Origin of the sequence: Acidovorax sp. CF316 (genome assembly GCF_000276605.1) — a bacterium.
Lineage (GTDB): Bacteria > Pseudomonadota > Gammaproteobacteria > Burkholderiales > Burkholderiaceae_C > Acidovorax.
Genome location: NZ_AKJX01000119.1, coordinates 1 through 56,560, shown reverse-complemented (window position 1 = coordinate 56,560; position 56,560 = coordinate 1). Strand labels below are relative to the sequence as shown.

Sequence of the window (56,560 nt, the reverse complement as noted above, 5' to 3'; positions counted from 1 at the left end):
GGCATGAGGGGGCGAAACAGCGCCAGCAGGTCGTGCTGCGTGGTCTTGCCCTGCGCGTTCTGCGGCAGGCGGGCCACGTAGCGCCAGCTGCGCGGCAGGGCCACGCGGTCCACCAGGGGCACGAGCAGTGCACGCAGCGCAGCGCCCATCTGCCTGCGGCCCTGTTGCTGCAGGGCCTGCCAGCCGGCGTCGCTCAATTCAAGCACCATGCCCACGCGGGCTGCGGCGGGCGGTGATTCGAGCACCACGGCCCTGGCCGCGGCCACCCAGTCGCTGGCCAGCAGCGCGTTTTCCATGGCGGTCAGCGAGACGCGCTTTTCGGCGATCTTCACGATGCGGTCGGCCCGGCCCTGCAGCACGAAGCCGGCGCCGGCCTTTTGCGGCAGCGCGCGGTCGGCTGTCTCCCACCAGGCGGTGGCATCGGGCAGGTGACCCGAGCGCACCGAGAGGCAACCGCTGTCGGCCAGGCGCACCTCCACGCCCGGCAGGGGCTGCCAGGCATCGCCCTGCTCCGCGCGGCGGCGCCAGGCGATGCCGCCGGTTTCGGAGCTGCCGAAGACCTCGGTGGTGGAATGGCCGAGCAAGGCCAGCGCATGGGCCGAGGCCTCGGGCGGCAAGGGCCCGCCCGACGAGAAGATGCCACGCAGGCCCTGGGACGCGGCCGCCCAGTCGAGCTGCTGCGGCAGGCGGCTGAGCATGGCGGGGCTGGAGACCAGCAGCGCGGGGCCGGGCTGCGCGAGCTGGGCCACCAGCTCCTCGGGGTAGCGCAGGAATTCGGTGCCCAGGCGCCGCCCTGCTGCCAGCGGCCACAGCACGCGGAACAACAGGCCGTAGATGTGCTGGTGCGACACGGTGGCCAGGGTGCGCAGTGCGGGCGCATCCGCCATGGGGCCAAAGACCGCCTGCAGGGCATGCACCTCGGCATCGAGCTGCGACAGGTACTTGGCGATGCGCTCGGGCACGCCCGTGGAGCCCGAGGTGAACAGCACCACCTGCGCTGTGCGCAGCGACAGGGGCTGCGGCGACACAGCGCCAGCCCCCGCGTCGTCGGGCCCGATGGCACCGGGCAGCAGGCCTGCGCAGGCCTGTACCTGGGGCAGCAGGTGCGCCAGGGTATGCGGCTGCAGGTCGCTGGCCAGCACCGGCGTCTTGCCCGCATGCCAGGCGCCCCAGAGGGCGGCGGCAAAGGCCAGTGGGTCGTCGAAATACAGGCCCACCTCGGTGCCCTGCACTTTCTGGAAGGCTGCGCACCAGGCCTGCACGGCGCGCACCCAGTCCGCATGCTGCAGCGTGCGGCCACCGGTGGCCGCGACTTCATGCGCGGCCGCACGGGCCTGCGGCAGGGCCACTTCGGACAGCGCTGTAAACGTGTTCACTTGCTCGATTCCTGATTCTTGGAGTTGTTTGGACAGGGACGGACGAAAAATCTGACTGACTCTCTATCGCAGGGTCACGCCAGCGCGCTGCGGCGCTTGACCCACTGGCGCACGCACCACTCGGCGCCCATCAGGCAGCCCATCAGCACATAAGCGATGAGCCCGTTGTACAGCGCCCAGGTGGCATCGCTGCTGAAGGCGGCGGTATAGGCCGCCACTGCGCCGTTGGCCACGAAGAACAGGCACCACACGGCGGTCACCTTGCGGGTGTAGCGTACCCCGGCTGGGGGCAGGTCGGGGGCGGTCAACCGGGCCACCCGTTCGATCACCGTGGGCGGGTAGCGCAGGCTCACCGCGAACACCACCAGCAGCACGGCGTTGACCAGCACCGGGTAGAGCTTGACGGCCAGCGCATCGCCCTGCCACCAGGCGGCCAGGGCCAGCACCGCTGCGCCCGAGGCCACGGCCCACCAGAAGCGCTGGCGCGTGACCACGGCGCGCAGCACGGCCAGCGCCACCAGCAGCACTGCCAGCCACTGCGGCGCCACGTGCCCCATGGCAAGGTACACGCCCAGCGGGTACAGCACCGTCAGCACCACCAGAACGGTGGTCACGAGCTTGTGCATGATGGAAGGCTGGCTGCTTGCCCGCGCGCTCAGGCCGTGGAAGCGGCGTCGTTCACCAGCCGGTGCAGCGCGTCGACCACGTCCTGCACGGTGCGCACCGACTTGAAGGCGTCGGCATTCAGGCGCTTGCCCACCCAGGGCTTGAGCTGCACGATCAGGTCCACGGCATCGATGCTGTCGATGTCCAGGTCGTCGTACAGGCGGGCCTCGGGCGTGATGCGGGCGGCGTCGATTTCAAACGTCTCCTGCAGGATGGCGGCGATGCGTTCGTAGATGGCTTCTTTGTTCATGTTGGATTTCCGTGAATGCCGAGCGCTTCAATCAGTCAGTGCGTGCGGCTGGCGGCCACGAAGGCGGCCAGCGCCTGCACGCTGCCAAAGTGCTTGCGCGTCTGCTCCGAGTCGGCCGACATGCTCAGGCCGTAGCGCTTTTGCAGGGCCAGGCCCAGCTCCAGGGCGTCGATGGAGTCGAGGCCCAGGCCCTCGACGAACAACGGCGCCGCAGGGTCAATGTCCTCGGGCGCGATGTCTTCGAGCGCGAGCGAGGAGATGATGATTTCTTTGATTTCTTGCTCAAGTTGAAGCACTGGCAGGCCCCTTGAAAAGTTGTACGGACAGATGCTCGGTCACATGGCGCGCAGCCAGGGTGTCGCTGGCGGCCGAGTCACAGAATTCTTCCACCGCAATATCGGGCCGCACTTCGATGGTGAAGTGCGGCTTGCGCGCGGGCACCTTCCACCACGGCGTGCCCTTGGTCAGCATGGGCAGGCTGCTGTGGATGTGCACGGGCGTGATGTCGATGCGCCCGCGCACCGCCACGTGGGCGGCCCCGCGCTGCAGGCGGTTGGCGCCCTGCACGGGCGTGCGCGTGCCCTCCGGGAAGATGATGAGGTTGTTGCCGCCCTTGAGCGAGCGCACGCAGTCCTCCAGCAGCCCGGCGCCGTCGCCGTTGGTGATGAAGCCCGCCGCCCGGATCGGGCCGCGCATGAAGGGGTTGTGTGCCAGCGCCGCCTTGACGATGCAGTCCGCATGGCGCACGAAGGAGATCAGGAACACCACGTCGATCAGCGAGGGGTGGTTGGCCAGGATCAAGAGACCCCGGCGCTGCAGGCGCTCGCGGCCATGCACCTCGTAGGAGATCACGCCCACAAAGTTCATGAGTCCCACGAACCAGCGAAAGCAGTGGTGGATGGCGGCCTGCGAGAGCTGCTGCTGGCGCGCCGGATCGCGCACCACCAGCGTGAACACCGGGCACACCACGCAGCGCAGCACCAGGCCGCCCAGGCCGAACACGGAAAAGCAGAATCCCGTGGCCACGATACGCCAGGCCCGGTTGATGACTTCAAGCATGCACGCGCTCCCACATCCATTGGCCCGATGCATGGCCATGCACCAGGTGTTGCCGCTCGCCCTTCAGCAGAAAATGCAGGGCATCGAGCCCATGCGGCAAGACACCGGCCCCGCCACGCCCCGGGGTCTCTTCGTCGCCCTGTGGCGCCGCATCGAGTGCCTGCAGTGCAAAGCCCGCTTCGCCGGCCTGCAGGGGCGCCAGCAGTGCGGCCCAGGCGTATTCGGCCACGGGCTCGTCGTGGAACGCAGCGTAGCCGGGCGGCAGCGGTTCGTCGTAGCAGACCAGCAGCACCTCGGCCGCACCGGGCTCGGCATCCTGCAGCAGGCCCACGGCCTCGACGACGCCGGCTTCGGGCGCGCAGTGCGAGGACGCGACGCAGACCGCGTTGGCGCGCATGCCGCGCAGGATGGAGTGCTGCGCGCCGACGGCGTTGTGCACCGACAGGCCGAAGGCGGTGGGCGACAGGGGTTCATCCTGGGCCTGGGAGCGCAGCAGGGACAGCGCCTTGTCGGCATCGCCGTAGCGCGAGGCCCAGACCACGGGGATGTCGGCGCCCTCTTCGGGTGGCAGCACGCTGTCGGCCACACTCACGGCCATCTTCGCCAGGTGACCCAGGCGGCGCCGCGCCATGGCGGGCACGTGGGGCAGCTCGACCGCCGTGCCCCCCACGGGGCACACCGGTGCCTTGGCCCACTGCAGCCATTGCTCCTGACTTTGCAGGCCCGGTGCTATCGCAGCCCACGCCCGAACGGCGAACGCAGCGCGCACAGCCCTCTCCCGATTTCTTTGATTGCTTGGCGTGTGTACGGCACACACGGGGCAATTATCTCAGAAAGCCCCCTGGCGGCGGCAGTTTTACGGTTACATGTGCACACAAATCGGCGCCCCATGCGGGCAACGCCCCCCATACAAAGGGTTACAACGACTTCACCCAAATGGGGGAGGCCATCCAGCGTTGCATCCTGGCGACAAAGAGCGACCGCCCTGCCCTATTCCTCGAACCCGAAGCCCACGGCCGACACCCCGGCTGCGCTCGTGCGCGCCACCAGGTACTGGCCCGGCCCGACGACGATGGCCGTGCGTTCGAGCACGCCCGAGGGCGCCAGGTACACGTCGTACTCGATCCACTCCGCGTCGGTGGGTGTGGCCGCGGCGGCCAGGGCCACGCGGGCCAGCACGGCCGAGGTGTTGCGGTTGACCAGCGACAGCGTGAGCGTGCCGGTCTGCGTGGCCGGCTGGTAGAGGGTGGTGGCCGTGGCCGCGGCCAGGTCCAGTGCAAAAAGGCGTCCGTTTGCCATGTCGATCAAGCTCCTGAAAGATAGAAAACCTTGCTGCGCGACTGCACCGGGGCCCACTGCTGCACGCCCTGGGTCACGAACAGCGCCAGCGGTTGGGCCTGCACCGGCGCCACGGGCAGGCCCAAGGCGCCACCGGCCTGGGAGCTGACCCAGGCCCGCACCCAGTTCGTGCTGGCCAGGGCCTGGCTGTTGTCGCCCGGTGGCAGCGGCGTGGCGGCGGTGACGGTGCCGGCTGCAGCCAGGTGGCCGGCGATGGACTGGTCGCCCGTGAAGGCGTTGCCGCCGGCCAGGTTGGCCTTGGTGGCCAGGCCGGCATCGACCTGCCCGGCCTTGGTGGCCACGCCGTCGAAGCCCAGCTCGACGCGCTGGAACTCGTCCTTGAGGACCTGCTCGTCCACGCGCTGGCCGGGCAGCGGGTTGAAGACGCGGTGGTAGAAAGTGTTGGCCATGGGTGTTGTTGCTCCTTGGTAGCTATCGATCCAGGCGCCGCGGCGTGTACACCACCGACACGCTCTGCAGCGTGTGGGGCAGTTCGTCGCGCGCGGTGCTCACGATGTTCAGGCTGAGGTCGGTGCCCACGCCGTCCAGGCGCACCTTGGAGAGCACGTTGGCGGGCACGCTGTAGTAGCTCTGGCCGTAGTTGCTCACGCTGTAGTAGGCGCCGCCGGCGTTCTGCAGCACATGCACCACGTCGGTCAGGCCCACGTCGGGCTTGCCCAGGCTGTACTCGCCCTGCACCAGCAGGCGACAGGCGCTGCGGTTCTTGCTCTCCAGGTCCACACGCCGAAAGCGCTTTTTCTCCATCGGGCTCTTGGTGTGGTTGAAGGCCAGGCGCAGGTAGGCCTGGATCGGAGCGCCATCGAAGCTGCGGCCCCGGTCGGCCTCGTAGACATGGCCGTCGTCGCTGCCGAAGAAGTTGCGGTGCTCGCCGCCCACCACCGCATCGCAGGTGCAGCGCACCGTGCGCCCGTAGTCGATGGGCATGAAGGCCAGCGCGCTGCCGCCGTCGGCCGTGGGGATGGGCGTGACGCTCAGGCTTTCGCCCGTGGCAAAGAACAGGCGCATGCGCTTGTCGGCCCGGTTGACCACCGAGGCTGTGACCTGGCGCGCCTTGAGCAGGCGCTGGATGCGCGAGGACAGCGGCAGCCGCTCGAAGTTGCCGAAGGCCTGCGTGGCGCTGACCACGGCCACGCCCAGGGTGTCGAACACCAGCACGCGCCCCAGGTTCTGCACGCTGCCGCGCTGGGCGCCCACGTCGTCGGCAAAGTTCACGAAGCGCCAGTCGGCGCTGCTGCTGCCATACAGCACCCAGGTGCGCTCGGCGGCAAACACCATGAGCGCGCCGCCCTCGGCGTCCGACGGCAGCACCTGGAAGCCCGTGACCACATCACCGGCCGCGATCTCGGCCGCGCCCACCACGGCAGACCAGCGGCAGGGATCGCCCACGGCGCTGTGCTGCACCGAGCCCTCGAAGCTGAAGAACAGGTGGTTCTTGTGCGCCACGCAGTGCACGGGCTTGTCCGCCGCCATGCCGGTGGCCAGCGGCACCAGCACCTCGCCGTCGAACTCGAAACCGCGGTTCACGCCATCGGCGCCATAAATGCGCTGCTGCCCTGCCCGGCCGTTGAAGTTGTAGACCACGGCATCGAGCCGGCCGCCGGGCAGTTGGGTGATAGCCGCCTCGGCACCGGCAGCCACGGCCGTCACACCCGCCGTGAAGGCGCCTGCGGTGAACGCGCCGCCCGAGGGCGCGGTGACGATGAAGCGCCCCTTGGCCGTGCCCGCTGCCCAGGTGCCCGACTCCACCACCACGCGCTTGACGATGGCGGACACCGCGCCCTTGGTGACGTTGGCGCCCACCGCAGGCTCCGTGCCGCTGCCGCCGCTGAAGGCCAGCTCGTAGTAATGGAACACCGGCGCCCAGCCGGTGGCCGAACTCTTGTAGATACTGCACGCCGTGGCGGCCAGGTTGTCGCGCCAGGCGTAGACCGTGCCGTTCAATACGGCAATGCCGCGCAGCGGCCCTGACCCCGGCACGGCGCCAATGACCGCGCGGTAGTGGTCGGCGGCCAGCGCTGCAAAGGCGTTGTCGTCGAAGCCATCGATGTCCGAGGCATCGCCGTCGAACACGCCCACCGGGCTGCCCGCCACGGTGAGGGCCTCGCCCACGGCGAACACGCCCGTGGGCCGGGTCACCACCATCTGCGCCGCACTGCGCAGCAACAGCACCACCGCCGTGGCGCCGGAGGTGGTGCCCGCCACCGTCTGCCCCACGGCCACGCCGGTGAAGGCGGTGGCGGCGCGCAGGCACTTGTAGGCCGCATCGCTGGGCCGGGGCCGGCCGTCGAAGCGCTCGTAACCGCCGATGCGCTCGTACCCCTCCAGCGCCGAGCTTTCGTAGTTGATCGCGCCCGTGACCATGCCAGGGCGCAGGGTGAGCTGCGCCGACTCGGCATCGAGCCCGCCCGCCAGCGGGAAGTACTGGGTCTTGAGCGCGGGCATGCGCATCTCGCCGGTCATGCGAGCGGCCTCGCACCAAAGCCGGGGCGTGGCAGCTGCGACTGCGCCAGCGCCGAGAAGCCCATGCTGTAGTTCTGCTCGGCACGCTGGTAGACCTCGCTGGCCGCATCGAAGCCACCGTATTCGCGCAGCGCACGCCAGCCGATCAGGGGATGAAAGCGCGCCGGCAGGGCCGGCTCGTCGGCGTCGAGCACCAGGTCCACCACGTCCTTCACGTAGGCGGCGCGCACCATGTGCACCGCATCGGGCGTGGGGCCCACCAGCAACTCGCCACCGGGCGCCATGCTCCAGTACTGCAGCGCGCCGGGCGCGTGCGTGCCCGTGAGAAAGCGCTGGCGAAACGCCTCGTAGTCGAGCCAGGCCAGCGCATGCTCGCTCACCTGCCCATCGGCCACGCGCCAGGCGCTGGGGCGGTAGCCGTCGGCCGCGGGCTTCCAGGCGGCGAAGTCGGCCAGCGCAAAGCCCGGGGCCGCGGCCTCGGGCACCATCACCAGGCTGCCGGCCGGCACCTGGCCGAGCGCCTCGCCGCGGCGAAACAGCCAGGACTCGTGCGCCAGCGCGATGTCGCGCCAGGCCCAGTTCACCCATTCGAACACGCGGGAATCGTCGCCACTGGCCGTCGTGGCCGAGGCCGGTGGGCCGCCCGACAGGCCGCTCTCGCGCTTGACGGCCCGGGCCAGTTGCAGGAAGTTCATGGTGAGCGCCCTCCCCGCTCAGCTTTTGCGCTGGAGAGGGAAACGCGGCTTCTCGACCCAGCGCATCTTGTCGATGTTCTCGGGCTCCTCGGGGTCGGCCTCGCGCACCGTGTAGGCCAGGCCTTCGATGTGGTCGGCCATCTCCACCGGCACGCGCACCCAGCGCTCGCGCTGGATCTGGATCTGGTAGTTGTTGAGCCCGAAGAAGGGCTGCTGCGGTTCGTGCAGCTCGCCCTTGAAGAGCTTGATCTCGACCGTCTGGCCCGAGAAGCCGTGCTGCTGCACGGCCACGTCGATGTCGGTGTCGGTGCCTGCGGTGGTTTCGGCCAATGCGGCGGCCTTGGCTTGTGCTTTTGCCATGGGAGTATTCCTTCTGTTGAGAGAAGGGGCCGGCTGCATGCCGGCCCCGGGGGTCAAGCCGGCGTCAGGCGCTCACACCATGTTCGATGCGGGTCATCCAGGCGTCGTTCAAGATCGCCGCGGCCGACCACATCTTGAAAGCCACGTGCCCGCGCTGGCCCATGGGGTCGCTGTCGCTGGGCTTGGGGTTGACCACGATGGGCGTGAGGCCCGAGCCCGATGCCGACAGGTTCACCGTGGCATAGGCCTCCTTGCCGACGATGACCGACTGGTACACGTCCACCGCCGTGCCCCCCAGCATGCCGTTCAGCGTGGCATTGCCGGCGTTGACCAGCGGCGCATACAGCGTGGACGAAACGAAGCGGATGTTCTCGAACGCGCCGATCTCGTTCTCGCACAGCGGCTTGAAGGTGCCGTAGTTCTGGATGCGCGTGTAGCCGGCCGGGAAGAACGCGGGGTTCTGCAGGTCCATCTCCACGTTGGGGTGTACAAAGCACACATAGCACGGAGGGATGGGCAGCGTGCCCACGCCGTCGGTGGCGTTGAGCACGGTGGTCAGCGGGCGCGCGTCCTGCGCCTTGAGCTGGCGGATGGCGCGGCGCGCCACGTTGGCCGTCATCGTCGTGTTCACCGCGTTGCGCGCCACGCCGTTGGCATACAGCACCTGCGTGCCGGCCTTGATGGTGTTGTACAGGATCAGCTCCTGCGTCTGGCCCGCGGTCTCGCCCAGCGAGGCACTCAGTTCGCCGAGCACCGGGTCTTCGTGCGTGTCGGCAATCACGTCGGTGATCTGCACGCGCTGGCCGTACTGCTCCAGGTTGGCCGACACGTCGGTGCTGGTGATGTTGCCCTGCACGGGCGTCACGCCTTCGGTCAGCGGCGTGGTGGTGGGCGCCAGGCGGCCATAGCGGCGCCACTTGACGACCTTGGTCTTGCCCTTGGGCACGGCCGTCACCACGGCAAACTTGGCCATGTTCAGGGAGGGCTGGGCACGCTCCAGCATCTTGTCCACCGCATAGGCGGCGGTACGGGGGGTGATGTCACCGTAAACGGTCATGAGATTGGCTCCTTGTCGGAAAATTCAAACGTGTCTGTGTGCGCCAGCGCGCGGCTGCGGCCCCGCAGCCCGTGGCTATGCCAGGCCGCCCAGGCGCTGGCGCCGAAAGAAGTCCAGCGAGGCTTCGAAATCGTCCTCGGGCGGCAGGCCGCCCCGGGCGCCGCTGGCGCGCGAAGTCAAGCCGGCCGCCGACTGCAGCCTGGCGGCATTGGCGCTGGCGCGCTGTGCGGCGGGCTGTTGTTGCTGGGGGTAGCGGGCAATGGGGGCGCGGCCCGCGCGGCGCAGGTGGGCGTCGTACGCATCCATCACCGCAATCGCCTCACCGGGGTCCTGCCCCTGGTAGAAGGCCGTCTGGATGGGCTGGGGCTGCGTGCCGATCCAGGCGCTGAAGTCCGCGCTGCGCACCACCTCCACCGCGTTCGGGTAGGTGGCCTCGAAGGTTTGCATCGCGGCCTGGTAGGCGGCGCTGCGTTGCTCCTGGGCGCGCTGCTCGTGCTCGGCGCGCAGGCCGTGCAGCGGCTCGACCATGCGGGCGGCGGTCTGCTCGGCCACCGTCGCGGCCTGCGCATCCACGGCCTGCAGGGCCTGCTGCACGGCGCCCACCAGCCCATGCAGTTCGGGGAACTGCTGCACCTTCGCGGACAGCTCGGCCAGCCGCGCGGACGCGGCGGCGGAACTGTCGCCCTGGGTGCCCGGCGCAGCCCTGCCGCCACGGCCCTTGAGCTGCGCGTTCTCCTGCAGCAAGCGGTCGCGCTCGGCCCGTGCCTGGTTCAGGTAGCGGTTGAGCTGGCCCACGCGGCCCATCTCGCTGCGCGCCTTGTGCAGCTCTTCCTGCGTGCGGCGCAGCAGCTCGGCGGGGTCGGGGTTGCCGGCCCGGTCGCTGTGCTGCGCGGCGGCTTGGCGCGCACGGGTCTGCGCGGCATCGGTGCCGGTGGCCTCGGCGCCCATCGCCATTGCTGCGGGCAAGTCCCCATCGGGACCTGCCGGCATGGTGGCGGTGGACACCTGCGCGTCACCACCCGTTTCCGCACGCTCCTGGCGCAGAGCATCCAGCGCCTGCACCATCTGGTCCTCGGCATCCATTGCGCTGGCGGCGCCCTCGCCGGGTTCCAGGCTGCCTGCGGTGGCGTGGCTGGTGTTGCTGTTGCTGCTGTCGGTGGTGTTCATGGTGCGGTCGGTCCTTCTTCGGCGTGGCCCGCGGGGCCAGAGGCAGTGGTGGCGGGTGGTGGTTGCTGACACCGGGCGCATCGCCCGTGAAAGCAATGTCCGCGAAGAGGCGAGCGCGCTGAAGGGGTGGCATATATGCCGCTGTTTCAAAGCCCTGCCGGGTCTGGAGGAGCAGTGACGATGGTGGCGTTCACGGTACGCAGAGCAAAAAAAAGCCCGCACTTGGCGGGCTTGGTTCATCGGATTCCCCATCAGATGTCGGAAAAATTCTGGCGGACGAAAGACGCCACAAAGGCGAGCGCATCGGGCTGCAGCCGATTTATCTGGCATACCTCCTGGTAGCTGCTCGAGAACATCTGCACCCGATCGGTCACGCCCGGTGGAAAATCCATCTGCCTGGCCACGATCTCCTGCTACGACCCCCGGTCGCGGTACACCGCGGCCAATCGCGGCTGCATGGCAACCAGTGCAGGGTTCTGAGCCTCCCCCAACTGGCCGATCACATCCAGAAAGTAGCTGTCCAGCAGCCTCAAAAAGGATTTGCCTGCGTAGCGATCCATCTCAATCCTACTTGGGTTTATCGGGTGCAGACGAAATTGCCCCTGGGCACAGGACACTCCAAAATCGGGCGATCACAAATCAGAAAACTCAACCGCCCAAAGCATCCCTGCCGCCACCGAAGCGACGAAAAAATACTGCATCTGGCCATTCATCGTCGTAGGCCTCCAAAATGCTATGCAAGGCGGTTGACATCTTTCTGGAGTGGAACTCGAAATTCTCCTGCTGAGCAAACGCCAGGATTTCCGGCCAACGAAGTTCTCGCATGCAATACCCTATGGCGGTATCCGAAAAGCATATCTCGCCCTGCCGCCCGCCATACCGCTGCCGACGGATGTCGTCCATAAGGAGCTGCGCCAACTGCTGGCGGTGCTGAGCGTTACGCTGCAAAAGACCTAGCAGTTCCTCGTACAAAGGCTCCATCTCATCTTCGCCGGTTTCAGCGTAGTTCACAGAGCGGAATTTTTGACACAACGTATTGAAATTTTCGACGATGAGATCATTCATTTCTTCACCCATTTCCTGCTCTTGAAGTCAAAGATTTTGTTGATGTATCTTTCATCAGAAACTTGGAAGCCATGGTTTCGAAAGGCCTTGACTGCGGCCGCCGCCGCTGCGTCTCCGTTGGGGAGGTAGTGGCCTGATGCGTTATCGATGTACTTGACAGTTCCCCACAGCACCTTGGCTTCACCGGCGGCAATGACCTTTTCTCCTCGTGCCAGATCAACATGGCCAAAACCTCCCGGATCGTGCGGTTTGCGCGCCATGATCAACGCACCATTTTCCTTGACCACATAGAGAACATTTGCAGGCATTCTCAACGCTTGGTCTGTCGTCAAGACCGGCATATCGCGAAGCTCTCTTGCGTCGTCGGGAAATCGATTCGCAAAAACCGGCCCTGGCGGCAATGCATGCATGGGCCAGGCAGGCGGCCCATCGAATGCCTGTGCACCATTGTGAAAACCAGAGCGCGCTGGCACAAGCTTTTCAGCACCTGTAGCCGAGAAAATCTGCAGCACTTTCTGGACACTGCCTGGCGGCACCAGCACCCCTCCTGGAATTTGCAGCCGCTCAGTCTCTGCGATCCCAGCCCGAAGGAGTTGATCCACAATTTCGGCAGGATCACCGCCCGTTACCGCCAGCGAGCCTCCATCCAACAAAACCATTCCCGGATGCGAAGGAGTCAAGGCAGGGGATGCGACCGGCAAGACAGGCCCCTGGCGCCCTGAACCTGCGTCCAGAGCCTGCGCAAGGGGCGACAATGTCCCCCAGGCGCGCTCGGCACTTCGGGGCGCCACCAAAGCGCCTTGCGATCCTGGAAAGATGTCCTCAGCAACAACACCCGCCTGCAGCAATGCGTCGCGGATGAGCGCCGGATCTCCCGTCACGGCCAGCGTCCCAGTGGGCTGCGTGTCCATCCGCAGGACAGCAGCGGCCATAGGTTGGGCCACTTCCTGAGCCGGCTCGGCTTGCGCTGCACCCCCCTGAGGATCCATTGTTGCCTGTGCCATGTGCGCGGCAGGCTCGCTTACCATCGCACGCTCAGAGCCCGCTTGCGCCGCTGGCGGGTTCGCGCGCTCGGCCCCGCCCAGAGCGCGATCAGGCGGCAGGTCGGAGGGCACGGGCAAGTAGTCCTCAGGCAATGCAGAAGCCTGTTCGGCATGCACTGGTGGGGTCGGCGTGGTGTGCTGCTCCCCAACCAGTGGCACATCGGCCCTGTGTGTTCCAGGCTGGGCTGACGCTCCCGTTGGTTCACCGCCGCGCAAGCCGCCTACCGTGCCAGCGTGGGCGCCGAACAGGGCACCGGCTGCGAAGTCATCCACATACTGGGCGCCAGTTCCCTTACGAAGCGGATCTCGGCCAGCGCCCAATTCTTCGGGTACGCGTTGTGCGGCTTCGGTGCCCCCCTGCACAGCCATCTGGGTGCCCACGGACTTGCCCAGGCGTTCCAGCGCGTTGCCTTTGAATGTCTGGGTGCTCAGAGCGTTCAGGCCGATCCTGTCCGCAAGCGTGTCGATGGCGGTGGAGACCGTGGCACCGGCCAGCATCGTGGGCAGATCGAGTGGCTTGCCGCTCCTGCGCGCCTCCTCGGCCGCTTCGCCATAGACCGAACCGAAAGTCTGCACCGTGCTGTTCAAGGCAATACCGACCGCCTCTCCCAGCGCCTTCTTGCCCACGGTGTTGGCGATCAGGCCGCCCATGCCTGCCGAGAGGATGGTGGTCGCCGCCTGAAAGCCCGCATAGCCGCTGTTCTCCAGCGCCCACTCCACCGCATCGCCCGTGCTGCGAATGCCGGTGAAGGTCGGCGCATGGCGGATGTTGTTGACGCCGCGCATGGTCTCCCGGTACCCCTCCAGGCCCCAGTCGCGCAGATCTTCATTTCCGGTCAACTCGCCCGCCAAGCCAAACGCCCCCATGGAGGTGGCATAGAGTCCGGCCGCCCCCTGCGCCAGGCCCCGCACCACAGAGGGCATCTCCTGCGCCGCAGCGCGCTGTCGGGCATCGGCGCGCAGCGCATGCATTTCCTTTGCTTCGGCGACCACGCGCTCGCGCTCGGAATTCGGGTTGTAGCGCTGCACGATGCGCTCGCCGGTGGCGGCGTCGGGGCGCGCCTTGTGCGCCCGCGCATTCAGGCGCTGTTCCAGGTTGGCGTCGAACTGTGCGTTGGCAGCGGCATCGGCGGACGCATAGCCCCGTGCCATGTATTGCGCCTCCCGGTCCACAGGCTTTGGCTCGATGACAGGCTGGGACAGATTGAACTGCGCCAGCGCGCGCAGCCTCTCGCGGCTGGCAGGGTTGATCGCTGCAAGCCGCTGCACTTCTTGCTCCACCGCCCATTCGCGCTGGCCGCTGTCGGTATCAAGCCGCATGCCAGAAGTGGCCCCTCTGCCCCCACCTGCTCCGCGCCAGGCCTGTGCTGAAGTGATGACCTGCTGCTCGGACATATCTTCCTGGTCATCCGCAGCACCAGGCCAGGCCAGCTTGAAAAGGTTCATCAGCGGCCCTCGGGCAAGGATGAGTGGATCGGACTGCCACTGTCCTCAGGGACCGGTCGGCCGCATAGGATCTGCATATATGCGAAGGCCACGATCCCGCTTTGCCACAAGCCCTCCGACCTGGGCGAAACAACTTCCAGAAAAAAGCCCGCACTGGGCGGGCTACTGGAGGGCGGAGGTCACCAACGGTCGCGCCTCACCACAGCACCCCGATCAGCGCAAATGTCCCGCCCAGCACGAACATGGCCTGGAACAACATGCTGCGCAGCTTTTCGTCCGCGCTTTCGCCGGACCACGACTCCACGCCCGTGAGCTGGATCACCGAGCCCCAGGTGGCGAAGATGGCGCCCAGGGCGGCCAGGACCTTGCCCATGTCGTTCGGGAACTCCAGTTCCAGCGGCCGACCCAGGCCCGAGTACATGATGACCAGCAGCATGAACACGCCCACGATGGCCAGGCCCGCACGCCAGAACTGCGCGCGCGTGCGCAACAGGCGCTCCAGCGACGCCTGGCGCAGGGCCTCCAGCTCGGTGCCGGTGCTCCACCCGCCCGCCTTGTAGCGCGCGAGCTGGTCCGCCGGCTGGATGATGATGGCCAGGTCGTGCGCGGCCGCCATGTCGGCAAAGCGCCTGCGGCTGAACAGAAACGCCCACAACGTCGGGAAGGTACTGAGACGCTTGGGCACCACGGGGGGTACCGGGGACGGCATGGCTAGGTGTCCGCCCTCTTCTCTTGCGCTGGCAGCATTCCATCCCCTGCGCACGGTGAGGGCACTGTGCAACGGTCTGTGGAGTGGAAAATGCAAACTTCTGCCATCCCTGGATCATAGGGGCAGGTGGGGCCGCTGCAATCAATCAATGGCCAGCCCGGTCCCGGTGGCGACCCTGCACCGGTGATCAGATGCCCAACGCCAAGCCGGTGCTGGCGTACTGCGGCAGGTTGGCGGCCGTGCCCACCAGCTCCAGCTGGGCCACGCCGGCCAGCATCGTGGCCTGCGTGTAGGCCCCGCTCGTGATCAGCGCCTCGAAGGTGGCCACGGTGGCGCTGTCGGCGCTGATCCCGGTGACGGCCTTGAACAGCGTGGCGACGAACTGCGCGTTCGATGCACCGCCAGCCAGTCCCGCCATGTAGCCCGAGTCGATGAGGTAGGAGCTCACGTCGGCCACCGAGAAACCGCTGTCGAACAGGGGCAGCAGTGTCTTGGCGATCAGATCGCCATCCCTGAGCCCCGCCGGGCCCTTGAGGGTATAGGCCAGCAGGGCGGCCTTGTTCCCATTGGTGCCGGGGTCGAGGTCCAGCACGAAGTACTTGTCCTTCAACTGGACGCGCTCCATGTCATCGTCCAGCACATTGTTCTGCTCCACAGAGATCTTGGCTTCCGCCCAGTGGGCAGGGTACTTGGTGACCGTGACGTTGGCAGAGGCGGTATCGATGAACAGGGTATCGATGCCGTCTCCGCCTTCGGCAGAGTTGCTGCTGCCCAGGCTGGCCACGATCAGGTCATTGCCGCCATTGCCAAGCGCCTGGTTGTTCCCCTTGCCCGGCAGGATGATGTCTGCCGCAGCCGTTCCCTCCTGCGTGTCGCTGGCATCCGTCCCCTTGATCTGCGGGGCGTTGAGCAGCCACAGCTGCGATGCGGGGACGATCCTGTCGCCGAACTGGTAGAACTCGAAGTTCGAGGTCACGTCGGTGCCGTCGGCACCGCCCGCGTTGTGCGCCACCCGGATGGTGTTGGCGGAACGGTCCACGGTCACGGTATAGGCCGAATAGGCACCCGCATACTGCGCAGTGTCGATGCCCGGGCCACCGTTGAGCCTGTCGTTGCCACCGCCACCGCGCACGAAGTCGTTTCCCGCGCCGGCGGTCACCATGTCATTGCCGTTGCCGCCGTAAATCAGGTCCATGCCGTTGCCACCGGCAAGCGTGTCCGCCGCATCCGTTCCATGGACGGCGCCGGCTGCGGGCGAGGTGGCATCGGGGCGCGGCGCAGGTGCCATCAGCACGGGCGGCAGGGCCGCGACCACCGGTGCTGGCGCGGGCGCGGGTGCGGGTGCGGGCGCCGGGGACGTGTTCCAGCCGGACGAGTCGGTATCTTCGTCCACCGTCAGGCTGGTGCTTCGGTGGCCTTGCGCAACCCCCCTGTCCCAGCCCGGATCGATGTAGAACACGCCGTCGTAAGGGGCCTTCCACCCGCTGATGGAATCGTAGGAGGAGGAACCCGAGTACCAGTCGTCCGTGAGGTCTCCACGGGCAACCGGCTTGCCATTCTGGTCGTACAGCTTGATCCAGGGCTCGAAGAAGGACGTGCTGTGGATGTGGTAGGTGGCACCCGCCTTGGCCGTGAACTGGTAGATGGACGATTGGGTGAAGTCCGGTTCATATAGGCGCACCGTGGACGTGAGCTCGTACCCCAGGAGAACGCCCAGGTTGTGCGTCTCGGGGACGAACACCATGGTATTGGCCGACGCCCTGGAGGGTGCAGACAGATCACTCAGACCATCCAGACCGAAGTAATAAGACGCCATGGGGGAGCTCTCCATCCAATCAGACAAAAAAGAAATTCAGGGAAATCGGGGCCGGCCGCACGCTGGCGGCGGCTCACCTCGCCAGCAGCTTCGCCTTGAGGCCCTGGAACTCCTGCTCGGTGATGGTGCCAGCGGCCCTGAGCCTGGCGAGCTTTTGCAGCTCATCGGCCACCAGGGCCGGGGTTGCCGCAGCCGGCATGGAAGGTTCAGACGCGAGCGCGGGAACTACCCCGGCCGAAGCCCCCGCCTTGCGGTACTTCATCGCTTCCAGCTCGGCCTTGGCCACCAGGTCGTTCACCGCCTGCGCCCCAACCTCGACCAGGGTGGCGTTTGCGCCCAGGCCCGACAGCTGTATCCGCAAGGGCTGCGTGCGGGCGCGCTCCACGGTGCCCGGGGCGAGGTCGATGAACAGCTCTTCCGCGTAAGAGCAGCCGCTGCGGCACGACACCACCCGGGCGCCGATGCGGCCGAGCTTGAGGTTCTCGCCCGCGTCCGTCTGCGCGGCGGAAAACGCCTTCCAGGAGCTGGCGCGGTAGATCTCGTAATAGTGCAGGTAGAACTCGACCTCGCCTGTAGCCTTGCTCACCAGGGCAGACAGCGTCCAGCGCCGCAGGTCCATCGGACTCGCCTCCTGGCTGACCGGGGAGGCCTCGATCTTGGCAAAGCGGTAGAAGTCACCGGTGCCCGGCTGCAGGCTGCCGCGCTTCTTGGCCGCCGCGTCCTTGACGCTGCCGCCCAGCGGCGGCGCAGGCACATCGCTGAACACGCCCCGGTTCATGGCCTCCATGTTCTGAGACTGCTGGGCACAGGCCGCAGCGGCGCACAGCGCCATGGCGGCCACAGCCAGGTTTTTTGCAATGGTCTGCATGGTTCTTTTTCTCCCTCTCGTCATTGTTGCGCGTGATCTTAGACAACGCGACAAACACCATGGCGGATGACATCGGCGGCAAAGGGACAATGCACCGCCTCTTCTGCCGGACCTGCCTCACTCCCCGGTGCCCGCCCCCTTCGCCATCTCCACCGAATAGAACACCCGCCGCAGCTCCGCATCGTCCGACTGCACGCTGGCCTGCACCTGCTCGGCAAAGTGCGCCAGAAAGCGCTGCGCCGCTAGCGAGGGGGTCTCGTTGCTGCGCCGGATGATGCCCACGGTGCGCGGCGCGAACTGCTCGCGCAGCTGCAGCGCCACCATGCTGCCGCGCAGCGAGGCCGTCTCGGCCAGCGGCCAGGGGCAGAAGGTCAGCATGTCGGTCTTCTGCACCAGGGTCAGCATCAGCGAGGCCGACTGCGCCAGGTGGATGTGGTGGCGCGGCACGGCGGCGCCGTGGCAGGTGAACAGCTGGTCCATCAGTTCCTTCTCGCCGCCGGGGCCGAAGTTCAGCACCCAGTCCTGGTCCAGCAGTTCGTGGATGGACGTGGCCCCTGCCCGTGCATGCCCGGCGCGCGCCATCACGGTGGCCTCGTAGGTGAACAGCGGCGTGGACTGCAGGCCCAGCATCTCGTCGGGCGCGGCGATGCGGCCGATCATCAGATCCAGGCTGCCCTCGCGCAGCTTGGGGTAGGCCAGGGCCGAGAAGCCGTCATACAGCTCCAGCTGCACATGCGGCATCTCGGCGCGGAAGGGCGGCAGCACGCGCGCCAGCAATGTCTGCGCCACCCAGGGCGTGATGCCGATGGACAGGCGCTGCGGCGCGCCCGCGCCGCGGTGGCGCGCCAGGTCCTGCTCGGCCTGGTGCATCTGCTCCAGGATGCGCTGGGCATGCTGCACCAAGTCGCGCCCCGCAGGCGTGAGGCCGATGCCGCCGCTGTGCCGGGTGAACAGGGCGAGCTGGCAGTCCGCCTCCAGCTCGCGCATGCCCTGGGTGACGGCGGCCTGCGTCACCCCCAGGGCGCGCGCCGCCGCGCGGATGCTGCCGTGCGCAGCCACCGCGGCGATGTAGCGCATCTGGTGCAGTTTCATGGCGGCCATTATCAGTGCGCGCCGCCCTTGGCCGCCCGCGCGGCCGGCCCCAGCACAAGCCCGTGACCGCAGCAAGACAAGCGCTGCCATGCGGTGCAAGGCAGCCCCTGTCTGCCGCTGTGCAGGCGCGGTTTCTAGACTTTGCCCACCAACTGCACACCAGAAACCGCCATGAACCAGGCCATCGAACGAGACAACGCAACACCACCACAGCACCAGTGCGATGACCACGAACACCGCACCGACCCGGTGCTGCCCGGCATCCGCGCGATCGAGGCGGAGATGGTCGCCCTGCGCCGCCACATCCATGCCCACCCCGAGCTCGCATTCGAGGAATTTGCCACCGGCGACCTGGTGGCCGCGCGCCTGGCCGAATGGGGCTACACCGTGCACCGCGGCATGGGCGGTACCGGCGTGGTGGGTACCTTGCGCCTGGGCAGCAGCCCGCGCGTGCTGGGCCTGCGCGCCGACATGGACGCCCTGCCCATCCACGAGGAGACCGGCCTGCCCTATGCCAGCACCCACGCGGGCAAGATGCACGCCTGCGGGCACGACGGCCACACCGCCATCCTGCTGGCGGCGGCGCGCCACCTGGCAAAGGAGCGCAGCTTCGACGGCACCTTGCACCTGATCTTTCAGCCCGCCGAAGAAGGCCTGGGTGGCGGCCGCAAAATGATCGAGGACGGCCTGTTCGAGCGGTTCCCCTGCGACGCCATCTTCGCCCTGCACAACATGCCCGGCCACCCGGTGGGCACCTTCGGCTTCATGGGCGGGCCGTTCATGGCCTCGTCCGACTCGGTCACCATCACCGTCAAGGGCCGGGGCGGCCACGGCTCGGCCCCGCACCTGGCGGCCGACCCGGTGGTAGCGGCGGCGCACATCGTGCTGGCGCTGCAGACCATCGTCTCGCGCAACGTGGACCCGCGCGAGATGGCCGTCATCTCGGTGGGCGCCATCCACGGCGGGGATGCGCCCAACGTCATCCCTGGCAGCGTGCTCATGCGCCTGACGGTGCGCGCCTACCGCCCCGAGATCCGCGCCCTGCTGCGCGAGCGCATCACCGCCCTGGTGCAGGCCCAGGCCGCTACGCTGGGCGTGCAGGCCGAGGTGGACTACCACTGGCGCTACCCGGCCCTGGTGAACGACATGGCCAGCACCGACTTCGCACGCCAGGTCGCGCTCGACTGGCTGGGCGAAGACGGCATCATGCCCAACCTGCAGCCCCTGACCGGCAGCGAGGACTTCTCCTTCATGCTGGAGCAGTGCCCCGGCAGCTACCTCATCGTGGGCAACGGCGTGGGCGACACGCACGGCAGCGGCGGTTGCATGGTGCACAACCCCGGCTACGACTTCAACGACGCCTGCCTGCCCCTGGCATCGACCTACTGGGTCAAGCTGACCGAGCGCTTCCTGGCACCGGCCTGAGCCCACGCCCTCCCCTTCACACCCCACCCTCACGGCCCCCACCATGCGCATGCCCTTTCCTCGCCTGATCCCCTCATCCGCAACGCGCCGTACCGCGCTGCTGGCCGCCACCATGGCCACGCTCGCGGCCACCGGCACGCCCGCAGCCCTGGCCCAGGGCGCCGCGGCCTGGCCTACCAAGCCGGTCAAGATCGTCATCGGCTACCCACCGGGCGGCTCGGTGGACCAGGCGGCGCGCATCGTCGGCGACGCGCTGGGCCCCAGGCTCGGCGCCACGCTGGTCATGGACAACCAGGGCGGCGCGGCCGGCGCCATCGCCGCGCAGCGCGTGGTCAGCAGCCCGCCGGACGGCTACACCCTGCTGGTGGGCTCCAGCAACGAGATGGCGGCCACCGGCCTGGTGAACCCCGCGCAGAAGTACGACCCGCTCAAGGACCTGGCGCCCATCGGCCTCATCGCCACCGCCCCCGTGCTCCTGGTGGCCGGACCCAAGACGGGCGTGAAGAACCTGGCCGAGTTCATCGACCTGGTCAAGCGCAACCCCGGCAAGTACAGCTACGGCAGCTCGGGGGTGGGCTCCACGTTGCACTTTGCGGGCGAACTCATCAAGCAGCGCGCCGGCATCTTCATGACGCACATCCCCTACCGCGGCACGGCTTCGCTCACCAGCGACCTGGCCGGCGGCACGCTGGACTTCGCCATGCTCTCGCCCACCGCCGCCCTGCCCTTCATCCAGGGCGGCCGCGTCGTGCCCCTGGGCATCACCAGCGCCGCGCGCAGCCCGGCCCTGCCCAATGTGCCCGCGCTGGGCGAGCACCCGCTGCTCAAGGGCTACGATTTGGTCGGCTGGTTCGCCATGGCCGCACCCAAAAACCTGCCACCCGCCCTGGCCCAGCAGCTCAGCCAGGGCCTCAAGGCCACCCTGCAGGACCCGGCCGTGCGCCGCCGCCTGGAAGACGCCGGCATGGTGCTGCCCACCGCCGCCAACGCCGATCTGGCCGCACTGATGCGCAGCGACACGGCGCAGTACGCCAAGCTGGTGGACTTCGCCAAGATGAAGGATTGATGCCCCGGGGGCGTGCGATCATGCGGCAAACCATTTTTCAGACCCTCTGCCCATGACCACGACCACCTCTGCCACCCCTGAACAATGCGCCGCCCTGCGCAACGCCCTGCTGGCGCTGCACCGCCAGCTGATCGAGCTGGAGCGGCGCGACTATGAAAAGCTGCATGGCCGCCAGTCGGCCGGCGAGTTCCTGCAGGTCATGGCGTATGCCGAATCCATGCGCTGGATGGAGCCGCTGAGCCGCCTGATCGTGATGCTCGACGAGGCCATGGAGCCTGGCAATGCCGATATCGCCGAGGCACCGCCCGTCGTGGCGCGCCGCGTGCGCGAGATGCTCAAGCTCGAGCACTCGGCCGAGGCGGATTTCTCAGGGCACTACCAGCGGCACTTCCACACCTCGCCCGAACTGGCGATGGCGCATGCGGCGGTGATCAGGGCGCTGGGCTAGAACGTCTTCTCTGGCGAGCTAGTTCAGCACGCCCCGCGCTGCATCGCAGAATTCATCGAACCACGCGAACGCCGCCTTGCAGCGCACCTCGTCGGTGGTGCCCGCCGCCGAATACAAGGCCGTGGACAGGTCAAACAGCACCCCGGCGAGCGCCTTGGGCACCGTGGGGGCATCGGCGTACACCTGCGCCAGCGCATGCAGCCGGTCGATGATGTCCTGCATGCGGGCCTCGTCCTGCACTGCGCCCAGCCGGCGCACCTCGTCGTGGGCGGCATCGCACAGGGCCAGCACCGCGTCGATCCGCGGATCGGCCGCAGGCGCCCCTCCAGCCTCAATCATCGGGTTGGACGAGGTTGATCAGGTTGCCGCAGGTATCCTCCAGCAGCACCATGGTGATCGGCCCCGCGCGCATGGGCTCGCCGCGAAACTGCACGCCGTTGGCCTTGAGCCGCGCGTAGTCGCCCGCCAGGTCCTTGGTGATGAAGGCGGTGGCCGGGATGCCGGCCTCGAACAGTGCACGCTGGTACACAGCAGAGGGCGGAAATGCCATGGGCTCCAGCACCAGCTCCACGCCCTCGGCACCCTCGGGCGAGTTGACGGTAAGCCAGCGGAACGTGCCCATGGCGATGTCCTTGTCCTTCACGAAGCCGAGCTGCTCGGTGTAGAACTTCAGGGCCTTTTCCTGGTCGTCCACCAGGACGCTGGCGAGTTTGATCTGCATGGCGGTCAGCTCCTCAAAGCGGTTTGCGCGCTACGGCATTGAGCAGCGTTTCCTCGCGCACCTTGGGCACGCCAAAGCCCAGCCATTCCAGCGCGCCCAGGTCCTTGCGGCTCCACCACAGGTAGGGCGTGCTGACATGCTCGGGCTTCACCTCGAAGCCGGCCTCGCCCAGCATGGCCAGGAACTCGGGCGCACTGCGCTGCACGTGCATGGGGTGGCGAAACAGCAGCCGGATGACCCAGCTGTGGATGTAGGCGCGGGTGCTTTCGGCCAGCAGCAGGTGGCCGCCCGGCTTGAGCACACGAAAGATCTCGGCCAGCGCGGCCTGCTGGTCCACGATGTGGTGCAGGGTCTGGTGGCACAGCACCAGGTCCACCGACCCGTCGGGCAACGGAATGTTCTCGGCATGCGCATTGTGCAGCGCGACGGCGGGGCTGACCGCCTGGCGCATCGCTGCGCTGCGCTCGGCAAAGTCCGGCTCGGGATCCAGGGCATGGAGCTGGCTGGGGCGAAAACGTTCCGCCAGCTCCGGCAGCGAGTGGCCCTGGCCGGTGCCGATGTCCAGCACGGTGCCGCCCTTGGGCAGGTCGGGTGCCAGGGCCTGCAGGTCGTTGAGGGCGCGCTGCAGCACATGCACGCGCCAGGTCTCGGTGGACAGGAACCACAGGCCGAAGCGGGTCTCGGGGACGAAGGCGGGTGACGACGGTGTTGTTGCGGCCGGAGGGGACGAAAGAGAGGGCATGGACGGGTGTTGGCGGAGGACCACCGGTTCGATGTTCTGGTTGGCGGGCCGGATGACCGATGTCGCATCGGGCGGCTTGCTCTTCAGCAGATGATAGGCCAAGAGCAGGCCCTCCCCCAATCCCCCGGCCCGTGGAACGGTAACAGGCACCCGCTGCTCGGCAAACAAGCTGCGCTGCACCACAATCATTTGAATTCAAATGATTGTGATAAAATCAATCTTCATGAAAGAAGACCTTCCCGATCCGCGCCACCGCATCGGCATCCGCCTGGTGGGCCTGGCACGGCGCTGGCGCCAGGCGCTGGATGCGCGCCTGTCTGCCAGCGGCCTGAGCGACGCCACCTGGGCGCCGCTGATGCACCTGCACGAACTGGGCAGCGACAGCGATGTGTCGCAAAGCGCGCTGGCCGCGGCCGTGGGGCTCGATGGCTCCAGCCTGGTGCGGCTGCTCGACATCCTGGTGGAGCGCGGACTCATCGAACGCCGCCCCCACCCCGAGGACCGCCGCGTGAAGCTGGTGCACCTGACGCCCGCCGGCCGGCGCACCGTGGCCACCCTGCGCAAGCAGCTGCAGGCCATTGAGTCGGAGCTGCTGGCCGACATTGGCGAGCAGGATGCGCAGACCCTGCTGCGCGCCTTCGAGCGCATCGAGGCGCGCATCGCATCGCAGGCCTGACCATGCAGACCACCGCCTCCTCCTCTGTGCACAGCTCCCACCTGGCCAGCCTGCCGCGCCTGCTGGCCCCCGCGCGCCTGCGCGAGGCCTGCGCCATCTCCCCCCTGCCCTCGCTGCGCAACGCCGCCGTGGTGGGGCTGCAGACCGGCCTGGCGGTGCTGATCGCTGCCGGGGCCACGCACCTGTCGCCCTGGGCACACCTGGTGGGCTATGCGGCGCTGGGCGCTCTGGCGGCACTGCTGGGGCGCTTTGCGCCGGCGGGGCAGCGCATGCCCGCCGTGCTGCGCTCGGGCGCGCTGCTCATCGGGGCAGTGGCGCTGATGTCGCTGCTGGGCCTGGCAGGCGCACAACCCGCCGCCCTGCTGCTCTGCCTGGGCCTGCTGGCCGGCACGGTGTCGTGGCTGGCCGGGCGCTGGTGCCTGGGCCCGCCGGGCGCCGTGATCTTCGTCTTCGCGGGTTGTGCCGCCATGGCACCGGTGGATGGCTGGCAGAGCGCCATTGCCCGCGTGCTCTTCACCCTGGCCGGGGTGGCATCGGCCTTTGCCGTCTGCCGCGCCAGCGACCGGCTGCGCGCCGCACCGGCCACGCCGCCGCCCACGCCCGCCGTGCAGGCCGGCCCGTGGCTGCAATTTGCCCGCATTGCCCTGTGCACCGCCAGCGCCGGCCTGCTGGCCCTGGCCGCCGGCTGGCAGCACCCGGCCTGGGCCGCCATCGGCGCCATGGCCGTGCTGCAAGGCAGCCACCTGCACACCGCCATGCACCGCGCCCTGCAACGCAGCCTGGGCACCGTGGCCGGCGCGGCCCTGGCCTGGCTGGTGCTGGCCCAGCACCCTACGTTTTGGCCCCTGCTGGCCGCCGTGATCGTGCTGCAGTTGGCCACCGAGGTGGTGATCGGTGCCAACTACGCGCTGGGCCAGGTCTTCGTGACCCCCATGGCGCTGCTCATGACCTCGCTGGCCACGCCTGCGGCAAGCAGCGGGATGCCGCTGGCGCGCTTGCTCGACACCGTGCTCGGCGCCTTGGTGGGCATGGCGTTTGCGGTGGTGTTCTCGACGCTGGAGGACCGGGTGCAGCTGGCGCAGCACCACGAGACGACGGCGCGGGCCGCGCCCCCGCGGGCACCAAGCGGATCGAACTCTTGAGACCAATGTCACGAAGCCTGGCGCTGCTGTGCGGCTGGCCGCACCCAGGCATCCCTCGCTCTGCTACACCCTGGTGTTCAACCCCATGGAGTGCAGCATGCAAGCAGATGACTGGCCGAAGTTCCGCCCCGCACTGCTTTTGGCAGCCCTGCTGGCGCTGGGTTGCGCGCAGGCTCCCCTTGCAGCACCCGCGCCGGCACCACGGATGCCAGCCCTGCTCCGCGCGCTGAACACGGACCTGCAACGCCACATCGACTCCAGCCTGGCGTTTCTGCTGCAAGGGAAAAATGAGGAGGCATTGATGTCCGCGGCAAAAGCTGCGGTGGCAGCCCAACTCAAGCACCCCGGGTCGGCCAGGTTCCAGGAGGTGCATGTCGTGACCACGACCCGAGGGAAATTCGTCTGCGGCCAGGTCCACGCACCCGGGTTGAACACAGGGGCTATCCGGTTCACGCAGTTTGTTGCAGGGGCGGACAGTGCAACCATCGACAGGTCGGAGCAGTCCCCCGCGCATTCGTTCACGGCAACGATGGCCTGCCTGTAGTTGTCAGCACCGCGGCGGCGCGCATCAAGGCCTGGTCTTGCCTGCCGCGACAAACCGCACGACCGCATCTACCACCCCCGGCGCCAGCGGCTGGCCCGGGTTAGCATAGGTCGCCATATTCGCCGCAGGGTCGTCCGTCACCACGGCCTTGAGCACATGGTTGGTATCGGGCAGCAGCACCAGTTGGGCGGCGGGGTTGGCCTGGGCCAGCAGGCGTGCGTCCTGCACGCCCACCTGCAGATCGCGCTCGCCCTGCAGCACCAGCACGGGTACCTTGGTGGCGGCGATGAGCTTGGCCGGGTCCTGCGCGAAGGCGCTGATCAAAAAGCCCTGCACCGCCTCGTTGAACAGCGGGTGCAAGGCGGGGTGCAGGCTGGCAGTGTCCACGCGGGCCCCGCCTTCGAGCCTGGTGATGGCGGCCAGGGCCTGCTCCAGGATGGGCGCGTTGGCCGGGTTGGCACGCAGCTGGTCGCGGAGCACCTGGCCCAGCGGCCGGCCGGGCGCGGCCACCAGCACCAGGCCGCAGATGCCCGGCACCTCACCGCCCCCTTGCGCAACGGCCAGCGCAACCAGGCCGCCCTCGCTGTGGCCCAGCACCCACACGCAGGGCACACCGGTGCTGCGGCGGATGGCGCCCACCCAGCTGTGCACGTCGGTTACATAGTCGGGAATGGTGACGGCATTGGCATCGGCCACGGCCTTGGCACTGCCGAACATGCCGCGCTTGTCGATGCGCACCGAGGCGATGCCCCGGGCCGCCAGGTCCTGCGCCAGCAGCTTGTAGGTGGCGGCATTCACGCCCAGCGGGTTGTTGCCATCGCGATCCGTGGGGCCCGAGCCGGGCACGATCAGCACCACGGGCGCACCGGCCCTGGCAGGCGCCAGCAGTGTGCCCTTGAGCGGCGCCAACGGGCCACGGGCCTCGATGGGCTTCGCGCGCGGATCGGCGGCAGGCTGTGCCACGGCAGCCAGCGATGCGGCCACCGCCACCAGGCCCAGTAGGAGTGCTTTCATGCGGCCAAGTATTGCCGATGTGCCCCCCTCCAGCCGTTACAAGTGGTGGCTGCGTGGGTACACCCGCCTACAAGCGCCAGGGCGCGCCCTGCGTAAACTGCCCCACCATCCAGGCCTTGAACGCCGCCATCGCCGCGGTGCTGAACCGCCCCGAGGGCCGCACCAGGTAGATGCCGGCATGCGCATTGAGCCCCCAGGGCGCCAACACCGGCACCAGGTGGCCGGCGGCAATGTCGGGGCTGACCAGCCAGTCGCCCGCGGCCATGATGCCCAGGCCCAGGCGCGCTGCGGCCAGCAGGGCCTCGTTGTCGTTGCTGACGAGGCTGCCCTTGATCTGCACGGCCTCGGTCACGCCGTCGCGCGTCAGGCGCCATTCGGGGTAGGAGCGCAGCCCCGTGAAGCCCAGGCAGTTGTGCGTCGCCAGGTCGGTCGGTACCTGGGGTGTGCCATGGCGCTGCAGGTAGCCGGGCGCCGCGCACAGGATGCGCCGGTGCTCGCACAGCCGCGTGGCCACCAGGCGGCTGTCTTCGAGCTCACCGATGCGGATGGCCGCGTCGAAATGCTCGGCCACGATGTCGACGAAGCGCTCGGCGTATTCCACCTCCACCTGCACCTCGGGGTGGGCCAGGGCAAATCCGGCCACCATGGGGCTGAGCCAGCGCCGGCCCATGGCGGCGGGCATGGACAGGCGCAGCCGCCCGCGCACCTCGTGTGCGCCCTGCGCGGCCTCCTTCTGCGCCTCGGCGATCAGCAGCGCGGCGTGGCGCACCTTCTCCACCAGGCGCAGGCCGTCGTCGGTAAAGCGCAGCTGCCGCGTGGTGCGCTCCACCAGGCGCACGCCCAGCCGGGCCTCCAGCGCGGCCAGGCGCTTGGAGAGCACCGAGGGGTGCTTGTTCAGCGCCCGCCCCGCGGCCGCGAACGAGCCCTCGGCATGCAGCGCCAGCAGTGTGGCTAGTTCATCGGCGTGTTGGCTGTCGAGCAGGTCCATGGGGCAATCACAAAGCAGTCACGGGGACTGTACGCCATGCCATGCACCGGGCTGCGCCCTGCCCTGCTACAGCGCACGCAGCACCGCCAGGTCGGCGTGCCGCGAGTCGATGCCCGGCCGGTCCACGGCCAGGCGCCGGTCGCGCAGCGCCTCCAGCGCCGCCAGCAGCGCCTGCAGCGGGGGGCCGCTGGCGGTGATCTGCGCCAGGTGCTTTTCCTCCATACGGGTCGAGGGGACCTCGATGAACCGGTGCACGAACAACTCGTGGTGCTGGGCCGCCGTCTCTCCGTGCGCCGCGCACACGTCCAGGAACGCCTGCACGTTGGCGCGCAGGCCCGCATGCCCGTGCGCGGCCGGCGCGGCCTCCAAAAAGGCGTCGAGCAGGCTCTGCTGCCAGCAGGCAGCTTGCAGTGCCTGCTGGTCCTCGCGCGGCAAAAACGGCATCTTCTCCATCACGATGCCGGCATAGCCTGGGTCGGACACACGGCACAGCCCCAGGCACAGGTCGATCTCGTTGATCGCGGCAAAGTCGCCGGCGTTGGCGCCCCGGTAGGCATGGCGCCCCACGCGGTAGGTCTTGAAATAGGGGCGGATGTTGTAGAAGAAGCGGTCCACGTCCAGCCGCCGGTGCAGCTCGGCGTTGTAGCGGCCGACGTCCTTGAGAGCGGCTTGCGCATCGCGCAGCAGGGCCAGCGAGGCGGGGTGGGCCACGCCCAGCGGCGCTATGCGGCGCAGCACGTCGGCAGCGCGGATGTAGGCCAGGATGGGCAGGCAGTTGTACTCGATGAACAGCAGCTCGTCCGGCAGGCGCGTGAAGCTCTTGTGCTCGCCGCCGATGGCCAGGTTGCGCAGGTTGACGTGGGCGGTGGCAAAGCGCGGCGCAACGCCCAGGCCGGCCGCCAGGCGCTGCGCCAGCGCGCTCGCCACCGGAAAGGGCGAGCGCTCCTCCCGGTCCGGGTTGGTCAGTTCATGGCGGCGCAGCGCTGCCATGTACAGGCCGATGTTGCCCAGCAGGTCGTAGCTGCGCGCCTCGTCCTCGTACAGCCGGGGTTCGGCATGGATGCGGGCGATGTGCCCGGCCCCCTCGTCCCGCAGCGCCGCCTTGGTGCCATCGCCCGTGCCCTCCACGTCGGCCCGGTCCGCCTTGGCAAAATACAGTTCCTCCAGCTCGGTGTTGAAGTCCTTGAAGCGGCTGCGGATCCAGCCGTCGAATGCAGTGGCGCTCGCGATGTCCATGGTGTTCTACCCTTGGCCTTGCAGGAAGCCGCGCATGCGGTCCATCGCGGTCTGGATGCGCGCATACGGCTCGCCACCGAAGCAGATGCGCACGAAGCCCTCGCCCGCCGGGCCGTAGAACGCCCCGGACTCCACGCTCACCTTGGTCTGCGCAAGCAGCCGGTCGGCGAACGCCTGGCTGCCCAGGCCCGTGCCGCGGATGTCGGCAAAGGCGTAGATCGTGCCTTGCGGGCGCGGGCAGCGGATGCCGGCCAGCCCGTCCAGCGTGTCGCAGACCAGATCGCGGCGGCGCCGGTCTTCCTCGACCATCTGCTCGGCCGCGCACTGGTCGCCGGTCAGCGCCGCCACGCCGCCCGCCTGGATGAAGGTGTTGACGTGGGACACGTCGTTCATCGTGACCTTGAGGATCGCCGGGATGAACCGGGGGTCGGCCACCAGGTAGCCCAGCCGCCAGCCGTCCATGGCATAGGCCTTGGTGAAAGCGAACAGGCTGATCGTGCGCTCGGCCATGCCGGGCAGCGACGCGATGCTGGTGTGCTGCGCACCGTCGTACACGATGCGCTCGTACACCTCGTCCGACAGCACCAGCAGGTCGTGGCGGATGGCCACGTCCGCCAGCGCCTGCAGCTCCTGGCGGGTATGGACCCGGCCCGTGGGGTTGTTGGGATTGACGATGCAGACCATTCGCGTGCGCGGCGTGACCGCGGCCTCGATGCGCGCCGCATCGATGGCGAAACCCGCCGCGGCATCCAGCGGCACGGCGACAACCACCCCGCCTGCCAGCTCGATCTTGTTGATGATCTGGGGGTAGTACGGCGCGAGCAGGATGACCTCGTCGCCCGGGTCGATGGCCGCCATCACCGTGGCATACGATGCGTGCGTGAGCCCGTTGGTCACGATGACCTGTGCCGGGCTGGCCTCGATGCCGTTGTGCCGGGCCAGGCGGGTGCAGATGGCTTCACGCAGGTCCAGCTCGCCCGGGAACTCGCCATAGTGCACCCGGCCGGCCTGCAGGGCGTCGATGGCCGCCTGCTTGATGTGCGCGGGCGTGTCGCAGTCGGGGCGGCCCACCTCCAGGTGGATCACGTCGGGGTCGTGCGGGAAGAGCGCAGCGGCCCGCTGGTACATGCCAAAGGACTTCGGCGAGCTGCTGGAGATGCGCGTGGCGGGCCATTTCATGGTGGCGGGTCTTTCCTCTGGTGGGGAGGAATTGATTCTCACGACGCAGGCAGGAAAAGACTTTGCGCAAAACACGCCTGGGCCGGTGCAAAGCGCAAAACCTTTGCAATCGGCGGGCGCTCCAATACCATCTGCTCTCGCTGATCGAAAGAAGAAAGAACCATGGGCCGTCCCGAAGCGCTGACCGAGGTCGAAGTCGTGATCCTTGAACAACTGCAGCGCGACGCGCGGCTGTCCAGCGCCGACCTGGCCGAGCAGCTGCACCTGAGCAACACGCCCGTGTGGCGGCGCATCAAGAAGATGCAGGAGTCCGGCCTCATCGACGGCTACCACGCGCACCTGAACGCGCAAAAGCTCGGCTTCGGCATCGAGAGCTTTCTGTCCATCAGCGTGCACACCCACGACGAGCGCAACATCCAGGAGTTCACGGCCGCCGTGGCGGCCGTGGACGAGATCGTGTCGTGCCACATGGTGTCGGGCAACGGCGACTTCCTCTTGCGGGTGGTGGCAACGGACATGAACGCCTACGCGGACTTCATCAGCCGTGTGGCCGGCAAGCTGCCAGGCGTGCGCGAGATCCAGTCGTCCTTCGTGCTCAAGACGCTCAAGTCCTACGCGGGCCTGCCCATCCGCAAGGCCGCACTCGACTGAGCCCGGCCAGGGGCTTCAAACGGAACCCGGAACCAGGACGATCGCCCCCTGCGAGCGCCCCTCTTCCAGATCCGCATGCGCCGCCGCCGCCTCGGCCAGCGGATAGCGGCGCCACACCTGCGCGCGGATGATGCCGGCCGCGAGCGCATCGAGCACGTCGCGTGCCCGCTCCTGGTACTCGGCCGCCGTGGCGGTGTGAGCTGCGAGCGAAGGCCGGGTGACGAACAGCGAGCCCTTGGCATTGAGCGTGCCCATCTCGATGGGCGCGGGCGCACCCGACAGCGCGCCAAACGACACCAGCAGCCCGCGCGGGCGCAGGCTGTCGAGCGAGGCCTCCAGCGAGACGCGGCCGATGGGGTCGTACACCACGTCGGCCCCCAGGCCCTCTGTGGCCTGTTTCACCTGCCCGGCCAGCGTGGCCGGGTCGAACACGAAGACCGCGTGGCAGCCCGCGGCCCGCGCACGCTCCAGGCTCTCGGCCTTGGACACCACGCCGATCACGAAGGCGCCCAGGTGCCGTGCCCACGCCGCCATGATCTGCCCCAGCCCGCCCGCCGCGCCGTAGACCACGATGCGCGTGCCCGGCCCGACCGCGTACGTCGTCTTGAGCAGGTACTGCGCCGTGATGCCCTTGAACAGCACGGCCGCCGCTTCGTCGAAGGCCAGCGCATCGGGCAGCTTCACCAGCCTGTCGGCCGGGAACAGCCGTGCGCTGGCATACGCCCCCAGCGGCCCCGTGGCATAGGCCACGCGGTCGCCCACGGCCACGTTGCCGACATCGGCGCCAATGGCCGCCACCGTGCCCGCCCCTTCGAGCCCCAGGCCCGAGGGCAAGGCGATGCGCACGGCGCCCTTGCGCTGGCTCACGTCGAGCGGGTTCACGCCGATGGCGGCCTGGGTGAGCCAGACCTGGCCCGGGCCGGGGGCCTGGGTTTCGGTGGCTTGTTGTTCAAGGCGCATCACCTCGGGGGCGCCGGTGGCGTAGAGGACGATTTGTTGTTGCTGCTGCTGTGCCATGCGCGCTTCCTACTCTGTTCAGTGTTCGGTTGGAGACCTGGCAAGCGTAGGCATGCGTGCCTGCGCCAGCAACCGGGCTGGCTGCAGTTCAGCCGTGCATGGGGTGCAGCAATGCGATGCGGGGCACCCCCAAGCCCTCCGTCCGCAAGACGCAAGGGCCGGTATCGGCTCAGTCGTACCAGTAGTGGAATGGCCTCGCATCCCTCTTGGGCCACAGGTTGGTGAAGTCCTCGCCCGTGGCTTCGCGGAACGCCACCCGCACCTTCTTCTCCACCTTGTTCGTGCCCAGGTACTTCCTGAACGTCAGAAAAGCGGCATTGGGAAAGCCGGTGTAGATGAAGAAGTTGACCGTGCCCGAGCCCACGTCGTGCCCATCGACCGAACAGGTCCTGGGCATGCAGGCGATCAGGCGATCTTCGAAGGCATGCACCTCGTCCAGCGAGGTGAAGTAGCTGTCGGGAAACTGGATCACCAGTTGGTAGCGAATGGGCTCGGTCGCCATGGGGCAGTGCCTGGATATGGGAGATTGCGGATGGATATGTGCAGTCAGGCATTGTGCCGCGCACGCCGGCACCCGCCATTCGTGACCAGGTGTTTTTTGTGTGTGCACACGGCACCGAAACTGATAGAACCGCAGCATGCCCCGCACCACCCTCGCCACCCCGTTCCTCTGGCTCCTGGCCCTCGCCACCGGCTTGCTGCTGCTGGCCGCAGCCCCCGCCCGGGCCACCACGCTCAGCACCGGGTACGACACCTCATGCTCCGTCTCCAACGACTGGGGGGCCCAGTGCTGGGGCGCCGTGCCGCTGGCCAGGACCAGCACCGCGGGCATTGCCGACCTGCGCGCGGGCAAGGGCTTCAACTGCGCGCTGCGCAAGGACGAGACGGCCAGTTGCTGGGGCAACATGGGCAGCCTGTCGTTCGGCCCCGCCACCGCCGACACCCCGGGCCAGGCCATTGCAGGGGTGCGCGAGGCCACCCAGCTGGTCGTGGGCGCCACCCACGCCTGCGCGCTCAGCGGGGCCGTGGTGTACTGCTGGGGCGACGGTAGCCGGGGCCAGCGCGGCGCGCCGGTGAGCGCCACGCCCTCGGCGCAGGCCACCTACGCGCAAGGGCTGCACGACGTGGCCCGCGTGGCCGCCGGCAACGGCAGCACCTGCGGGGTCAAGCGCGACGGTACCGTATGGTGCTACGGCAGCGGCACCCCGCCGCTCACCACGCTGGGCGGCATGGCCCCTGCGCCCGGCACGGGCATTCAGGTGCCTGGTATCAGTGATGCGGTGGACGTCGCACTCTTCGACGGCCATGCCTGCGTGCTGCGCAAGACTGGCGCGATCGCGTGTTGGGGCAGCAATGCCAAAGGGGAGCTGGGTACGGCGGCCAGCGCCACGCCGGTGACCACACCGGTGGAAGTGCCAGGCCTGGGCAGCCCGGCCAAGGCCGTTGCCGTGGGACCCGGCTACACCTGCGCAGTGCTCACCAACGGCACGGTGAAATGCTGGGGCGGCAACCCGGACATGCAGTTGGGCATCGGCTACCAGCGGGACTCCGCCACGCCCGCCACAGGGCAGGTGCTGGGCATCATCGACGCCACGGCCATCGGCACGGGCGCAACGCACGCCTGCGCAGTGCTCGACGGCGGCTACGTCAACTGCTGGGGCGCCGGCCTTGGCCGTGGCGATGGCCTGTGTACCACCGTGGGGGCCTACTACCCAGGCGTGCAGTACAGCTATCCGACCTCCAATCTCGCGGCCTGTTTCAACGGCGCGTCCGCCACACCCTACGCCGTGCAGGACCTTGGCCCGCTGGCCGATGCGAACCTGGTAATGGACTGGGCAGAGGCCAGCCTGCCACGGGCCTTTCCGCCCCAGTTCAATCTCCCCTCGCCGTCCGGCCGCATCGGCAACTACCTGGTCCGCGCCTATCCCGGCAACACCTACCTTGCCGTCAACGGGCACGGCACGCCACACCTGATGTACCTGGGCCCCGACAGCGGCGGCCAATTGGCCGACCTGGGCCGCCTGGCCCCCTGGGTGCGCCAGGCCCGCGCCAGCCAGCCCACCACACCGCCCATCAGCACCACGCTGCAGCTCAAGCAGGTCCTCGTCAATGTGGACTTCTTCCCCGGACCGCCGCGGACCAGTTGCAACAACCTGTCCGTCTGGTTCTGGCTCGGGGCCACCGCTGGCAATGCCCTGCCGGCCGGATTCAAGCCGACCGCGATCCGCCTGCTCAAGGGCGACACCTACCTGGACGTGCCCAACGTGGGCGAAGACAGCAGGTCGCCACCGCCCCCCGGTACCTACACGGGCCGGGCCTGGAGCTGCCCGGCCACCTTGATCCGTGGCGACGACGAAGTGGAGGTGGTGCTGTACTTCACCATCGATGGCGAGGCGGGACAGGTGCGGACACGGGCCAAGGTGATGGAGTCGTCCTGACACCACAACCGACCGCACGGCTAGCGCCCATTGGAAGCCCATGCGCTGCGTGCACAGCCAGACCGCTGCAACGCCCCATGCGGGCTGGAGCCTTTGCGAATGCTTCACCGCCCGTGGATGCTGCTCACCACCAGCCCCCATCGGGAAAGCTTTCCGTACACCGTGACCAAGCTGCCCACGGGCGGCATGTCACCCTTGAAACGGCCATCCACGCAGGCGTCGGGGGAGGTGACGCCCTGGAACTCGAATGCCGCACGCAGATGGCAGCCGCGGTAGTAGTCGGGCACCCTGAAAGAGACGACGCGCACCTGCACGCGGGTGGGTGTACCCAAGGCCCAGCCCCCTATCGCAGACCAGCCCCAGGGCGCTAAAAGCACCATCGCAGTGGTCAGGGCCACACAGCCGGGAAACACTCCCAGCCAACGCCCGGCCCATGCCATCCCGTCGGGCTGGATGGCCTGCGCCCCGCGTATCGTCCAGAACCAGAAGGCGGCGAACGCCGGCAGCAGAACGGCAGCCAATGCCCACGCCATTGAAGAATGGTAGTCAGCCGCGCCAAACCAGATGAACCGAAGCCCGAGCGGGGACAGCGCGCCTACCGTACCCAGCACGGCCCAGCCGGCAAATGCCATCGCCGCCCATCGGACGGGCCTTGGCAGCACCACGGGTGCGAATGCCTTGCGGGATGCCGATGGCGCCGGTGGAGCGCCATTCTTTCGGAACGCCTTGCGCGACGTCATCTCGCGCACCTGCACCTCGCCAATCGCCAGCAAGCGCGCCTCGATGCGGGCGGTTTCCTCGGCATCCGCATTGCTGCCAGGAGGGGCGTGCGGCAATTCCCCCGGCCCGGCGGCCTCGGTGTCTGAGGGCTGCAACGTCATCGGCCGTGGATCCTCTCCACATAAAGCCCCAGTCGGGAAAGGTGCCCTGACACCGCAACCCTTTCGCCAGGATCCGGCAATACTCCCTGCGCACGGCCTTCCAGGCAGATGCTCGACCTCATGCCCTTGAATTCCACCTCGGCAGACTGGTCGCACGCTTTGGAATTGCGTGAGAAATGGCCTATGGAAACAAGCCGCACCTCGGCGCGCGAGGGGGTGCCGACAATCCACCCCAGCGCTACCGACCATCCCCACGGGGTAGTGGCCACCAGGGCCGCCGAAAACACCACCAGCGTCGGGTACATGAACAACCAGCGCACCAACCAGGTAGGGTACTGGGACCGCAGGGAATGCGTGGTCCGTTCATTCTTGTAGAACACCACGGCAAGCACGGGGAGCAAGGCCACGAAAAGCCCCAGCCCCACCGGTTCATAGGCATCGCGGCCCAGCCAGATAAAGCCCTGCCCGAGGGTCATGCCCAGCACGATCCCCGCCATGGCAAGCACAAGTAACAGGAGGGGAACCATCCAGCGCGCTACGGAACGAACTTGCGCCCAGTGTACATAGGCCTGTGCGCGCGCCCCCACCGGCAGGGGTGGATCGTCCGCTTCTTCGCTGAACGCCTTCTGCGCCTGCATGGCACGATCCTGGGCTTCAATGATTGCTTGCAGCCGCGCCTCGATGCGCGCGGTGGCTTCTGAATCCAGGCTTCCCCTGCGCTCGAGCGCCCTGCCTTCGCGCAGCACGGCTGCAACCTCGGGCCCTAACTGGTCGATGGCATCGCCCGTGCTGGTGCCGGGCTGTGGGCCGAGGGAGGTATCGCGGGCAACATGCGGCATGGAAGACGAGTTGACGAGTGGCTCACTTCGCATGCACCGTCCCCACATGCAACCCCCAGCGCGAAACCCGCCCGGCCACCACCACGGTATCGCCCGCGCGCGGCATCACCCCTGTCACGGAGGTGTTCACGCACACGCGGTCTGTGCTGCCACGAAACTCCAGGCGGGCGTACTGGGTGCAGCTGCTGGAAGTGCGCGGTGCCTCCACCGACACCACACGCACCTCCACGCGCGCGGGTTTGCCCACCAACTCGCCCAGGTAGGCAGCCCAGCCCCAGGGGGCGGCCCCCACCGCTGCGGCGCCCAGCAGCGCCGCGAAGGGGTACGCCACCATCTGGCGCACGAACCAGGTGGGCATCTGCTGCACCCACCAGGGTGCCAGCACCTCCGTGCGGCACAGTGCCCAGTACCACAGCGGGGCCGCGGCAAGCACCAGCCAGGGGGTTGCCGCGCGCAGCGTGGCGTGGCCGGTGACCAGGAAGTGCTCGCCCCGCGCCACCTCGAACAAGGCACCGCCAAAGACGAAGACGAGCAGTGCCACGAAGCCCGCGGCCAGCTTGTAGGGCACAAACAGGCGCGCGGCAGGCTGCTGCTCGCGCCGCTGCTGGGCCTGCCGCATCCGTGCGCGGCGCTCCTGGTCCTTTTGTTTTTGCACCTGGCCCTGCACGCGCGACTGGGCGCGCTGCTGGGCGGCGGCCAGCTCTTCGCGGCTGCGGCGGCGCTGTGGTGGTGCATCGGTTGCGCGGGCGGTGCTGCCGGGTGTGGCAGTGCTCGTTGCGTAGGCGGCTGGCAGCGCAGGGGCCAGACCTTCGGGGTGGCGATGGTCTCTCATGGTGTAATTTCTTATGGCTCGAAAACTCCCTCGCAGCCATCGTAAGCGCAGCCCTTGAATCGGCAAATTTCGCGTTTGCCATGCAGCTTGTGGGTGCTTTGGGCCGCCCCCAAGGCAAGGGAGCAAGCGCATGCAGCCCATGTGCCCCGGCACCGCACCACGGCACCAAAGAGCCTACAGCATTCCTGGTTGTCACGTACCATGGCACGCCCTGCCGCAACTGTTTTGACCGAAAAGGAGCTGGACCACCATGTGCGATTCGAATGACCATGACGATCTCCACAAGTACACCCGCCGCGACTTTGCCGCGTGGGCGGCGTCGGCCGGCGTGCTGACCGCCCTGCCTGCGGTGGCCAACGCTGCAGCGGTGGCAGAGCGTGAGGTGACCATCACCACGCCGGACGGAAGCTGCGACGCCTACTTCGTCGCGCCCACGTCGGGCTCGGCCCCCGGTGTGCTCATATGGCCCGATGTGTTCGGCCTGCGCCCGGCCTTTCGGCAGATGGGCAAGCGCCTGGCCGAGTCGGGCTACAGCGTGCTCGTCGTCAACCCTTTCTACCGACAGAAGAAGGCGCCAACCGCCCCCCAGGGCGGCCAGACGCCGATTGCCGAAGTGCTGCCGCTGATGCAGGCCCTGACGCCCGCCATGCACCTGAGCGACGGTAAGACCTTCGTGACCTGGCTCGACGCCCAGGCCGAAGTGGACAAGGCCCGCAAGCTCGGTACCACCGGCTACTGCATGGGCGGGCCGATTGCGGTGCGCTCGGCCCTGGTGTCCTCGGGCCGCGTCGGTGCCGTGGCCAGCTTCCATGGCGCCGCCATGGTGACGCCGGCGCCTGACAGCCCCCACCGCCTGGTGGCGCAGACCAAGGCGCAATACCTCATTGCGATTGCCGAAAACGACGACACCAAGGACCCCGAGGCCAAGGCCAGCCTGCGCACCGCGTTCGACAGCGCCAGGCTGCAGGCCGAGGTGGAGGTTTATCCCGCCGCCCACGGCTGGTGCCCGCCCGACACGCGGGTCTACGATGCTGCCCAGTCCGATCGCGCCTGGGCACGCCTGCTGGCCACATTCGGCAAGGCACTGGCCTGATACCGGCCTGAACGAACGCATCCCGGGCGCCGCGGAGTCCGGGCATGCATGTTCCGGTTGCCCAGGGTCGGCCCCTGGGGGCGAGAGGTGGTACCCGGCGAGACCGGTTTGTCGGGCCTTGCAGCCGATGCTCCTTCTGCCGCGCACGCTGCTGGCGCTCTTAGAACCTGTTCAAGATCTTTTTGAACAGGTTTTTTTTACACCCGCCCGCGAAACGCCCGGACCAGCATCCACACGCTCACCGCCATGCCCACGATGGGGATGGCCGCAACCACCGCCACCGCAGCGCGTGCGGCGGGCGCCCAGTCGAAGTCGCGCCCGGTGCGCCAGGCACCAAAGGCCGCGATCAGTCCCATCACGGCCATGCCCCGGCGAAAGCTCGCGCCTTCCTTGAAGAACAGGATCAACAGCACCACGTTGGCCGCGCCGATGACCAGGGCCAGATGGCCCAGGTGCAGCGAGAAGGTGGTGTTCCGGTACCTGGGGTCGTCGGCAGGGTCGTCCTCCGCCTCGCGGTCGTCGATGCGGCCGCGCGAGCGAGCAGGGGCCGGGCCCTGCGGGGCCGCGGTCGCCGGCGCAGCGGGTGCGCCGCCAGTGCGGCCCCAGTCCGATGCCGACAGCGCCGCGGCGGCGCCACCGGCAACGGCGGTACCCGCGCTGCCTCCCATGCCCGCCACGGCCGGCGATGCACCGGCCCCCAGCCCCTTCTCGCGCAGCACGGCGCGCAGGCGGCCCGGTTCGCGCAGGGCCGCCACCAGGGCACGCACGGGGCCCTGCTCGTGGGGCGCGATCTTGAGGTCATCCACGCGCCTGGTGGTGCCGCGTGTATTGGCCAGCATGAAGAGTGCCTTGGCGACCTGCGCATCCCTGGGGCCACCGGTGCCGTCCTCGATGAAAACGCCCAGGTTGTAGGTGGCGTCGGCATGGCCGGCCTCCGCCGCCTGGGCATACCAGTCGCGGGCCTGCGCCAGGTTCACCAACCCGCCGTCGCGGCCGTACTGATCGGACGTGCCCAGATGGAAGGCGGCATGGGGGTTGCCCTCACGGGCGAACCAGCCCACCAGGTCGCGCGTGACCGAGCCGGTCCACACCACGGGAGCCATGGCGGGCGCCGACGGTGCCATGGGCGCAAGGCTCAGTCCGCCGGGGGATTCGGCCTCTTCCCTCGCTTGCCGCAGCTTCTGTTCCTGCTGCCACTGGTCCTTGGCTGCGGCGTTCCATTTGGCGGCCAGGGCCATGTCCACAGGGCCGCCCCAGCCGCGTTCGTGCATCAATGCAAACAGGCGCTTGGCGGGTTCGTGGTCCCAGTCCACCGCGCGCTGGCACCAGTAGCGGGCGTTCTCGTAGTTGGGCTCCTCCCAACCGATCACCACCTCCAGCGCATACTGGAAGGCTGCCACCTCATGGCCCTGCAGGGCGATGGCCTCCAGAGCGTCTGCGGCTTCAATACGCTTTCTGGTGTAGAGCATCATCTGCTCGTTGTGCGTGAAGGCGTCGTCCAGCGCCTTGCGCTCGCCGTCCACGATCGTGAGCAGCATGTCGCCCGATGCGGACTTCAGCCGCGCCATCAGGGTCTGTATGCGCCCTTTCGCCTCGATGGGAAAGCGCTCGTAAAAGGCCTGCGCGTCCTGCCGGGTCGGTGCATCGTGCGCGCCCATCACCTGCAGCGCGGCTGCCAAGTCGAAGTGGCGGCGCTGGCCCATGGTGCCAAAGCGCAGCGCGCGGCCCATGGCGTACAGCGCGTGCGGGTTGCCACGCGCAGCCCAGCGCCGGTACTCGGTCCAGGCACTGGCCTCGTCGCCCCGCTCGCGTGCCTGCACGGCAAAGCGCACCTGCAGGTCCGGCTCCTCGGGCACGTCGCCATTGCCCAGGTAGTGCACGCCGCTTTGCGGGTCGTACAGGCTCAGCCCGCGCAGGGTGGCCTGCTCCCACGCCAGGTTGAAGGCTGCGTCCCAATGCTCCGTACGGGTATTGATGCCAAAGCCGAGCGTGGCATCTTCGGTGACACCGTCCTCACTGCCGTCCAGCCACACGTCCATCGCTTCGGGGTAGCGCTCCTGCAGCACCCGTCCCCACTCCAGGAACTTGGGGTTCTGCCCTGGCGGCGCGCTGTCGCTGACGCGCTCGAACTGCGCATCGGCCTCCTTCTTGGTGGTCGGCCACGGCCAGTCAACTGGCTTTTCCCACAGTTGCAGCGTGTAACTCATGCTCGCTACCCTCCCAGGCTTGGCATCGTCGTTGTTGAGGCGGATTCTAGGGCGCCTGCGGCGCATTTCGTTACATGGCGCCTGTGACCGCAGCCACAGGCGCCGCGGGCCTGCATTCCTAGAATGGGCCAAAAGCATTCCGAGAGGTTGAGGACCATGAACGACAGACCCACCCAGCCCCTTTTGTCGCGGCTTGCGCGCAGAGTGCTCTCCCTTGCAGCGCTGGCGCTGGCCACCGCCTTCACGCCTACGGCCTCCATGGCCACCACCGTGAGCATGGGCACCAGCCACGGCTGCTCGGTGGCTGATACCAGCCTGCCCACCTGTTGGGGCAGCCTGCCGGTGCAGGACCAGGGGACCTCTACCGTCAAGGACATCCGGGTGGGCCTCGATTTCAGCTGCGCGCTCCTATCCAGCGGCGTGCGCTGCTGGGGCAACAACGACTTGGGGCAACTGGGTACGACCACGGTCGAGCCCAAGGGCCAGTGGGTGGAGGGAATCTACAACCCCAACCAGATCACCCTGGGCGCACGGCACGCCTGTGTTGTCAACTGGGGGAGCCTTGTCTGCTGGGGCGACGCCAGCCAGGGGCAGCTCGGCGAGCCCGTCCGATCCGCCGTGGCCCGGCCCATGCCGATCCCGGGCATGCCCAAGGCCGTGCAGGCCGCCGCCGGCAAAAGCGCGACCTGCGCGGTGCAGGACGATGGGCGGGTGCTGTGCGTGGGCACCGGCAGCGGCCTGGCGGGCGCTGCCGATGCACCGGCCACGCCGCGTGGCGTGCCCGGCATCAGCGATGCCATGGAAGTGGCCCTCTTCGACGGCCACGCCTGCGTGCTGCGCAAGGAAGGCAAAGTGTCGTGCTGGGGCGGCAACCGCTTTGGCGAACTGGGCGTAGCAGCCAACAACGGCGCGCAGACCACCCCGATCGAAGTGACGAACCTGGGCGCCGCAGCCAAGGCCGTCACTGTAGGCAATGGCTTTAGCTGCGCGTTGCTCGTGAACGGCACTGTGAAGTGCTGGGGCAACAACGCCAACGGCCAGTTGGGCACCGCCCTGGGTGGCGCCGCCACGGGCTTGGTCACCGGCATCACCGATGCCACGGCCATCAGTGCCGGGCAGACGGCCGCATGCGCGGCACTGCAAGGCGGCTATGTGCAGTGCTGGGGCGAAGGTGCGGGCTGGAGCAGTGAAACCTGCCGCGTGCTGGGCGGCGTCTACCCGCAGCACTCCACCTCGTGGGGGCCCGTCGCTGAAATTACCGTCTGCCGGCCGCAGGGCTCTGCCGCGCCCATGGCGGTCAAGGGCCTGGGCCCGGCCAAGGATGCTGCCCAGGTGCTGGACTGGGCCGAAAAGACCCTGCCCGGAACCTTCCCCACACAGGGCCCACCCGCGCTGGACCTGGGCAATGGCAGCCCGTACTACCTGCGCGCCTACGCCGGCGGCCACACGCTGGCCGTCAACGCCCATGGCACGCCGCACCTGCTGTATATGGGGCCGCTGGGCAACGGCCAGCTTCTTGACCTGGGGCCGCTCAGCCGATGGCTGAGCGAGGCCATCCAGGAAGAAGGCGACGCAAGCGGCATGCAACTGCAGGTAGCGCCCTATATGGCCTACATCGGCATGAACGGCGCATGTGACGGATTCCTGGTGCCCTATGCCATCCGCGGCGGGCTGAACGGCCTGCCCGAGAACCTGGTGACCACCTCGGTCCGGGTGGAATATGCCGGCCAGTCGATGGCATTCCCGATCCGGGACCGCTTCCACATGGTGGCCCTCACCACTGAGACGGACTGGATCTCGCAACGCACGCGCCGTCCCGGCGAACCGATTCCATCGGGGATGCGTGAGGAGCCGGTGCTGCACGGCATTACGCAAGGCTGCCCGAGCTTCAATCCGGTCGACCAGGAGGTGGAGGTGACCGTGTTCTACACCCTCGGTCAGCACAAGGGGCAGCTGCGCGCCCGAGCCAAGGTCGGCGCCGTAGCCTGAACACCAGAAGGGTCCATCATGAACCACCGATTCCCTGCGCCCCGGCTGGTGCGCCATCTGCTGGCCGCCACAGCACTGGTGCTGCCCGCCGCCTTTCTGCCATCGGCCGTCTTCGCCACCACCGTGAGCATGGGCACCAGCCACGGCTGCTCGGTGGCTGATACCAGCCTGCCCACCTGTTGGGGCAGCCTTCCCATACAGGACCAGGCCCCTGACACGGTGCTCGACGTACGGGCTGGGCGCGATTTCAGCTGCGCCCTGATGGCGGGCCGCACCGTGCGCTGCTGGGGCAACAACGATTTTTCGCAGTTGGGCGTCAACGCCCCCTCCTCCGCCGGCCCGAGCGTAGGAGGCCTGTGGCGCTTCACGCAGCTGGCCGTGGGCGGAACGCATGCCTGCGCCCTGCTCGAAACCCAGGCCTACTGCTGGGGTGACGGCAGCCGAGGGCAATTGGGTGCCGGCAGTGCCGCCAACTCGGCAGCGCCCATCGCCGTGGTGGGACTGTCCAAGGCCGTGCACCTTGCAGCGGGCCAGGGCGCCACCTGCGTGGTGCAGTGGGACGGCAAGGTCGTCTGCGTCGGCCTGGGCAGCGAGCTCTCCGGCGGCCTCGATGAGCCCCGCGTGGCACGCACCGTGCCCGGCATCACCGATGCACGCGAGGTCGCGCTCTTCGACGGCCACGCCTGCGTGCTGCGCGCCGAGGGCAAGGTGTCCTGCTGGGGGCAAAACAGCCATGGCCAGTTGGGCATGTCGGCCGGTGGCGACATCCAGCGCAGCCCGGTCGAGGTGACGAACCTGGGCGCTGCGGCCAAGGTCGTCACCGTGGGCAACGGCTTCAGCTGCGCCCTGCTGGTCAATGGCACCGTGAAGTGCTGGGGCAACAACGCCGTCGGCCAGTTGGGCACGGCGCTCGGAGGTCAAGCCACCGGGCTGGTCACCGGCGTCACCACCGCCACCGCCATCAGCGCCGGGCAGACAGCGGCCTGCGCAGCCCTGCACGGCGGCTATGTGCAATGCTGGGGCCAAGGCGTGGGCTGGGGCAATGGCACCTGCGGCGCGCTGGGCGGCACCTACCCGGAACACCCCGCTTCGTGGGGCCCCATCGCCGACATCGCCATGTGCCGCCCACCAGGCTCGTTCGCGCCTCTGTCCGTCACAGGCCTGGGCGCCGCTAGCGATGCAGGCCAGGTGCTGAATTGGGCCGAGAAAACCATGCCTGGCACCTTCCCGGCCCAGGCAGGCAGCGACCCAGGCAGCACCCAGTTCTACATGCGCCAGTATCCGGGCGGCCACACGCTGGGCATCAACGTGCATGGAACGCCACACCTGCTGTATGTCGGCCCTTTCGGAAACGGGGGGCTGCTCGACCTGGGGCCGCTGGACCGCTGGCTGAGCGAGGCGCGCGAAGAAGAAGGCGCCAAGAGCGGCCTGCAGGTGCAGGCCGACCCTTATCTCAACCTCATGCCCGTCGTCATCTCCACGAACTGGATTCCCGGCCCTTGCAATGACTTTCTGGTGCCCTTTGCCATTCGCGGCGGCCCAAACGGATTGCCCAAAGGGTTGGTCGCCACCAGCGTGCGGGTTCAAAACAGCAGCGGCACGACCATGGAATTCCCTGTCCGCGGGTTGGGCCAGTATCTCAGTGAGCGCCTGACCACCGACACAGACTGGCTTTCGCTGCGCTTCCCCCAGCCAGGCCAGTCGGTGCCGGCCGGCATGAAACTGGAGACGGTGCTGACCGACGTCGGCGAAGGCTGCCCCGAGGGCGTGCGCCCAGGCGACGATGTGGGCGTGACCGTCCTCTACTCCCTGGGCGGCCGCAAAGGACAAGTGCACACGCGGGCCAAGGTGAGTGCAGCGTATTGAGTTCCACGCCGCTGCAGACCGTGTTCTGCAGACCCGCCCCCTTCCCGTTTGCTTCAACACGATCGTGTGCTCCCGCACGCCATGACCATGACTATGCACAGCACAGCCAGCGCGCCACGACTTCTCCGCAAAGCGGTGCTGACCACCGCAGCGCTGCTGCTGTCCACTGCTTTTGTGCCATATGCGGCCATGGCGACTACGCTGAGCATGGGCTATGGCCACGGCTGCTCCGTGGCCGACACCGGCGTCGCCACCTGCTGGGGCACGCTGCCCATGGCGCCACTGGCGTACGAGGCGCGCGCCCAGGACATCCGCGTGGGCGAGGACTTCAGTTGCGCGCTGACGGGCACCTCGGTCCAATGCTGGGGCCGCAGCAATGCGTACTCGCAGCTCGGCAATCCGGTCCTGCAGGCCCCGTGGGGCTACACGCTCAGCGGCCTGCGCCAGATCTCCCAGATCGCCGTGGGCGCGCGGCACGGCTGTGCCCGCACCATCGAGCAGCAGGTGTTTTGCTGGGGCGATGGCAGCCAGGGGCAGATCGGCCGCTCGGTGGCCGCTACCACCGCCGAGGCCGTGCGCGTGGAAGGCATGGCCACCGTCATCCAGTTGGCTGCAGGCAGGGCCAGCACTTGCGGCGTGCAGCGTGACGACCACAAAGTGATCTGCGTGGGCGCCGGCAGTGGCCTGGCAGGTGCCGCAGAAGACCCGCGCACGGCGCGCGCCGTGCCGGGCATCACGGACGCCATGGATGTATCCCTCTTCGCCGGCCATGCCTGCGCGCTGCGCGCGTTTGGCAAGGTGTCCTGCTGGGGCAGCAACCAGCACGGCGAGCTGGGTGTGCCGGCCAGCAGCGGCCCGCTGTCCACCCCCGTGGAAGTGCCCGACCTGGGCGCGCCCGCCAAGGCCGTGGCAGTGGGTGATGGATTCACCTGCGCGCTGCTGGAGGGCGGCAGCATCAAGTGCTGGGGCATCAATGCCAACGGCCAATTGGGCATGGGCCTTGCGCCCGGCACCGCGACACCGGCCACGGGCCTGGTTGTGGGCATCAGCAACGCCACCGCCATCAGCGCGGGCAAGACTGCAGCCTGCGCTGTGCTGGAAGGCGGCTACGTGCAGTGCTGGGGCGAAGGCGCCGGCTGGAGCAGCGCCCCGTGCCGCGTGCCGGGCGGGCTGTACCCGGGCGTGCCCGCCTCCTACGGCCCGGCGGTGGACCTCGCCATCTGCCGCCCGCAGGGCTCTGCAGCGCCCATGGCCGTGCAGGGCCTGGGGCCGGCCAACGATGCGGCGCAGGTGCTCGACTGGGCCGAGAAGACCTTGCCGCAGACCTTTGCTCCCCAGGCTGGCACCGTGCCGGCCGGTACCGACAAGGATCTTCTGTACGTGCGCGACTACCCCGGCAGCCACCGGCTGGCCATCAACGCCCATGGCACCCCGCAGCTTCTGTACGCGGGCCCCTTGAGCACCGGTCAGGTGGCCGACCTGGGACCGCTGAGCCAGTGGATCCGGGAGGCCGCGCTGCACGAAGGGCTGGGCAGTGGCCTTCAGTTGCAGGCAGACACCCACACCAACGCCATGCCTGGCCCCGACCCGTGCGCCTATCTGCAGACGCGGTACGGCATCCGTGGGGGCGCCAAGGCCCTGCCAGAGGGGCTGATGAGCAGCCTGGTGAAGGTGACAGGCGGGGGGCGGTCCGTGGAGCACACCGCACGGGGCGGGTACCGCAAAACCATCATGACCAATGACACCGACTGGATTTCCGACGGAACCCACATCCCAGGCCCCGGAACGCGGCTGGAACCCGTGCACCTGGGCTCTGCGGTGGGATGCTCGCTCTTCGCCGCCTTGCAGGGCGATGTGGAGGTGACCGTCTTCTACACCGTTGGCAACCGCAAGGGCGCATTGCGCGCCAAGGCGGTGATGAGAACGTCGTACTGAGGCGCGCGCCCTCGCCGCTTCTGCGCCCAGACTGCGCCTACACCACCGACACCGACGCGGCAGCCCCCTGCCCCGCCGAGCCCAGCACCGGCGGCGTGGTCACGATGGAGCGCAAATCCGGCACCGCCCGACGCAACGCCGCCAGGTCCGGCCGGGGCCGGCGCAGTTCGGGCCGGGCCGCAAACGCCCGCTCCAGGGCCAGCGATGCGCCCAGCACCTGGTGGTCTTGCCGAAATCCGCCCACGATCTGCAGGCCAAACGGCATGCCAAGGTGGTCCGTGCCGCAGGGCAGCGACAGGGCCGGGTGCGTCATCAGCGTGACCACGTAGGTCAGGCCCAGCCAGCGGTAGTAGGTGGCCTGCTGCTCGCCGTTGATGGTGTCGGCATACAGCTGCGTCCACGCGAAGGGCGAGACGGGCGTGGTGGGCGACAGGATCAGGTCGTAGTCGGCAAAGGTGCGCTGCGTGGCCTGGATGATGCGCGTCTGCTCGGCCTGGGCCCAGGCGCTGTCGAGCAGGCTCATGCGCTTGCCCATTTCGTAGTTGGCGCGGGTGTTGGGGCCCAGGCTGTCGGGGTCGCGGTCGTAGGCGGCCTGCATGCCGGCCACGAAGGCCTCGGCGCGCAGCACGTCGAAGCAGCGGTGCGCGTCGCCCAAGTCCAGCTTCACCTCGTCGCAGCTGCGGAACAGGTGGCGCATGGCCGCGATCTTGGTGCGGAAGGTGGCGCGTATGCCCTCGTCCACCGCGCAGGTGCCAAAGTCTTCGGTGTAGGCCACGCGCAGGCGGCCCAGGTCCACCTCGGGCGGGGTCAGAAACCTCAGCGGGTCGAGCGGGTAGCTCAGCGCATCGCCCGCGTGCATGCCGGCCGATGCGGCCAGCTGCAGGCAGGCATCCTCCACCGTGCGGCCCATGGGCCCGACCACGGAGATGGGCGTCCACACCAGCGGCTTGCGCACGCTGGGCACCACGCCCGGCGATGGCCTAAAACCCACCACCCCGCACTTGGCCGCCGGTATGCGCAGCGAGCCCCCGGTATCGGACCCCGTGCACACCGGCAGCAGGTCGCAGGCCAGCGCCGCGGCCGAGCCGCCCGAGGAGCCCCCGGCGTTGAGATTCGGGTTGAACGGGTTGCCCGTGGCACCCCACACGGTGTTGCGCGAATTGGCGCCCGCGCCCAGCTCGGGCACATTGGTTTTGCCGGCCACGATGGCACCGGCGCGGCGCAGGCGCGCCACCAGCTCGATGTCCTGCGTGGGCACATGGTCGCGGTAGATGGCCGAGCCCCAGGTGGTGAGCAGGCCCTCGGTGGGCTCCAGGTCCTTCACGCCCAGCGGCAGGCCGTGCAGCAGGCCCAGGGGCGCAGTGCCATCCACCACCGCCTGCTCGGCCGCGCGTGCCTCGCTGCGCGCCCGGTCGAAGCAGGTAGCCGTGACGGCGTTCACGAAGGGGTTGATGCGTTCGATGCGGTCGATGCAGGCCTCCAGCAGCTCCACGGGCGAGACCTCCTTGCGCCCGATGAGCCGGCGCAGCGCCACGGCGGATTGCTCCACCAGCGCATCGCCAGGGCGGCTGGCGGTGTCTGGATACTCGGATGGGGTGTTGGTGGATGAAGCGATGTCGGGCATGTTGTCTCGGTGTGTTGTTCAGGGCGCCATGCGCTGCGCGCACAGCACTGGGTCAATCAGCAGTAATGTTCGAACGGGCTGCGACGGCACGCATCGCAGGCAGCTCGCGCTGAATCAGCTCGGCCGCCGCCGCACCGCTGCTGAACGCCGGCTCCATGCCCTGCGCAGTCAGCTTGGCCTTGGTCTCGGGGTCGGCCACGGTGGCGGCCAGGGCTTTTTCGAGCTTGCTGCGCACGGCAGGCGGCAGGCCCTTGGGCGCGGCCATCACCAGCCAGGTGTCCAGGTCGATGCCTGGGTAGCCGGACTCGGCCAGCGTGGGCACGTTGGGCAGCAGCGGCGAGCGCTTGGCCGTGGTGATGGCAATGGCCTTGATCTTGCCCGTCTTGAGCTGCGGAATGGCCGCGGCCACCGTGTCCACGGTGAAGGGCACCTGCCCGCCCATCAGGTCCGTCATGGCCGGGGCGCTGCCCTTGTAGGGCACGTGCGTAATCTTCAGGCCCGTGGCCTGCAAAATGGTTTCGCCCGCAAAGTGCGACGTGGTGCCGCTGCCGAACGAGCCATACGAATACGCGCCCGGCGCCGCCTTCACATAGTCCACGAACTGCTTGACGCTTTGCACCGGCACCTGCTGGTTGGCCAGCAGGATCAGCCCCGTGCGGCCCGATATGCCGATGGGGTCGAACCCCTGCACCGGGTCGTACGGCAGGTTGCTGCGGATGGCCGGGTTCACCGTGAAGGTGGTGCCCGAGCTAAGCAGCAGCGTGTACCCGTCCGCCGGGGCCTTGCTCACGTAGCCCGCGCCGATGATGGTGCCCGCGCCCGCACGGTTCTCGATCACGATGGGCTGGCCCAGCTCCTTGCCCATGCGCAGCGCGATCACGCGGCCCAGCACATCGGTGGCACCGCCGGGCGGGAACGGGATCACCAGCGTCAGCGGCTTGCTGGGGAAGGCGGCTGCGTCCGCCGCATGCGCTGGCACGCTGAACAGGGCCCCCAGCGCGGCCACCGTGGCCAGGCCGGCGAACAGGGCCGCATGCAGGCGGTGGGCACGGGCTGCGGCGGCGGGGGGCGCAAACGACATCGGTGATTTCATGGACAGCATTCCTGGAGCAAGGGTGGTCATGGGTCAGGCGTCACGCAAACGCCACGCAGCCATGGTAGAAGCCATCCCCCAGTGCCACAAGCGCAATGTTTAGAATTGTCGATTGCCGAAATCGCAATTGGGCTTGATGCCCCCTGAGTCGCTGCGCGCCTTCCCCCTCAGGGGGACGCCCCCAGTGCGGCGGGGCGGCCCTTGCACGGGGGCACTGGCCCTGGCCGCGCGAGTTTCACGGGCCGTCTGGGAGCAAGCGCTTGGAAACATGAACGATAGGAGCATCCCCATGTCCAGCCACATACTGCAGGAGACCGCCGTCCGCTACTTCCTGGAGGTGGTGCGCGCCGGCTCGGTGAAGGACGCCGCGCTGCGCCTGAACGTGGCGCCCTCGGCCGTGAGCCGGCAGGTGGCGCGGCTCGAGCGCGAGATGGACACCCTGCTCTTCGAGCGCCAGGCACGCGGCATGGTGCCCAATGCAGCCGGTGAATTGCTGGCCGCGCACGCCAAGCGTGCCCAGCAGGACAACGAGCGCGTGCTCGGCGACATATCGGCCCTGCGCGGCCTGCGCAAGGGCTTTGTGCGCGTGGCCAGCGCGGCCGGCTTTGCCTACGACCTGCTGCCCTCGCTCATCGCGCGCTTCGGCGAAACCTATGAGGGCATTCGCTTCCACCTGGAGATGTGCGCCCAGGGCGAGGTGCCGGGCCGCATCCGCGACGGCGAGGCCGACATCGGCATCACCCTGAGCGGCCTGCCCGAGCCCGGCATCCGCCTGGAGCTGCGCCACCCCTGCCCGGTGCTGGCCGTCATGTCGCGCCGCCACCCGCTGGCCGCGCAGCGCCAGCTCTCGCTCAGCCAGGTGGTGGCCTACCCGCTGGCCCTGCCCACGCCGGTCAGCTCCATCCGCCAGCTGCTGGACACCAGCTGCAGCCGCCAGGGCCTGCAGTACAACGCCGCCATCACCAGCAACCACGCCGACTCGCTGGTGAGCTACGCCGCCACCGCCCCCGAGGCCATCGCCTTCTACGGCGAACTCTCGGTGCGCACCCGCCTGCCGTCGCTGGACCTGGTGGCCATTGCCCTGCGCGACCGCGAGATGAACGAGCGCTACCTGGAGGTGCAGACCCTGGCCGGCCGCGCCCTGCCCGCCGCAGGCAAGGCCTTCGTGCAGTTCCTCACCGAGCACATCAAGGCCGGGTAGATAGCAGCGGGCGCGGGGGTGCCCGCTGCATATATGCCGGCACTCCCCAGCGGGTGATCCGCGCGCGAGAGTGGTCTCGTACCACCCACCTCCGCGCGGAGCCCTTTCCATGAACCTGTACCAACTGGCCTCGCAAGATGAGGCCTGGGGGGCTTACGCCCCCGATGACGACACCACACCGCTGTCCGTGGGGTTTGCGGACCCGCCCGCCCCCGTGCCGCCCGGCCCAGTACCTATTGACGCGGCCCTGGACGCCGCCGCGCGCGAGTACGGGGTGGATGCCGATGTGCTGCGCGCGCTGGGCCCTGGCAGTTCAGTCGACTCCATCTTCGACACCGCAGCCTCGCTGCGCTCGCGCCTGGAGGCGTTTGGCGGCGACTATGCCCAGGCCCTGGCTTCCTACCGCCAGGAAGAAGAAGGCCACGGCGGCAATGCCTTGGCGGCACCGGCCGCTGCACCCCTCTCACCCCCACCGCGGGCCGATGCACGGATGCCCGCCCCAGCACCTGTACCAGCGCCAGCCCCCTCGGGACGGCCCACCGCAGTTGCGCCCAGGCCCCGGCCCGCAAGGCCCCAGGCCACTGCGCCCGTGCCAGGGCCACCGCCATCGCAGTCAGCCAGGCAAGACCTGCCCGCTGCCCCGGCAGACGGCAGGCTGAACGCCGCCAACGACCCGCGCAGCCTGATGTACAGCCAGGCCCCGGCAGCGCCAAGGCCTTTCGTGGAGGAGGTGAAAAGCCAGCTGGCATCGGGCGCGAAGACCCTGGCCCAGATGCTGCCGGGCACCGGCGCGGCCGCACGCTGGGTGGCCAACCAGCCCGAACCAACCACCGGCAAGGCCCCGCCCGCCAGCGTGGGCAGTGTGCTGGAGCGCGAGGCAGTGCCTGCGACAGACCTGCCCTCCCGCGATTTGCCGCTGCGGCCCGAAACACGCAAGGCCGCCAACAACGCCTGGGATGCGGCCAGCCCGCAGGACCGCCAGCGACTTCAATCCTTGCCAGGATGGCAGGGCCAGCTTGCGCGCGAGCGCGCCGCTCAGTTCGCACAGGCGGACAAGGGCATTTTCGCCGCGTCGCCGACGGCGGCCCTGTTCGATACCCGCGCAGAAGGCCGCACCAAAACGCTGATCGCCAAGGGCGAACACCCCGACTTCGCCCGCCGCGCAGCCTACGAAGGCGCCGCTGCGGGCGTCGCGCCAGGGCAGGAGGTAAAAGCCCTGGGCGGCACGGTGCAGCCCTCCACCTACGACTTCGCTACCAAGGACCTCTTCGACCCAGACCGCCCGGCCAACCTGCTCAACAACGTGGTGGGGCGCGGCGTTGCCAAGGGCGGGCTGGGCCTGGGCAAGGGGGTGGTGGGCATCAGCCAGTTCATCGAAGACCTGAGCGGCGCAGACGATGCAACGAAACAGCGCACCGCAGACCGCGCCACTTCATGGCGCGGCATGGAGCAGGCCATCGGCGAGCGCGGCACGCACCTGCAGCGCAATGCCGAAGGGGCCATCGCCTCCATCACGCAGCAACTGCCCATGCTGGTGACGGGCAGCTTCGTCCCCTCCCAGTTGCTTGCCATGGGCAGCATCGCCGCGCAGTCGTTCGGCCAGGAGTACAGCGACGGCAAGTCGCGCGGGCTCGACCCGCAGCAGGCCGCAGGGCGCGCAGGCGCGTTCGCCGCCTTCGAGGTGATCGGAGAGAAGTTCGGCCTCAAGGGCAACCTGGATGCCATCCGCAAGGCCACGCAGGGCATGCCATCGGATGCGGTGGCGGGCTTCCTGGCCAACCAGGTCAAAAAGGAAATCCCCGGCGAAGTGCTCACCACCACCGGCCAGTTCGCCGTGGACAAATGGGCCCCCGCAGGCATGGCGCTGAACCCGAACGCCACCTTCGAGGACTACTTCAGGCAGGTGGGCGACACCATCACCCAGACCGTGATGCAGGGCGGGATGATGAACGGGGGGAGGCGTGTGCTGGGGGGTATGGCCGCTGCGGCACCACCCGCACCATCCGCACCGCGGGCACAGGACCAGTCCACCACGCCGAACCCACCCCATACCCAAGAGGCGACCTACGAGAGCGGCACCGGCAGCACCACCGCCCCGGCCCCTGCTCCAGCGCCTTCACCAGCCTCCACGGCGCCGGCAACAGGTTACGACGGTGTCCCCGTGCCCGGCAACGCCACCTGGTCGGATGTCGCCACCGCCACAAGGAAGGCCCAGGCCGAGGCCGAAATACTGCGCCAGGCCGAGGCCCTGCCAGCGCAGGAGTCTGCCACCAGCACAGCGACCGCACCGGCCCCTGCAGCACCACCGGCCACTCCCCCGGCGCCCATGCAGGCATCGACAGACGGCAACCACAGCAGCACGCAGCAGAGCGCCGACGCATCGCCGCAAGTGCAGGTCAACCACGATGCTGACCAGGCGGACACAAGCCCCCAGGCATCCGGCATTCCAGCACCGGCACCAACACCTGCCGCCGCGGATGCCGAAGCCGACACCGGCGCCGCAGACCCAGCGCCCACAACCACCCAGCACGGCACCGCCCGCCACACCGCAGCGGCACAGGTCCAAGTCCCAGCCCCCATCAATGCACAAATCCAGGCCCTGGACTCCGGCATGCTCGTGGTCGGCGGCGACCAAGCCACCATCCTGGCGCACCTGCACGCAGGCGGCGTGCGCGGCGCCGAGCCGTTCATGGGCGCAACCATCGTGCCCGTGGACCAGGCGGCACTGGCACAGCGGGTTTTGCTTGAACCACCGCGCACCATGGCACCGCCAGACAGGACGGCAGGTCAGACACAGAGGTCTGGCAACAACGACCAGACCGCCGCGCCTATGGATGACATGTCCCGGGGACAACGATATGCGAGTGATACCAGAGGTCGCCAAGGGCATACCCGCTACACTTTCATCGATGACGACCGCCCCAACCGCTCCGACCTTTCCGTTGACCGGCACGGCAAAGGTGTCACATCACCAGAGACTGACGCTCCCATCGGTCCACGAGTCGGAGACGCGCGTGGATTATTACGATCCGGGCGGACCGTTGATCTGGGAGTCGGACGCGGTAGGCGAGGCAGCCTTTCCCCCGAACGAATTGCCGCAGATGCTTCAAGGCAGGGCAGTGCCAGCTTTTCCCTCCACGAGCCCACCCAACCCGACGATGGATACTCTGCAGGCACCACTTACTTCGCAGGAGCACCTGCTGGCGGATTGCACCGTGGAGGGCCGGGCCAAGGAGATCGCGCGGCACCCCGGGCCACTCTTGTGGGACTTGGAATCGCCGAGCGCATCACGCTTGCCGGCAGCCAGGCCCTCGTCGGTGAACGGGTAGATTCACCAGAGCACCTGGCAGAGCTTGCGCAGGTATACCGGGATCCCCGGTACGAAACGTTTCGGGTTTTCTTCGTCAGGGATGGCGAGGTGGTGCATGCCACGGGCGTGAGTTCACGCCTGCCTGATCGGACACCGATGGTGCCTTCGGGCATGACCGAAGCGCAGTACCTCGCACAATTTCGCGAAGGCATGCGCCGCACGGGAGCGCAGGGCTACTACATCCTGCACAACCATCCATCCGGCGATCCACAGCCGAGCCCGGAAGATATTGAGCTGACAGAGCACCTTGCCCGGCTGGTGCCCGGGATGCTCGCGCATGTGGTCATCAACACCAACAAGTATGCGGTGATCACGCCCGAGGATGCAGCGCGCCGGGCGGCGCCCGCAGCCATGGTGCGTCTGAAGCATTTTGGGACAGACCGCCTACTGCAAGCCAGTAAACCCCTGGCTGCGCTGGGCCAGACCATCCCATCGCCCGACGTTCTGGCGATAGTGGGCAAGTCCATGCAAGGGCCCGGCTGGATGACCCTGGTTGGAGTAGGCTCTGATGGCCATGTGCGGGCCGTTGCCGAAGCACCTTCGAGCATTCTTTCGCGCAGCCCCACCTACTTGGCGGCCACGGTGCGTCGATTTGTTCGGATGTCGGGGTCTGTCGAAGTCTTTGCCGTGGGCGAGGCCGGTGATATCAACAACAGTCCGGTTCGGGGCGCTGTCGAAGCTGGCATTCTGCGCGATGCCGTGACCGACCTTGGTCAGTCTCTTGCCAATGGAGGACGGACAGTCACAAGGCCCAAGGACCGCGCGCAACTTCGAGAAGCGCAGAAGCACATCCCGGGGCCCATGCAAATGCAGCGCGACGGCACGCTCATGGTCAAGGGCGATTCCGTGCAGTTGGAAGAGCGCTTGCGCAAAGGTGGGGTGGACAGCGTGCTGCGGCGCGAAGGTGGCGTGCTCGTCGGGCTCGATCAGGTCGACAAAGCGCGGCAGTTACTGCAGCAGTCACCACACGCCCAAGCCTCGGCAGGCCCCTCAACGACGAGCCAGCAGCTCAACCGCAGCGCATCGCTGGTGCAGGACGGTAACTACGCTGCGCCAACATCCAAAGCCGAAGATGGATCTTCGCCTGCCAGTCGCTACAGCAACCGTTCAACGCCCCCCAAGGCCGAGCTTTCGCTTGAACGCATCGACCAGGTGATCCAGAAGACTCTTGCGGGGCTGGCTGGTGCGCCACCAGTCAAGGCCGTGGGCAGCCCCGGAGATATCGGACTCGTCGTGCCTGCGCAAGTAGTGGCATCGGGCATTACCCTCGGGAGTGGGGATATCTATGTGTTCCAGTCGGGTGTGGGCTCGGACCTGGACGTGCGGCTGGTCGTTTTCCATGAACTGCTCCATCGGGGTGTGCGCTTCCTGGTGCCACGCGCGCAGTACGTGCAAACCATGCTGGATCTGGCGGCAAGGGACACGCGGGTTCAGCAGTATGCCAATGAATGGAAGCGCACCGGCATCGTGCCACAGCAGCGCGAACAACTTGCGCGCCTTGGGTACAAGGGCAGTGAACTGCAAGGGCAGCTGGAGGCGATGGCGATCGAGGAGGGTCTGGCGCGGATATCCGAAGAGCTGAATGTCGATGTGAGCATGGGAACACGGTGGAAGCCATCGCGCATCCGTGCACTGGCCCAATGGTTGGCCACCGTGGCCGACAAGGCAGGTATGGCCAAGCTGGCGCAGGCCATAAGGGCCATGACCTACAACGAGGCCGAGCGCTTTGTGATGCGCGCCATCGATCACGCCGGGGCGGCAGGCGGCGATATCGAGAACTATGGCCGGGCTCGATTCAGCACCCGCAGTCCGCAAAATCCATGGACGCAGCCAATCGACTCCGCGCGCCTGGAGATGCAGCGCGACGGCACGCTCATGGTCAAGGGCGATTCCGTGCAGTTGGAGGAGCGCTTGCGGGCCGGCGGTGTAGACCACGTGCTGCGGCGCGAAGGCGGCGTGCTCGTCGGGCTCGATCAGGCGGGCAAGGCGCGGCAATTGTTCAGTAACCCGCAGTCCACACAAGATCGCAGCGGAGCTGCGCTCCCAACGTCTGCAGTGGCGCAGAGGGAGGTCGCAACAAGCCAAAGCGACTTCGTTGCAGAAAACCATAGCAACGGCTACAGTGATAACGATGGACGCGTTCAAGAGCCCACCCAACCTGATGATGGACGAGGACCCACGACTGGTCGCTCGCGTGCTACCTCCCTGGACTCTGTGCGGGGGACTGGTAATGCCGTACCGACTGGAACCGCCTCTCTCGTGGGATCTGGATTCGCAGGACGAATTCAGCCAGCCGACGACCAAGGGACCAGCCAGGGGATTCTGCGGCGGAGTGGAGGAGCATCCTTATCGCGTCGGACCGCCACTCTCGTGGGACTCGGAATCGCCGAGCGAATCGAACGCGCCGGCAGCCAAGCCCTCCTTGGCGAGCAAGTAAACAGCCCGCAGCGCCTGGCCGAACTGGCCCAGGTGTATCGCGATCCCCGGTTCGAGACATTCCGGGTTTTCTTCGTCAAGGACGGTGTGGTGGTGCATGCCACCGGCGTAAGTTCTCGCATGCCTGGAACTACGCCGATGGCTCCTGCTGGCGTCAGCGAACAGGAATACGTGAACCAGATGCGCGACATCAAGCAGCAGACTGGGGCGGACTCCTACTATTTGCTGCACAACCACCCATCGGGAAATCCCACTCCCAGTCCTGAGGACGTTGGACTCACACGCATGCTCGGCGCGCATGTGCCGGGCCTGCTGGCCCACGTTGTCATCAACAGCAACAAGTACGCTGTGATCGACACTGCGAACCAAGGCAGAGAACCTGCCGACATGGTGCGCTACCAAGACTTTGGTGAGGACAGGCTGCTCAAAGCCAGCAAGCCCATGGCGGTACTGGGCGAAAAGATGGCTGGGCCAGACGACTTCGCCATCGTGGGCAAGTCCATGCAGCGGCCAGGCTGGATCACGCTCATCGGCACCGGCGCAGATGGCAAGGTGCGCGCGATCTCCGAAGCGCCAGCCAGCATCCTCACGCGCAGCTATCCCTACCTGGCGGCCACCGTGCGCCGCTTCATGCGCCAATCAGGCTCGGGCAGCGTTTTCGCGGTAGGCGACGCGGGCGACATAGGGTCCAAGCCTGTGCGCGATGCACTGGCTGCGGGCATCCTTCGTGATGCGCTGCCCGATGCCGGACGCACGCTGCACCAGCAGGGCGTGCGTACGGGCGGCACAGGCTTCTCGCTGACCCGGGGGCGCCGGGTCGCCGAGGGCGAACCTGGGTCGAGCGCCCCAAGCGCCGTGAGCATGCACACGCAGCGCGACGGCACGCTGATGGTCAAGGGCGACCCCGTACAGCTGCAGGAGCGCCTGCGCCAAGGCGGCGTGGAGCGCGTGCTGCGGCGCAAGGGCGGCGTGCTCGTTGGGCTCGACCAAGTGCACAAGGCGCGGCAGTTGCTGCAGAAGCCGCCGCCACGCGACTCGGCGTCGGCAGGCCCATCCCCGCCCTCTCAGCCTTCCCTTGCCTCCCTATCGGGCCAGCAATTCAGCCGCAGCGCGCCAGATCAAGCTTCACGGGCCAATAACCTGCCTTCCAAGCCCGCCACCGTGCAGTCCGTAAAGGCTGCCGTGGCCAAGCTCACCAACAGCATGGGCCTGCTCGCAGAGGGCCGTGGCCGCGTGGTGGTGGCCACCTCGGCCGACATCCAGGCGCACTGGGAGCCCCTGGTCGGCGAGGTGGACATGGGCTCGCAGGACACAGGTTTGGCCCAGGGGTTCTTCGACACCAAAACCGACACCGTCTTCCTCATCGCCGACCACATCGAAGCTGGCCAGGAGATGGCGGTGGCCGCGCACGAGCTGGTG

At 68.2% G+C, this 56,560-nt stretch carries 50 protein-coding genes (1 of these 50 cut by a window edge); 14 read left to right on the top strand and 36 right to left on the bottom strand.

The features are described 5' to 3' along the window. The 21 genes from PMI14_RS13995 to PMI14_RS13900 all read right to left on the bottom strand — a co-directional run. On the bottom strand, window positions 1-1,376 hold the 5' portion of the coding sequence (locus PMI14_RS13995; protein WP_007855391.1) for an AMP-binding protein. The gene continues 340 nt to the left of window position 1, outside the view; 1,376 of the gene's 1,716 nt are visible here — the first part of the coding sequence; its start codon is at window positions 1,374-1,376; the stop codon falls past the left edge of the window. A 74-nt stretch (window positions 1,377-1,450) separates the two neighbouring features. Further along, the gene (locus PMI14_RS13990; protein ID WP_007855390.1) at window positions 1,451-2,002 is read right to left on the bottom strand and encodes a hypothetical protein; all 552 of its coding nucleotides are present in this window, start codon (window positions 2,000-2,002) and stop codon (window positions 1,451-1,453) included. A gap of 29 nt (window positions 2,003-2,031) precedes the next feature. Next, a complete protein-coding gene (locus PMI14_RS13985) occupies window positions 2,032-2,292 on the bottom strand; it encodes an acyl carrier protein (protein ID WP_007855389.1) in 261 nt (86 codons plus the stop codon). 35 nt (window positions 2,293-2,327) lie between these two features. Then, window positions 2,328-2,588: a phosphopantetheine-binding protein gene (locus tag PMI14_RS13980; RefSeq protein ID WP_007855388.1), complete on the bottom strand. Its 261-nt coding sequence runs from the start codon at window positions 2,586-2,588 to the stop codon at window positions 2,328-2,330. Further along, window positions 2,575-3,351 carry a 1-acyl-sn-glycerol-3-phosphate acyltransferase gene (locus tag PMI14_RS13975; protein WP_007855387.1) on the bottom strand — a complete coding sequence of 259 codons (777 nt, stop codon included), beginning with the start codon at window positions 3,349-3,351 and terminating at the stop codon, window positions 2,575-2,577. Before PMI14_RS13975 ends, PMI14_RS13980 begins: the two co-directional genes overlap by 14 nt. Next, window positions 3,344-4,120: a beta-ketoacyl synthase chain length factor gene (locus PMI14_RS13970; RefSeq protein ID WP_007855386.1), complete on the bottom strand. Its 777-nt coding sequence runs from the start codon at window positions 4,118-4,120 to the stop codon at window positions 3,344-3,346. The genes PMI14_RS13975 and PMI14_RS13970 overlap by 8 nt, the downstream gene beginning before the upstream one ends. Window positions 4,121-4,341: 221 nt before the next feature. Continuing rightward, window positions 4,342-4,650, bottom strand: a complete 309-nt coding sequence (locus tag PMI14_RS13965) for a hypothetical protein (RefSeq protein WP_007855384.1) — start codon at window positions 4,648-4,650, stop codon at window positions 4,342-4,344. Window positions 4,651-4,655: 5 nt separating this feature from the next. Next, complete coding sequence (locus PMI14_RS13960) at window positions 4,656-5,099, bottom strand: hypothetical protein (protein ID WP_007855383.1); 444 nt, start codon at window positions 5,097-5,099, stop codon at window positions 4,656-4,658. Between the two features lie 22 nt (window positions 5,100-5,121). Then, a complete protein-coding gene (locus PMI14_RS13955; RefSeq protein ID WP_007855382.1) occupies window positions 5,122-7,170 on the bottom strand; it encodes a hypothetical protein in 2,049 nt (682 codons plus the stop codon). Beyond that, a complete protein-coding gene (locus PMI14_RS13950; RefSeq protein WP_007855380.1) occupies window positions 7,167-7,865 on the bottom strand; it encodes a hypothetical protein in 699 nt (232 codons plus the stop codon). Before PMI14_RS13950 ends, PMI14_RS13955 begins: the two co-directional genes overlap by 4 nt. Before the next feature lie 18 nt (window positions 7,866-7,883). Then, on the bottom strand, window positions 7,884-8,225 hold the full coding sequence (locus tag PMI14_RS13945; protein WP_007855378.1) for a hypothetical protein: 342 nt from the start codon (window positions 8,223-8,225) through the stop codon (window positions 7,884-7,886). A 64-nt stretch (window positions 8,226-8,289) separates the two neighbouring features. Beyond that, a complete protein-coding gene (locus PMI14_RS13940; protein ID WP_007855377.1) occupies window positions 8,290-9,282 on the bottom strand; it encodes a N4-gp56 family major capsid protein in 993 nt (330 codons plus the stop codon). Window positions 9,283-9,357: 75 nt separating this feature from the next. Then, on the bottom strand, window positions 9,358-10,449 hold the full coding sequence (locus PMI14_RS13935; protein ID WP_007855375.1) for a hypothetical protein: 1,092 nt from the start codon (window positions 10,447-10,449) through the stop codon (window positions 9,358-9,360). Window positions 10,450-10,700: 251 nt separating this feature from the next. Next, window positions 10,701-10,841 (bottom strand): hypothetical protein, encoded by a 141-nt coding sequence (locus tag PMI14_RS34880; RefSeq protein WP_157405894.1) that lies wholly within the window; start codon window positions 10,839-10,841, stop codon window positions 10,701-10,703. Window positions 10,842-10,862: 21 nt separating this feature from the next. Further along, window positions 10,863-11,009, bottom strand: coding sequence for a hypothetical protein (locus PMI14_RS34875; protein WP_007855373.1), 147 nt, complete (start codon window positions 11,007-11,009; stop codon window positions 10,863-10,865). An 88-nt stretch (window positions 11,010-11,097) separates the two neighbouring features. Beyond that, entirely contained in the window at window positions 11,098-11,514 is a 417-nt protein-coding gene (locus PMI14_RS13925; protein ID WP_035203777.1) for a hypothetical protein, read from the bottom strand. Further along, window positions 11,511-14,003, bottom strand: coding sequence for a hypothetical protein (locus tag PMI14_RS13920; RefSeq protein WP_007855368.1), 2,493 nt, complete (start codon window positions 14,001-14,003; stop codon window positions 11,511-11,513). The genes PMI14_RS13925 and PMI14_RS13920 overlap by 4 nt, the downstream gene beginning before the upstream one ends. A 196-nt stretch (window positions 14,004-14,199) precedes the next feature. Continuing rightward, entirely contained in the window at window positions 14,200-14,688 is a 489-nt protein-coding gene (locus PMI14_RS13915) for a hypothetical protein (protein WP_157405893.1), read from the bottom strand. A 211-nt stretch (window positions 14,689-14,899) separates the two neighbouring features. Next, window positions 14,900-16,528: a calcium-binding protein gene (locus tag PMI14_RS13910; protein ID WP_007855366.1), complete on the bottom strand. Its 1,629-nt coding sequence runs from the start codon at window positions 16,526-16,528 to the stop codon at window positions 14,900-14,902. A 73-nt stretch (window positions 16,529-16,601) separates the two neighbouring features. After that, a complete protein-coding gene (locus tag PMI14_RS13905; RefSeq protein WP_007855365.1) occupies window positions 16,602-17,396 on the bottom strand; it encodes an SHOCT domain-containing protein in 795 nt (264 codons plus the stop codon). Window positions 17,397-17,513: 117 nt separating this feature from the next. After that, complete coding sequence (locus PMI14_RS13900; RefSeq protein WP_035203789.1) at window positions 17,514-18,488, bottom strand: LysR family transcriptional regulator; 975 nt, start codon at window positions 18,486-18,488, stop codon at window positions 17,514-17,516. A 282-nt stretch (window positions 18,489-18,770) separates the two neighbouring features. On the opposite strand from PMI14_RS13900, the gene PMI14_RS13895 reads away from it, so the two are divergent. Genes PMI14_RS13895 through PMI14_RS13885 form a run of 3 tightly spaced genes read left to right on the top strand, consistent with a single transcriptional unit; the run spans window position 18,771 to window position 21,427 of the window. Beyond that, complete coding sequence (locus tag PMI14_RS13895; protein WP_238541839.1) at window positions 18,771-19,913, top strand: M20 aminoacylase family protein; 1,143 nt, start codon at window positions 18,771-18,773, stop codon at window positions 19,911-19,913. A gap of 43 nt (window positions 19,914-19,956) precedes the next feature. Further along, the gene (locus tag PMI14_RS13890; protein ID WP_007855362.1) at window positions 19,957-20,979 is read left to right on the top strand and encodes a tripartite tricarboxylate transporter substrate binding protein; all 1,023 of its coding nucleotides are present in this window, start codon (window positions 19,957-19,959) and stop codon (window positions 20,977-20,979) included. A gap of 52 nt (window positions 20,980-21,031) precedes the next feature. Next, a complete protein-coding gene (locus PMI14_RS13885) occupies window positions 21,032-21,427 on the top strand; it encodes a hypothetical protein (RefSeq protein WP_007855360.1) in 396 nt (131 codons plus the stop codon). A gap of 18 nt (window positions 21,428-21,445) precedes the next feature. Here PMI14_RS13885 and PMI14_RS13880 read toward each other — a convergent pair whose 3' ends face one another. From PMI14_RS13880 to PMI14_RS13870, 3 genes are read right to left on the bottom strand one after another with little or no spacing between them, the layout of a single operon-like run. Next, on the bottom strand, window positions 21,446-21,766 hold the full coding sequence (locus PMI14_RS13880) for a hypothetical protein (protein WP_007855357.1): 321 nt from the start codon (window positions 21,764-21,766) through the stop codon (window positions 21,446-21,448). After that, window positions 21,759-22,148 (bottom strand): VOC family protein, encoded by a 390-nt coding sequence (locus PMI14_RS13875; RefSeq protein ID WP_007855355.1) that lies wholly within the window; start codon window positions 22,146-22,148, stop codon window positions 21,759-21,761. Before PMI14_RS13875 ends, PMI14_RS13880 begins: the two co-directional genes overlap by 8 nt. Window positions 22,149-22,161: 13 nt before the next feature. Continuing rightward, window positions 22,162-22,890, bottom strand: a complete 729-nt coding sequence (locus tag PMI14_RS13870; protein ID WP_035203787.1) for a class I SAM-dependent methyltransferase — start codon at window positions 22,888-22,890, stop codon at window positions 22,162-22,164. Between the two features lie 223 nt (window positions 22,891-23,113). On the opposite strand from PMI14_RS13870, the gene PMI14_RS13865 reads away from it, so the two are divergent. The 3 genes from PMI14_RS13865 (at window position 23,114) to PMI14_RS13855 (ending at window position 25,252) form a co-directional block, all read left to right on the top strand. Further along, window positions 23,114-23,566 carry a MarR family winged helix-turn-helix transcriptional regulator gene (locus PMI14_RS13865; protein ID WP_035203769.1) on the top strand — a complete coding sequence of 151 codons (453 nt, stop codon included), beginning with the start codon at window positions 23,114-23,116 and terminating at the stop codon, window positions 23,564-23,566. Between the two features lie 2 nt (window positions 23,567-23,568). Next, window positions 23,569-24,708, top strand: coding sequence for an FUSC family protein (locus PMI14_RS13860; RefSeq protein ID WP_007855348.1), 1,140 nt, complete (start codon window positions 23,569-23,571; stop codon window positions 24,706-24,708). 97 nt (window positions 24,709-24,805) lie between these two features. After that, on the top strand, window positions 24,806-25,252 hold the full coding sequence (locus PMI14_RS13855; RefSeq protein ID WP_146187958.1) for a hypothetical protein: 447 nt from the start codon (window positions 24,806-24,808) through the stop codon (window positions 25,250-25,252). A gap of 24 nt (window positions 25,253-25,276) precedes the next feature. Here the strand turns inward: PMI14_RS13855 and PMI14_RS13850 are convergent, their stop codons facing one another. The 4 genes from PMI14_RS13850 to PMI14_RS13835 all read right to left on the bottom strand — a co-directional run bounded on the left by PMI14_RS13850 (window position 25,277) and on the right by PMI14_RS13835 (window position 29,669). After that, window positions 25,277-26,266: an alpha/beta hydrolase gene (locus tag PMI14_RS13850; protein ID WP_007855341.1), complete on the bottom strand. Its 990-nt coding sequence runs from the start codon at window positions 26,264-26,266 to the stop codon at window positions 25,277-25,279. Between the two features lie 67 nt (window positions 26,267-26,333). Next, the gene (locus tag PMI14_RS13845; RefSeq protein WP_007855339.1) at window positions 26,334-27,254 is read right to left on the bottom strand and encodes a LysR family transcriptional regulator; all 921 of its coding nucleotides are present in this window, start codon (window positions 27,252-27,254) and stop codon (window positions 26,334-26,336) included. A 66-nt stretch (window positions 27,255-27,320) separates the two neighbouring features. Continuing rightward, window positions 27,321-28,490 carry a monodechloroaminopyrrolnitrin synthase PrnB family protein gene (locus tag PMI14_RS13840; protein ID WP_007855337.1) on the bottom strand — a complete coding sequence of 390 codons (1,170 nt, stop codon included), beginning with the start codon at window positions 28,488-28,490 and terminating at the stop codon, window positions 27,321-27,323. A 6-nt stretch (window positions 28,491-28,496) separates the two neighbouring features. Further along, window positions 28,497-29,669 (bottom strand): pyridoxal phosphate-dependent aminotransferase, encoded by a 1,173-nt coding sequence (locus PMI14_RS13835; protein WP_007855335.1) that lies wholly within the window; start codon window positions 29,667-29,669, stop codon window positions 28,497-28,499. A 162-nt stretch (window positions 29,670-29,831) separates the two neighbouring features. Here PMI14_RS13835 and PMI14_RS13830 point away from each other — a divergent pair, with 162 nt between their 5' ends. Next, window positions 29,832-30,320: an Lrp/AsnC family transcriptional regulator gene (locus PMI14_RS13830; protein ID WP_007855333.1), complete on the top strand. Its 489-nt coding sequence runs from the start codon at window positions 29,832-29,834 to the stop codon at window positions 30,318-30,320. Between the two features lie 15 nt (window positions 30,321-30,335). On the opposite strand, the gene PMI14_RS13825 is transcribed toward PMI14_RS13830, so the two are convergent. Both PMI14_RS13825 and PMI14_RS13820 read right to left on the bottom strand, forming a co-directional pair. Further along, entirely contained in the window at window positions 30,336-31,337 is a 1,002-nt protein-coding gene (locus PMI14_RS13825) for a quinone oxidoreductase (RefSeq protein WP_007855332.1), read from the bottom strand. 169 nt (window positions 31,338-31,506) lie between these two features. Then, window positions 31,507-31,839 (bottom strand): hypothetical protein, encoded by a 333-nt coding sequence (locus tag PMI14_RS13820; RefSeq protein ID WP_007855330.1) that lies wholly within the window; start codon window positions 31,837-31,839, stop codon window positions 31,507-31,509. 136 nt (window positions 31,840-31,975) lie between these two features. Here PMI14_RS13820 and PMI14_RS13815 point away from each other — a divergent pair, with 136 nt between their 5' ends. Beyond that, window positions 31,976-33,775, top strand: coding sequence for a Regulator of chromosome condensation (RCC1) repeat containing protein (locus PMI14_RS13815; RefSeq protein ID WP_007855328.1), 1,800 nt, complete (start codon window positions 31,976-31,978; stop codon window positions 33,773-33,775). Window positions 33,776-33,879: 104 nt separating this feature from the next. On the opposite strand, the gene PMI14_RS13810 is transcribed toward PMI14_RS13815, so the two are convergent. From PMI14_RS13810 to PMI14_RS13800, 3 genes are read right to left on the bottom strand one after another with little or no spacing between them, the layout of a single operon-like run. Continuing rightward, window positions 33,880-34,656, bottom strand: a complete 777-nt coding sequence (locus PMI14_RS13810) for a hypothetical protein (protein WP_007855326.1) — start codon at window positions 34,654-34,656, stop codon at window positions 33,880-33,882. Then, window positions 34,653-35,495, bottom strand: a complete 843-nt coding sequence (locus PMI14_RS13805; RefSeq protein WP_007855324.1) for a hypothetical protein — start codon at window positions 35,493-35,495, stop codon at window positions 34,653-34,655. Before PMI14_RS13805 ends, PMI14_RS13810 begins: the two co-directional genes overlap by 4 nt. Before the next feature lie 22 nt (window positions 35,496-35,517). Then, on the bottom strand, window positions 35,518-36,327 hold the full coding sequence (locus PMI14_RS13800; RefSeq protein WP_007855322.1) for a hypothetical protein: 810 nt from the start codon (window positions 36,325-36,327) through the stop codon (window positions 35,518-35,520). Window positions 36,328-36,577: 250 nt separating this feature from the next. Here PMI14_RS13800 and PMI14_RS13795 point away from each other — a divergent pair, with 250 nt between their 5' ends. Further along, window positions 36,578-37,420: a dienelactone hydrolase family protein gene (locus PMI14_RS13795; protein ID WP_007855321.1), complete on the top strand. Its 843-nt coding sequence runs from the start codon at window positions 36,578-36,580 to the stop codon at window positions 37,418-37,420. Window positions 37,421-37,617: 197 nt separating this feature from the next. Here the strand turns inward: PMI14_RS13795 and PMI14_RS13790 are convergent, their stop codons facing one another. Further along, complete coding sequence (locus PMI14_RS13790) at window positions 37,618-39,627, bottom strand: tetratricopeptide repeat protein (RefSeq protein ID WP_007855320.1); 2,010 nt, start codon at window positions 39,625-39,627, stop codon at window positions 37,618-37,620. A gap of 156 nt (window positions 39,628-39,783) precedes the next feature. Between PMI14_RS13790 and PMI14_RS13785 the strand changes: the two genes are divergently transcribed. The 3 genes from PMI14_RS13785 to PMI14_RS13775 all read left to right on the top strand — a co-directional run bounded on the left by PMI14_RS13785 (window position 39,784) and on the right by PMI14_RS13775 (window position 45,417). Next, on the top strand, window positions 39,784-41,616 hold the full coding sequence (locus tag PMI14_RS13785) for a hypothetical protein (protein WP_007855319.1): 1,833 nt from the start codon (window positions 39,784-39,786) through the stop codon (window positions 41,614-41,616). A gap of 18 nt (window positions 41,617-41,634) precedes the next feature. Next, on the top strand, window positions 41,635-43,482 hold the full coding sequence (locus PMI14_RS13780; protein ID WP_007855317.1) for a hypothetical protein: 1,848 nt from the start codon (window positions 41,635-41,637) through the stop codon (window positions 43,480-43,482). A gap of 189 nt (window positions 43,483-43,671) precedes the next feature. Then, the gene (locus tag PMI14_RS13775; protein ID WP_238541838.1) at window positions 43,672-45,417 is read left to right on the top strand and encodes a regulator; all 1,746 of its coding nucleotides are present in this window, start codon (window positions 43,672-43,674) and stop codon (window positions 45,415-45,417) included. A 37-nt stretch (window positions 45,418-45,454) separates the two neighbouring features. On the opposite strand, the gene PMI14_RS13770 is transcribed toward PMI14_RS13775, so the two are convergent. Beyond that, complete coding sequence (locus PMI14_RS13770) at window positions 45,455-47,041, bottom strand: amidase (RefSeq protein WP_007855315.1); 1,587 nt, start codon at window positions 47,039-47,041, stop codon at window positions 45,455-45,457. Between the two features lie 52 nt (window positions 47,042-47,093). Continuing rightward, the gene (locus PMI14_RS13765) at window positions 47,094-48,134 is read right to left on the bottom strand and encodes a tripartite tricarboxylate transporter substrate binding protein (RefSeq protein ID WP_007855314.1); all 1,041 of its coding nucleotides are present in this window, start codon (window positions 48,132-48,134) and stop codon (window positions 47,094-47,096) included. A gap of 289 nt (window positions 48,135-48,423) precedes the next feature. Here PMI14_RS13765 and PMI14_RS13760 point away from each other — a divergent pair, with 289 nt between their 5' ends. Together PMI14_RS13760 and PMI14_RS33550 are read left to right on the top strand one after the other, a co-directional pair. Then, window positions 48,424-49,335, top strand: a complete 912-nt coding sequence (locus PMI14_RS13760; protein ID WP_007855313.1) for a LysR family transcriptional regulator — start codon at window positions 48,424-48,426, stop codon at window positions 49,333-49,335. A 109-nt stretch (window positions 49,336-49,444) separates the two neighbouring features. Further along, on the top strand, window positions 49,445-56,560 hold a 7,116-nt coding region (locus PMI14_RS33550), incomplete at its 3' end, for a JAB domain-containing protein (RefSeq protein ID WP_007855312.1).

Excerpts from the sequence above, each read along its gene's own strand:
- PMI14_RS13825 (WP_007855332.1), bottom strand. The coding sequence starts at position 31,337 with ATGGCACAGCAGCAGCAACAACAAATCGTCCTCTACGCCACCGGCGCC.
- PMI14_RS13890 (WP_007855362.1), top strand. The coding sequence starts at position 19,957 with ATGCGCATGCCCTTTCCTCGCCTGATCCCCTCATCCGCAACGCGCCGT.
- PMI14_RS13920 (WP_007855368.1), bottom strand. The coding sequence starts at position 14,003 with ATGAACCTTTTCAAGCTGGCCTGGCCTGGTGCTGCGGATGACCAGGAA.
- PMI14_RS13770 (WP_007855315.1), bottom strand. The coding sequence starts at position 47,041 with ATGCCCGACATCGCTTCATCCACCAACACCCCATCCGAGTATCCAGAC.
- PMI14_RS13900 (WP_035203789.1), bottom strand. The coding sequence starts at position 18,488 with ATGAAACTGCACCAGATGCGCTACATCGCCGCGGTGGCTGCGCACGGC.
- PMI14_RS13850 (WP_007855341.1), bottom strand. The coding sequence starts at position 26,266 with ATGAAAGCACTCCTACTGGGCCTGGTGGCGGTGGCCGCATCGCTGGCT.
- PMI14_RS13925 (WP_035203777.1), bottom strand. The coding sequence starts at position 11,514 with ATGAATGATCTCATCGTCGAAAATTTCAATACGTTGTGTCAAAAATTC.
- PMI14_RS13870 (WP_035203787.1), bottom strand. The coding sequence starts at position 22,890 with ATGCCCTCTCTTTCGTCCCCTCCGGCCGCAACAACACCGTCGTCACCC.
- PMI14_RS13800 (WP_007855322.1), bottom strand. The coding sequence starts at position 36,327 with ATGAGAGACCATCGCCACCCCGAAGGTCTGGCCCCTGCGCTGCCAGCC.
- PMI14_RS13765 (WP_007855314.1), bottom strand. The coding sequence starts at position 48,134 with ATGAAATCACCGATGTCGTTTGCGCCCCCCGCCGCCGCAGCCCGTGCC.
- PMI14_RS13960 (WP_007855383.1), bottom strand. The coding sequence starts at position 5,099 with ATGGCCAACACTTTCTACCACCGCGTCTTCAACCCGCTGCCCGGCCAG.
- PMI14_RS13815 (WP_007855328.1), top strand. The coding sequence starts at position 31,976 with ATGCCCCGCACCACCCTCGCCACCCCGTTCCTCTGGCTCCTGGCCCTC.
- PMI14_RS13775 (WP_238541838.1), top strand. The coding sequence starts at position 43,672 with ATGGCGACTACGCTGAGCATGGGCTATGGCCACGGCTGCTCCGTGGCC.
- PMI14_RS13940 (WP_007855377.1), bottom strand. The coding sequence starts at position 9,282 with ATGACCGTTTACGGTGACATCACCCCCCGTACCGCCGCCTATGCGGTG.
- PMI14_RS13785 (WP_007855319.1), top strand. The coding sequence starts at position 39,784 with ATGAACGACAGACCCACCCAGCCCCTTTTGTCGCGGCTTGCGCGCAGA.
- PMI14_RS13990 (WP_007855390.1), bottom strand. The coding sequence starts at position 2,002 with ATGCACAAGCTCGTGACCACCGTTCTGGTGGTGCTGACGGTGCTGTAC.
- PMI14_RS13840 (WP_007855337.1), bottom strand. The coding sequence starts at position 28,490 with ATGGACATCGCGAGCGCCACTGCATTCGACGGCTGGATCCGCAGCCGC.
- PMI14_RS13790 (WP_007855320.1), bottom strand. The coding sequence starts at position 39,627 with ATGAGTTACACGCTGCAACTGTGGGAAAAGCCAGTTGACTGGCCGTGG.
- PMI14_RS13820 (WP_007855330.1), bottom strand. The coding sequence starts at position 31,839 with ATGGCGACCGAGCCCATTCGCTACCAACTGGTGATCCAGTTTCCCGAC.
- PMI14_RS13945 (WP_007855378.1), bottom strand. The coding sequence starts at position 8,225 with ATGGCAAAAGCACAAGCCAAGGCCGCCGCATTGGCCGAAACCACCGCA.
- PMI14_RS13865 (WP_035203769.1), top strand. The coding sequence starts at position 23,114 with ATGAAAGAAGACCTTCCCGATCCGCGCCACCGCATCGGCATCCGCCTG.
- PMI14_RS13830 (WP_007855333.1), top strand. The coding sequence starts at position 29,832 with ATGGGCCGTCCCGAAGCGCTGACCGAGGTCGAAGTCGTGATCCTTGAA.
- PMI14_RS13860 (WP_007855348.1), top strand. The coding sequence starts at position 23,569 with ATGCAGACCACCGCCTCCTCCTCTGTGCACAGCTCCCACCTGGCCAGC.
- PMI14_RS13810 (WP_007855326.1), bottom strand. The coding sequence starts at position 34,656 with ATGACGTTGCAGCCCTCAGACACCGAGGCCGCCGGGCCGGGGGAATTG.
- PMI14_RS13965 (WP_007855384.1), bottom strand. The coding sequence starts at position 4,650 with ATGGCAAACGGACGCCTTTTTGCACTGGACCTGGCCGCGGCCACGGCC.
- PMI14_RS13835 (WP_007855335.1), bottom strand. The coding sequence starts at position 29,669 with ATGAAATGGCCCGCCACGCGCATCTCCAGCAGCTCGCCGAAGTCCTTT.
- PMI14_RS13935 (WP_007855375.1), bottom strand. The coding sequence starts at position 10,449 with ATGAACACCACCGACAGCAGCAACAGCAACACCAGCCACGCCACCGCA.
- PMI14_RS13780 (WP_007855317.1), top strand. The coding sequence starts at position 41,635 with ATGAACCACCGATTCCCTGCGCCCCGGCTGGTGCGCCATCTGCTGGCC.
- PMI14_RS34880 (WP_157405894.1), bottom strand. The coding sequence starts at position 10,841 with ATGGATTTTCCACCGGGCGTGACCGATCGGGTGCAGATGTTCTCGAGC.
- PMI14_RS13880 (WP_007855357.1), bottom strand. The coding sequence starts at position 21,766 with ATGATTGAGGCTGGAGGGGCGCCTGCGGCCGATCCGCGGATCGACGCG.
- PMI14_RS13805 (WP_007855324.1), bottom strand. The coding sequence starts at position 35,495 with ATGCCGCATGTTGCCCGCGATACCTCCCTCGGCCCACAGCCCGGCACC.
- PMI14_RS13895 (WP_238541839.1), top strand. The coding sequence starts at position 18,771 with ATGGTCGCCCTGCGCCGCCACATCCATGCCCACCCCGAGCTCGCATTC.
- PMI14_RS13985 (WP_007855389.1), bottom strand. The coding sequence starts at position 2,292 with ATGAACAAAGAAGCCATCTACGAACGCATCGCCGCCATCCTGCAGGAG.
- PMI14_RS13955 (WP_007855382.1), bottom strand. The coding sequence starts at position 7,170 with ATGACCGGCGAGATGCGCATGCCCGCGCTCAAGACCCAGTACTTCCCG.
- PMI14_RS13950 (WP_007855380.1), bottom strand. The coding sequence starts at position 7,865 with ATGAACTTCCTGCAACTGGCCCGGGCCGTCAAGCGCGAGAGCGGCCTG.
- PMI14_RS34875 (WP_007855373.1), bottom strand. The coding sequence starts at position 11,009 with ATGGATCGCTACGCAGGCAAATCCTTTTTGAGGCTGCTGGACAGCTAC.
- PMI14_RS13905 (WP_007855365.1), bottom strand. The coding sequence starts at position 17,396 with ATGCAGACCATTGCAAAAAACCTGGCTGTGGCCGCCATGGCGCTGTGC.
- PMI14_RS13975 (WP_007855387.1), bottom strand. The coding sequence starts at position 3,351 with ATGCTTGAAGTCATCAACCGGGCCTGGCGTATCGTGGCCACGGGATTC.
- PMI14_RS13855 (WP_146187958.1), top strand. The coding sequence starts at position 24,806 with ATGCAAGCAGATGACTGGCCGAAGTTCCGCCCCGCACTGCTTTTGGCA.
- PMI14_RS13910 (WP_007855366.1), bottom strand. The coding sequence starts at position 16,528 with ATGGCGTCTTATTACTTCGGTCTGGATGGTCTGAGTGATCTGTCTGCA.
- PMI14_RS13845 (WP_007855339.1), bottom strand. The coding sequence starts at position 27,254 with ATGGACCTGCTCGACAGCCAACACGCCGATGAACTAGCCACACTGCTG.
- PMI14_RS13760 (WP_007855313.1), top strand. The coding sequence starts at position 48,424 with ATGTCCAGCCACATACTGCAGGAGACCGCCGTCCGCTACTTCCTGGAG.
- PMI14_RS13885 (WP_007855360.1), top strand. The coding sequence starts at position 21,032 with ATGACCACGACCACCTCTGCCACCCCTGAACAATGCGCCGCCCTGCGC.
- PMI14_RS13795 (WP_007855321.1), top strand. The coding sequence starts at position 36,578 with ATGTGCGATTCGAATGACCATGACGATCTCCACAAGTACACCCGCCGC.
- PMI14_RS13875 (WP_007855355.1), bottom strand. The coding sequence starts at position 22,148 with ATGCAGATCAAACTCGCCAGCGTCCTGGTGGACGACCAGGAAAAGGCC.